The following is a 55296-nucleotide window of genomic DNA, read 5'->3' on the forward strand; positions in this document are numbered from 1 at the left end:
CCGCCACGGTCACCCCGGGCTCGGGCGCCTCGGCGATCTCCCGGGCCAGCTCCGCGAGCTGCGCGCCGCCGACACCCTGGCGCCCGTTCTCCAGCCGGACCGCCTCGAGGCGCCCCTGGTCGATCCAGCGCCGTACGGTGTCGTCGCTGACACCGAGGAGCGCGGCAGCGTCCTTTATCCGTAGATGCGTCACGTGGCGAAGTATATCGACGCATCTGCGTCCGTTAAGGGGCGAATATGATCTTCGGCTGGGGGAGCGCGAGCAGCATCTCGTTCTCGGGCCGCGGATCGTCGGTATCGCACGACCGCACCGCGCCGGTCGGGGTGAACCCGGTGCGTAGGTAGAGACGCTCGGCAGCCCGGTTACCCTCGATCACCCATAACCGCAGGGTGCGGTGTCCCGCCCGCCGGGTCCATTCGATCACCGCCCGCACCAGCCGGTCGGAAACCCCGGTCCGCCGGGCCGTCGGCGCGGTCCACATGGAGACCAGCTCCGGCCCGGCGGTGGTCTCGATGACCCCCGCGGATCCCACCGGCCGCGCCTCGGATTCGGCGACGAAGAACACGTCGCGTTTCCCCGTCCACTCCCGCCATCGGTGTTCCTCCCAACACGCCGCGTCCGCGTGCGTGACGGAGAAGGTGCCGGGCGGTGACCCGGCCAGTGCGTCCAACCGGACCGCCCGCGCGGTCCGCCAGTCCTCGGGTCCGATTCGTCGTATCCGCATATGTCGAGAATGCGGCCGGCGGGCCTGCGCGGTAAGGCTTTTACCCAGGATGCTACGAGACCGTTGCCGGGCTCCGAGGGTCAGTCACCCCGCAGCAACTCGGACGCCGGCGTGACCTGGGTACCGAACACCGTCCACGCCGACCCGTCCGCCACTCGGCGCAGGTCGAACCGGTATTTTCCGTAACAGGCCCGCGAAACCGACGACAACCTGGCCTGCCCGACCACCCGATACCGGTCCCCGTCGATACGCACCATTCGCTCCATTTCCCGATCCCCTTTCACCGTCGCGTGTCGAGCCCGGTTACGGGAGCCACTGTCGCAGCGCGGGGCTGAAGGGACCCTGAAGCGATCTGAAGCCCGCTTCAGGAACAGGTGATAGGGGAGTGCGAGGTTCGGTTCGTCGACAACGCGAATCCGTGCGGTGCTACCTCGCCGGCAGCGTGTAGTCGACGGCCACCGAATCGGGCCGGTGCTGTTCCCTGGTGGTGACGGTCGCCCGGTAGCGGCCCGGTTCGGTGGGGAGCTGGGCACTGTTGTACCAGGGCAGTTGCTGGTCGGGGTCGGCGATCGAGCCCGCCGCGCCCGCGAACTCTATCGGGACCTCCCCGGTGGCGCCGGTGTCCAGGTTCCGCCAGGTCACATACGCGGTGGTGCGGCAGGGGCTGTCCGGGTCGGAGGGCTGCTCGGCGACGAACGCGGGGTCGGTGTTGTAGAACGCGAAGGTGAGCGTGATGCGGCCGGTGGGTTCGTCGACGGTGCCGCGGATATTCCCGTAGCACGTGCCGCTACCTTCGGTCACCATCGTTTCGAGCGGCTCCTGGATCGCGGGCCCGGCGGCCGCGGGACCCGCGAACGCGATGACGGGTACGCAGACCAGCGAAGCCGCGGCGAGCGTGGTGCCGAATGTGCGCGTGGAACGCATGGTGTCCTCCCGGTGCGAATTCAACCCCTTCCCCCACACCATCGTCACTCCCGGGCGAACCTGTTAACCCTCCTGTCCGTCCGGGCCGGGCACAGGCGGTCTCACGCCGAATCTCGACGTGATGGCACCGGAAATCCGGGGGTGGGCTACTCGGTTTCCTTGGGGTGGGCTGTGCCCGCCGCTTTGATCCACAGCGTCCGTCGCGGTCTATCGACCAGATACCAGATTCTTCCGCCGCCGGTGACCTCGATCTGCCATTGTTCCATCGCGATCCCTGCATGGTTGGCACTGTCCAGGCGCCCCTTCAGGCGGTGATGTCTGGAGGTGGCTTCCGGTGTATCGGGACGTGCTCGCAGTTCCTTCCACGCCGCCAGTGTGTTGGACGCGGCCTGCTGGCAGAGCGCATCCCAGCCCTTGGCGGCTTCGGTACCGGCGAACCGCAGATCCCAGCCTCCGGGTTCCGCTGGTGGTGCCACCCGGTCGCCGCGTTTCGGACTCATGTGGCGTCCGGTTCCGGGACGGAGCCGAGGTCGTCGTCGGTATCGGCAGCGAGCAACGCGGCGAGTTCCGGGTCGGCGATGATCTCGGCCGTATGCCGCCAGGACTCGATCACCTGCACGATCGGAGCGGGATTGTTGAGGGAATCCGCGGCTCGCATCGTCGAAACCAACTCGACGACGAACTGCTGAACCTCTTCGCGGGACAGGAATGCGACCCAGGGGAAAACCTCGGGTAGCACGTCGGTCACCAGGTCGCGGACCCCCGCGTCCCGTTGCATCAGTGCCACGAAGATCTGAGTGGTGGCCGAGGACGCTTTGTGTTCCAGTTCGGCGCGAGCGGCCGTCGTCAGGACGAGATCTTCGTCGTCGCGCCGACGAATCCGCAGCCACTGCCCCGGCGTCCTGCGGAGTCGTTCGACCGTGGCCTTGCCCCGTAGCTGTAGTTCCGAGAAGGCGACCTCATGAACGGACATACTTTTAATCTACATTAAAAGTCGATGGACAGGCTCCGGAAGGTGAGGTGGGGTAGCCGGCGGGCCACCCCACCTGCTGCCGTCAGTCCCGCGGACCACCCGCGACATAGATGACCTGACCCGAGACGAACCCCGCGCCCTCGCTGGCCAGGAACGACGCGGTATGCGCGATATCCTCCGGCTGGCCGACCCGGTTCACCGGGATCTGGGCGGCGGCGCCCTTCTGGAAGTCCTCGAAATCCACGCCCACGCGGGCGGCGGTCGCGGCGGTCATATCGGTGACGATGAAACCGGGGGCGATCGCGTTGGCGGTGACGCCGTATTTGCCGAGTTCGAAGGCGAGGGTTTTGGTGAAGCCCTGCATACCGGCCTTCGCGGCGGAGTAGTTGGCCTGGCCGCGGTTGCCCAGGGCCGAGGTGCTGGACATGTTGACGATACGGCCGTACTTCTGTTCGACCATGTACTTCTGGGCGGCCCGGGTCAGCAGGAAGGCGCCGCGCAGGTGTACGCCCAGGACGGTGTCCCAATCGTCGACGCTCATCTTGAACAGCAGATTGTCGCGCAGTACGCCGGCGTTGTTGACCACGACGGTCGGTTCGCCCAGTTCCCGGGCCAGCCGCTCCACCGCGGCGGTCACCGATTCCTCATCGCTCACGTCGGCGCCCAGTTCGATCGCCTGACCGCCGGCCTGTGTGATCGCCTTGACGGTGTCGGTGCAGGCGGCTTCGTCGAGGTCCAGGACCCCGACCTTCATCCCGTCGGAGGCGAGCCGTTTGGCGATTGCCGCCCCGATTCCGCGGGCGGCGCCGGATACCACTGCGATCCTCTCGGCCATGGGTTATGAGTCCTCTCCTGTGGGCGATTAGTTCTTACGCCATCCAACACCGTCGGTGAGCGCGGATCGAGAGGGTGCCGGTACAAGATCTCCGGCGGATGGCTGTGCGCGCGGGACAGTGCAGGTCGGATCGGTTCCGGGCGCCGGGCGAGGATGTGGCAGAGGAGGACATCGGTGACGTTCACGGGACAGTTCACCAAGGTGTGGTGTTTTTGCACTCCCTAATCGGGGTCCGGGCGTTTATTCTCGAAAACGTCCTGTTACCAGCGAGTTTGGAATGTGATGACCGCACCTCAGTCTCCGTACGACCCGACCAAGGGTCAGCAGCCCTATCCGTCGCAGCCGGAATACGGCTCCCCCCAGCCCTACGGCGCGCCGCAGCCCGCCTACGGCGCCCCCGGCGCGCAGCCGGTTTCCCCCTCCGACGCCAAGACCTGGGCGATGCTGGCGCATTTCGGCGCCATCGTGCTGGGCTTCATCGCTCCGCTGGTCGTCTGGCTGATGTACAAGGACCGCGACGAGTTCGTGCGCCGGCACGCGGTGGAATCGCTGAACTTCCAGATCCTGCTCGCCATCGGCTACGTGGTGTCCATGGTGCTGATGTTCGTGCTGATCGGGCTGCTGCTGTTCCCGATCATCTGGATCGCCGGCATTGTGCTGGAGGTCATGGGCGGGATCGCGGCCAACGGCGGCCGCGAGCACAAGTACCCGTTCAACGTCTCGTTCGTGAAATGACCCGATCCGGGCTGGCGGCCGGGAGGACGGCGACCCGGTGAATCTGCGTGGTACCGGGATCGGCGCAGTGGTCCCGGTACTCGTGACTCCGGTCAGGGACGCAGTATCGAGGTGAGGAAATCGGTCTGGTCGTAGACGGCCTGTTCGAAGACCTCGTCGAAGTAGATATCGAAGTGGTTGCCCGGATACCGTTTCACCACGGCGTGCTTGGTTTTCTCCGCGGCCCGCAGGGTGGGTTTCACCGGGGTCACCGAATCCCCGTCGCAGACCGCGTACAGCACCGGCATCTTCAATTCCTTGACGTGGCGGGCGGGGCGGTCGAACAGGATCGACAGTGCCGCCCGGGCGGCGATCTTCGGCCGGTAGGCGCTGCTCTCCTCGGCCAGCCGGCCGAATCCGGTGGGCACATCGGTGCCGGTCGCCATGGCCGCCGCGCGTTTCCGCCCCGCCAGCCGGATTCCCACCGGTTTGCGGAACAGCGTGCCGAATACGAGGTCGGCGAATGCGAGGGTGCCCACTTTGATCAGGCTCAACGGCCCCTTCGCCAGCGCCGAGCGCAGACCGCTGACCATCGGGACCTGGGCGACCACGGCGGCGATATAGGCATCGTCGGGCGCCACCGACAGCGCGTGCCCGCCGCCGAGCGATGTCCCCCACAGCGCGATCCGTGTCGCGTCGAATCCGCGCAGGGTGCGGGCGTAGGCGATGGCCGAGGTCCAATCCTCGCGCTGTCTGGCGAGATTGACGATCTGACGGGGGTCGCCGTCGCTGGCGCCGAAATGCCGGTAGTCGAAGGCCAGCACCCCCATTCCCGCCGCGGCGAATCGCCGCGCGAACCGATCCAAACCCATTTCCCGGTTTCCCCCCAGTCCATGCCCCATCACCACGATCGGGCGGGGTTTGGGCGGACCTGCCGGTAGATACAGCCAGCCGGCACATTTCTGGCCCCCCGACGGGAAGCCGACCTCGACACGCTCCATGAAGATCGACCGTACCCAGTTCTCGGTTCCGGTGAACTGTCAGGCCGGGTGGGCGCTCTCACGTTTCCCGGCACCGGGAACCGTCGCGGCGTCGCGGCCGGACTGCGGACGCCGGATCAGGGCGATTCCGAAACCGATGAGCCAGAGGACCCAGAGGAGCCAGCCGAACAGCCCCAGCAGGCTCAACCGGTCATGACCGGTGGTGATCAGCGCGGTCAGCGAGGCGGACGCGAACTGCAGGGCGGCGGCGATGATTCCGAGCAGGAAACGCCACCGGCCCAGGATGCCGGCACCGTAGCCCGCGGTTCCCAGTCCCAGCATCGCCAGTGCGAGAAAGGTGCCGTTGAATCCGAACAGCGCCTCGTGTACTGCCCACAGCGTGCGCAACTGGTCCGGATCGTCGAGGGCGGACATGGCCATCCGTAGCGCGACCACCACCGTGAACACCCCGTTCTGCAACAGCACTCCGGCGAAACCGGCATAGGCCGGTCCCGCCGGTGCGTCCGGGCCGGTGCGCAGTACCGCGGCGAGAGCGCCGGCGGCGAAGATCGAGGCCAGGATCCAGGCGGCGGGGAGGAACAGCGCGATGACGCCGGTGGGTTGATCGGCGGTGGTGAAGAATTCGATCGCTTCGGTGGCCGGTGCTCCCGGTGACGGCATACCGGCGGGCACGACGACGAGGTTGGCGGTGACGATGAGGAGGGCGAATCCGATGGCCGCCACACCCGCGGTCCGGGCGGAGGCCGCGGCGGCGACTACTTTATCAAGCATATATTGAATATAAGCCGAATAAATCGAAAGGGAAGGGATGGACGGCGAACCGATACGACGCCGATACGAATCGCTGCACCGAACGGCCCAGGCGCAGGAGACCGGCGCGCGGATCGCCCGATGCGCGCGCGAGCTGTTCGTGGCCCGAGGGTGGGCGGCGACCACGGTGCGGGAGGTGGCCCGGGCGGCCGGTGTCTCGGTACCGACGGTGTACGCGGTGTACGGCAACAAGGCCGGGCTGACCAGGGCGCTGGCCGATGCCGCGGACCTCTCCGGTGACCTGCCCCGGATGATCACCGAACTCGAGGCCGCCGACGGTCCCGCGGCGCAACTCGCCGCCATGGCCGGATACGACCGGCGGCTGTTCGAGGGGGCGGGTGATGTCATCACCCTGCTGCGGGAGGCCGGGCGCGCCGAACCCGAACTGGCCCGCGAATATCGAGACGGCCGCCGCCGCGCCGACGGAACCCGGATCGAGGTGTTCGGCGCCTGGCCCGCCGGCACCCTTCGTCCCGGGCTGGCGGCCGCCGACGCCGTCGATATCTATGCGGCGCTGTGCACAATCGACGTGTTCACCGTGCTGATCGAGGAACGGGGCTGGTCACCGGACCGGGTCGAGCAGTGGTGGTGCGCCGTGCTGGCCCGGGAACTACTCGCCGACCCGCCACGGTGACCCGGGACCGGCCCGCGGCGCGGTGGCCGGCCGGGCGCCGAGTATTCTGTTGCGGCGGATGAGTCGGCCGGGCGGTCGCGGCGCCGGGAACGGATACCGATCGGTGTCATGCCCGGTGCCGAGGAAAGTCCGGACTCCACAGAGCAGGGCGGTTGCTAACGGCAACCCGGGGCAACCCGCGGGACAGTGCCACAGAAAACAGACCGCCCGCGGCCCGCGAGGGCCGCGCGGTAAGGGTGAAACGGTGCGGTAAGAGCGCACCAGCGCCCCGGGTGACCGGGGCGGCTCGGTAAACCCCGCCCGGAGCAAGGTCGAAGATCGCATCTCACGGTGCGATTGCGCAGGTGCCCGAGGGCTGCTCGCCCGAGCCTGCGGGTGGACCGCTCGAGGTACCCGGCAACGGTGTGCCCAGATGGATGGCCGCCACCCGGTGCGAACCGGGGACAGGATCCGGCTTACAGGCCGGCTCATCCGCCCGCCGGTCACTGTCCCCGGCACATCACCGCGATCATCTGATACACCGCCTGCGCCTCCTGCGGGCTCGCCTGTCCACCGCCCTCGCCGAGCCGATCGGTCAGCGCGTCGACCGCCTCGTTCTCCGGTGTGCCCGAACGGATATCGTCGCAGGTCTCGGTGAAGATCGCCGTGATCGCGGCATCGTCACGGCCTTCGGCGAGCGCGGGGAACCCGCCCCGGAAGCCGATGACGAAGGAGCCCGCCTTCACCTGGTCGAGGGCGGCGGAATCGGGGCTCGGCGCGGCCACGGTCGTGGTGGTCTCCGTGTCCGGCGCGCTGTTCTCGCTCTGACAGGCGGTGCCGGCCAGCGCGAAGGTGACGAGGGCAGCGGAAAGCAGGGTGAATGGTCTGATCACGAGCCGGATAGTAACTCCGCGAGATGGACACCGCCCCCCGCCGGACGGGGGACGACGTTCATCCAGCGGCTACTAGGCCGACGGACCGATGACGAGCATCTGCGCCAGCGCCGTGGCCTGCTGCGGGCCGAGGATGGGAAGCAGATAGTCATAGATGAGAGTGGACATACGTGATGAAACTCCAGCTCGGATATCGTCGGACGCTTACGGTTCGCCACAGTAGCAGTTGTGTGAGCGGGGGGAGTTTTTCCCGACTGATTTGTGTAGAACTGGCATAAATGGTGACCGGCGTCATAAAGTAGGGCGCGTCGGCAGGCTCGCCGCGGTGCATCGAAGCGCACGCCCCGAGCCGATTCATACCTCTGAAGGACAGGTCACGAAACATATGCGGGTAGCACGTTCCTTGGCAGCCGGAGCTTTCATCGCCGGTGCCGCATCCGTTCTCGCCACCGTGGGCGCAGGTTCGGCCGGCGCGGTCGCGGTGACGCCGCTGCCCGGCGGTGTGCGGGTGGACCTCAGCCCCGCGGACACCCGGTGGGTACACGACAACAATTTCGGTCACACGCTGGCGGGTATTCCGCATCCCTCGGCGCCCTCGTTCGGGATGGCCCTGGATTCCGCGGCCGCGGTCTCGTCGACCCATCCCAACGGCCGGGTGGTGTTCACGGTATTCGGCCCGCTGCACGAACTGAACGGGTCCATGCTGGCGTTGCAGTGACGCAGGCTTTTTCGCGGCGCGAGCCGGTACCGGAGATCCGGTACCGGCTCGCGGCTTTTCCCGGTACCGCGATTTCCGGTCAGGTTTTGTCGATGGCCGCGGCGGCCGCGGGATAGTGGGCGAGATGCCCGCCGGCCGCGGTGTCCTCCGCGTCGGCCAGGGTCACATAGAGCGTGGTGTCCTCGCCGGCGGCGCGTGCGTCGGCCGCGCGGGCGCGCAGCGCGTCGAACGATTCCACCGCGTCGCGGTGATCGCCCAGTACGGTCTGCAGACGTTTCGCCCGGGACCCGAGATCGGCGGCGCGATCGCCGAGGGTGGGTTTCGCGGCCTCGCAGGAATAGCGTAAGCGCTTGGCGCTCTTGCGGATATCGTGCAGCAGCTCCACCCGGTCGGCCGGGGCGGCGGTGGGCTCGGCCCGGATCAGCCGGCGTACCCGTTTTCGGTCGGCGCGCAGCACCTCGTCGAATACCTCGTCCGCATCGGCCTTCCGCGCGGATTTCGGCATCGGCGGATCCTTGCGCCAGGTCTTCAATTCCCGGCGCATCGCGCGATAGCGCTTGCTGTCGAGTGCGATGAGTATCTGCGCGTGGGCCTCGCGGTAGCGATCCTCTTCGGCGCGCACCAGCCGGTCGCGGGTGGGTTCCAGTGCGGCGCAACCGGGCTCGGCGAACCGGTCCAGCAGTGCGGTGAAACGCGCGCCGCGCACCTCGGCGTCGCGGGCGACCCCCAGCAGCCCGGCGAGCCAGGAGAGTTCGGCGCGCATCCGGTTCGCCGCGTCGGCGTCCAGCAATTTCTTGTAGGAGCGGAGCACGCTGCGTAACCGCCGCGTCGCGACCCGCATCTGGTGAACCGAATCGTCCTCGTCGGCGCGGACCTCCGGTTCGGCGGCGAGTAGTCGTTCGATATCGGCGCGTAATGCCGCCGTGAGCGCGGCCGCGGCGGTGATGTTCTCACTCATGGCCGGACCCGGCGAAGAAATCGGTCGCCTCCACCAGATGGTGGACGATTCCGGGTTCACTGGCCGAATGCCCGGCATCGTCGACGATATGCAGCCGGGAGCCGGTCCACGCGCGATGCAGATCCCACGCGCTCACCGCCGGGCAGACGATATCGTGGCGGCCCTGCACGATGATGCCGGGAATCCCGGCGATCGCCTCGATATCGCGCAGCAGTTGCCCCTCGTCCAGAAAACCGCCGTGCCGGAAGTAATGGTTCTCGATACGGGCGAACGCGAGCGCGAAACGGGGATCGGCCGAATCGGCGACCCGGTTCGGATCCGGGCGCAGCGAACTGGTGGCGGCCTCCCAGGTGGACCACGCCACCGCGGCCGCGGTCGCGATTTCCGGATCGGGGGAGTTCAAGAGTTCGTGATAGGCCTCGACGAGATCCCCCGCGCGCTCGGACTCGGGAATCGGGGCGAGGAATTTCTCCCATTCGTCCGGGTACACATATCCGGCGCTGCCGTTGTAGTACCAATCGATTTCCTTGCGCCGCAGCAGGAATATGCCGCGCAAAACCAATTCGGTGACCCGCTGCGGATACCGCTGCGCGTACGCCAGCGACAGGGTCGAGCCCCAGGATCCGCCGAAGACGAGCCACCGCTCGATACCGAGGGCGGCGCGCAGCGCTTCGATATCGGCCACCAGATGGGCGGTGGTGTTGACCGAGAGATCGGCGCCGTCGGCGATATGCGGGGTGGACCGGCCGCAACCGCGCTGATCGAGCAGCACGATCCGGTACCGCTCGGGGTCGAAATACCGCCGGTTCAGCGGCGCGGTGCCGCCGCCCGGCCCGCCGTGCAGGAACACCGCGGGTTTCCCGTCCGGGTTCCCGCTGGACTCCCAATAGATCGCCTGGCCGTCGCCGACCTCGAGCATGCCCTCGTCGTGGGGTTCGAGTGGCGGGTAGAGCGTGCGCATCAGAACGCCAGGCCGGAGGCCAGATCCGGGATTTCGAGCGCCTCGACGGCCTGGGTGTGGACATCGGGGCAGGCCTTGGTGGTGACCCGGTCGACGACGGCCTTGTCGGCCAGGACCCGGCCGTTGATACCGCCGTTGGTGAGCGCCCATTCGTGGACCATCGCGTTGAGCCCGACGCGGCCCAGGGTGGGGCCCTGGACCCGCCAGTTGGACAGTTCGGGCTGCATCATGGCGCACAGGTTCTGGGCGGCCTTGTCGGAGACCTCCAGCGGAGTTCCCGGTGCCTCCCCGGTGGTCCGCGGCGCGGAACTCGTGCCGGTGCTCGTGGCCGCGGCGCCGGTGGACGCCGGGGACGGCGATCCGGACTCCATACCGCCGCAGGCCGTGAGCAGCACCGCCGCTCCTATACCCGCCACCGTCAGGGCACCCCGTGTTGTCCAAGCGCGTTGCCGCATCCGTACCTCTGTACTCGAGTCGAAATCGTCGACTTCGAGTCTGCCATCCCGCGCTCGTGTGGGGCGCCCTGTCGGTGGGAGCCCGGTCAGAAGCTGTGTTCGGGACCCGGGAAGGTGCCGCGGCGTACTTCGTCGGCGTAGGCGGCGGCGGCCTCCCGCAGCCGGTCGCCGACCGCGTCGAACCGCTTCACGAACTTGGCGGTCCTACCGCTGGTGTAGCCCGCCATGTCCTGCCAGACCAGTACCTGGGCGTCGCAATCGGCGCCCGCGCCGATACCGACGGTCGGGATGGTCAGTTTGCGGGTGACCTGGCCGGCCAGTTCCGCCGGGACCATTTCCATCACCACCGAGAACGCCCCGGCCGCCTGGACCGCGATCGCGTCGGCGAGCAGCCCCTCGGCGCCCTCGCCGCGGCCCTGGACCCGGAACCCGCCGAGGGTGTTCACGCTCTGCGGGGTGAAACCGATATGCGCCATGACCGGGATACCGGCCGCGGTGAGCAGCGCGATCTGATCGGCGACGCGTTCGCCGCCCTCCAGTTTCACCGCGTGCGCGCCGCCCTCCTTCATGAAGCGGGTGGCGGTGGCGAGGGCCTGTTCCGGTGAACTCTCGTAGCTGCCGAAGGGCAGATCGGCCACCACCAGCGCGTGTGGGGCGCCCCGCACCACGCCGCGGACCAGCGGGATCAGTTCGTCGGCGGTGATGGGCACAGTGGTGTCGTAGCCGTAGACCACATTGGCCGCGGAATCGCCGACGAGCAGGACCGGAATCCCGGCCTCCTCGAACAGGCGCGCGGTGGAGTAGTCGTAGGCGGTGAGCATGGCCCAGCGTTCACCGTTCGTCTTCATCTGCTGGAGATGCTGGACGCGGGTGGGGCGCCGGGCGGGTTTCTCGGATTTCGCGGCGCCGTAGGCGGGAGTTTCCGCCGATGATTCGGACATGCCGGATGTATCGGACATCTTCGTCCCTTTCGTCTCCTCGAGGCCCTGAGCGGGTCCCCGGGCGGGGTTGACGCCTTCCAGTGTGCACCCGCCGCCGACTCGGGACTAAGCCCGCGACCAGGTGCGGTTGGTCACATCCCCGGGAGTCGTCGCTGGTCCGGCTAGCATTGCGGCGGTGCGGAGCGGGCGTGGTGTGCTGGCGGGTGTGCTGGCGGTGGCGGCGGTATGGGTCGCGGGCTGTGGTGCGGAGCCCCCGGAGGCGGTCGCGCCGCCCGCTCCGGTTCCCGCCGAATTGAGCCGGTTCTACAGCCAGGTCCCGGTCTGGGAGTCCTGTACCGGCTACACCGCCCCCGGTGAGGGGTTGCCCCCGGTCGCCCAGTGCGCGCGCATCGAGGTCCCTGTCGACTACGCCGACCCGGACGGGCCCACCGCACAGCTGGCGCTGTCCAGGGTGCCGGCGTCGGGGCAGAAGATCGGATCGCTGCTGCTCAACCCGGGCGGTCCGGGTATGTCCGGGCTGTCCACCGCGACGGTCGGCGGCGGCACCGAACTGGCCGAGCGATTCGACCGGGTGGGATTCGATCCGCGCGGCGTCGGCGCGTCCACGCCCGCGGTGACCTGCCTGACCCCGCAGGAGGCCGATGCCGAACGCGCCGAGCCGCCGGTGCCCAACACTCCCGAAGGCATCGCGTCCGACGAGGCCGAGAACCGCGAGTACAGCGACCGCTGTATGGCGCGCAGTGGTGAGGATCTGCTCGCGCACGTGGGGACCCGCGAAGTGGTCCAGGATATGGACGTCATCCGCGCGGTACTCGGCGATCCGAAGCTGACCTACCTGGGTTATTCCTACGGCACCCGGCTCGGCGCGGCCTACGCGGAGAAGTACCCGGGCAATGTCCGTGCCATGGTGCTCGACGGCGCGATCGATCCGGCCCAGGACCCCGTCGCGGAATCGCTGCGGCAGGCCGCCGGGTTCCAGAAGGCCTTCGACGCCTACGCCGCGGACTGCGTGCAATCGCCGGACTGCCCGCTCGGCGACGATCCGGCCCGGGTCGTTCCGCGGTTCCGCGCGCTGGTGGACCCGCTGTGGGACACCCCCGCCGCCACCACCGACCCGCGCGGCCTCGGTTACGAGGACGCCGTCACCGGCGTGCAGCAGACCCTCTACAGCGCCGATTTCTGGCCGGTGCTCACCGTCGCCCTCACCGAGCTGGGCGAAGGCCGCGGCGACACCCTGCTGCAACTCGCCGATATGTACAACGGCCGCCGCGACGACGGCACCTACAGCAATCTCTCCGACGCGTTCAACGCGATCCGCTGCGTGGACGATCCGCGGGTCACCGATCCGGCGGTCGCGGGCCGGCAGGACACCGAGTACCGCGCGGCGGCGCCCTTCCTCGACGACGGGCGCGGGACCGGCGCGGCGCCCCTGGAACTGTGCGCCGGCTGGCCCGTTCCCAACACCAGCCAACCGCACGAGATCTCCGTCGAGGGCCTGCCGACGGTGGTCGTGGTATCCACGACCGGCGATCCGGCGACGCCCTATCAGGCCGGTGTCGATCTGGCCGATCAGCTCGGCGCCGCGCTTATCACGCATGTCGGCGATAGTCACACCGTGGTGCTCAACGGGGGCGCGACCTGCGTCGATGATGCGGTGATCAGCTATCTCGTGGATCTGAGAACCCCGTCCGAAGGCCTGCGCTGTTGATCCGACACACAGCGCAGCGCGTCATGTAACACGGATTTAACGCCAGGTGCATACTCTCGCGGGCATGGATCGCCAGAAGGAATTCGTGCTGCGGACGCTCGAAGAACGGGATATCCGCTTCGTGCGTCTCTGGTTCACCGATGTGCTGGGCTATCTGAAGTCCGTCGCCATCGCGCCCGCCGAACTGGAAGGCGCCTTCGAAGAGGGCATCGGTTTCGACGGTTCGGCCATCGAAGGTTTCGCCCGGATCTCCGAGGCGGATATGGTGGCCCGGCCCGATCCGTCCACCTTCCAGGTGCTGCCGTGGGCCTCCAGCAAGGGCCACCAGCATTCGGCCCGGATGTTCTGCGATATCACCATGCCCGACGGTTCGCCGTCGTGGGCCGATCCGCGCCATGTGCTGCGCCGCCAGCTCAACAAGGCCGGTGATGTCGGGTTCAGCTGCTATGTGCATCCGGAGATCGAATTCTTCCTGCTCAAGAATCAGCCCGACGGCGTGGACCCGGTACCCGCCGATACCGGCGGCTTCTTCGACCAGGCGGTCCACGATTCCGCGCCGAACTTCCGGCGCCATGCCATCGACGCCCTCGAATCCATGGGGATCTCGGTGGAATTCAGCCACCACGAGGGCGCCCCGGGCCAGCAGGAGATCGACCTGCGCTACGCCGACGCGCTGTCGATGGCCGATAACGTGATGACCTTCCGCTACCTGATCAAAGAGGTCGCGATCGACGAGGGTGTGCGCGCCACCTTCATGCCGAAACCGTTCGCGCAGTACCCGGGTTCGGCCATGCATACGCATATGAGCCTGTTCGAGGGCGAGGCGAACGCCTTCTCCGATCCGGACGACCCGGACAACCTCTCCACGACCGCACGCGCCTTCATCGCCGGCATCCTCGAGCACGCGCACGAGATCAGTGCCATCACCAACCAGTGGGTGAACTCCTACAAGCGGCTCATCCACGGTGGCGAGGCGCCCACCGCGGCCTCGTGGGGCCGGTCCAACCGGTCGGCGCTGGTCCGGGTGCCCATGTACACCCCGAACAAACAGTCCTCGCGACGCGTCGAGATCCGCAGCCCCGATTCGGCCTGCAACCCGTACCTGACCTTCGCGGTGCTGCTGGCCGCGGGTCTGCGCGGGGTCGAAAAGGGCTACACCCTGCCCGCGGAGGCCGAGGACGACGTCTGGTCGCTCACCGCGGCCGAACGGCGTGCCATGGGCTTCAAGGAACTGCCCGGCACCCTGGACGAGGCCCTGCACGCCATGGAGCGGTCCGAGCTGGTCGCCGAAACGCTCGGCGAGCACGTGTTCGATTTCTTCCTGCGCAACAAGCGCCGGGAATGGGCGGACTACCGGGCCCAGGTGACTCCGTTCGAACTGCGCGAATACCTGGGTCTCTGAGCCCGATGCCCGCGGGGCCGCCGGCCCCGCGGGTAGCAGACGAGAGGATCGCCCGAGGCCGAGGGGGCGCCCACAAACGGGCCCCGATTATCGGTACCTTGAGCTCATGGTCCGCCCTCCGTCCGCCAGGTCCGCCGTACCCGGCGCAGGCCGTCTCGGATTGCTCGAACCGACGGCCGCCGCCTCGCTGAAGACCCTCGGCTGGGACAACGTCGACAGCATTCCGGTGCTGTGGGCGCTGTCCCGGGCCCCGGACGCCGACCTCGCGCTGAATACGCTGATCAGATTGTCCGAGGCGCTCGGAAACGATTGGGCGGAACTGGATTCGGCGATTCGCGCCGAGAAGATGCTGCGCGGCCGGTTGTTCGCGCTCCTGGGGTCCTCGACGGCGCTCGGCGACCATCTGGTGGCCGATCCCGGGTCGTGGGAGTTGCTGCGCCGCGAGGAACTGCCCGATCGCGACGAACTGATCGCCGATCTGCTCGCGGTCGTCGCGGCCGAACCGGAGCCGGGCCCGAACGCCTCGCCGATGCTGTACCGGGCCGGGGAATCCGGACCGGAAGTGGTCGCGTCGCTGCGTAAGCGGTACCGCGACCAGCTCATGCTGCTGGCCGCGGTGGACCTGGCCGCCACCGTCGAAGACGAGCCGGTGATCCCGTACGAGCAGGTCGGGCGGCAGCTCACCGCGCTCGCCGACGCCGCCCTCACCGCGGCCCTGGCGGTGGCGGTGGCGCGGGTGTGCCGGAGCGAGCCGTGCCCGGTGCGGCTGGCGGTCATCGCCATGGGCAAGAGTGGCGCGTGCGAGCTCAACTACGTCAGTGACGTCGATATCGTGTTCGTCGCCGAACCCGCCGATTCCGTGGCGACCCGGCTGGCGGCCGAACTGATGACGGTGGGGTCCTCGGCCTTCTTCGACGTGGACGCCGCGCTGCGGCCGGAGGGCAAGGCGGGTGCGCTGGTGCGCACGCTCGACTCGCATCTGGCCTACTACCAGCGCTGGGCGCGCACCTGGGAGTTCCAGGCGCTGCTCAAGGCCCGGCCCATGACCGGCGATATCGAACTCGGCGAACAGTACCGGTCCGCCACCGACGCGCTGGTGTGGACGGCCTCCGAACGCCCGGATTTCGTCCCCGACGTCCAGGCGATGCGCCGCCGGGTGGAGGATCTGGTACCCGCGGAGATGCGCGAGCGCGAACTCAAACTCGGCAGCGGCAGTCTGCGGGATGTGGAGTTCGCGGTGCAGCTGCTGCAGCTGGTGCACGGCCGGGTCGACCCGAAGCTGCATGTCCAGGGCACCGTGGAAGCGCTGGCGGCGCTCACCGCGCGTGGTTACGTGGGCCGGGAGGACGCCGCCAATCTCACCGCCTCCTACGAGTTCCTACGCCTGCTCGAACACCGGCTGCAGCTGCAGCGGCTCAAACGGACCCATACGCTGCCCGCCACCGACGACGAGGAAGGTATGCGCTGGCTGGCCCGCGCCGCGCATATCCGCCCGGACGGTAAACGCGACGCCGCGGGCGTACTGCGGGTCGAACTGCGCCGCCAGACCGGCCGGATCCGCCGGTTGCACACCAAACTCTTCTACCGGCCGCTGCTGGAATCGGTGGCCCGGCTGGATTCCGACGCGCTGCGGCTGAGTCCGGACGCCGCCGTCCGCCAGCTCGCCGCCCTCGGTTACGCCGCGCCCGAACACGCGCTGGGGCATCTGCGTGCCCTCACCAGCGGTGTTTCGCGGAAGGGCCGGATCCAGGCGCTACTGTTGCCGACCCTGCTGGAATGGCTCGGCGAGACCCCCGACCCCGATGCCGGGCTGCTGGCCTACCGGCGGGTGTCGGAGGGTCTGGTGGACCAGGACTGGTATCTGCGGGTCCTGCGCGACGAGGGCGCGGTGGGACAGCGGCTGATGATGGTGCTGGGTTCCTCGGCCTATCTGCCGGACCTGCTGATCAACGCGCCCGAGACCATCCGCATGTACGCCGACGGCCCGCACGGGCCGCTACTGCTGCGGACCCAGCCGGCCGAGGTCGCCGGCGGCATCCTGACGGCCGCCGACCGCTACACCGATCCCCGCCGCGCGGTGCTCACCGCCCGGTCCCTGCGCCGCCACGAACTCGCCCGGGTGGCCTCGGCCGATCTGCTGGGGTTGCTGGACGTCCCGCAGGTCTGCGCCGCGCTGTCCGCGGTCTGGGTGGCGGTGCTCGAGGCCTCGTTGCGGGCGGTGATCCGGGCCAGTGTCATCGAACGGGGTGCCCCCGCGCCCGCCGATTTCGCGGTGATCGGCATGGGCCGGCTGGGCGGGATGGAACTCGGGTACGGATCCGACGCCGATGTCCTGTTCGTCTGCGATCCGCGGCCCGGCGAAGAGGAACACGTCGCCGTGAAATGGGCCAACGGTATCGCCGAACAGGTGCAGAAACTGCTCGGCGCCCCCAGCACCGATCCGCCGCTGCAGGTGGACGCGGGGCTGCGGCCGGAGGGCCGCAGCGGGCCGCTGGTCCGTACGCTCGCCGCCTACGACGCCTACTACCGGCAGTGGGCGCAGCCGTGGGAGGTGCAGGCCCTGCTGCGCGCCCATCAGGTGGCCGGGGATCAGGACCTGGGCCTGCGGTTCCTGCATACGATCGACCCCGTGCGCTATCCGTCCGGCGGCGTCTCCGCCGACGCCGTCCGCGAGATCCGCCGGATCAAGGCCCGCGTCGATTCCGAGCGGCTACCCCGCGGCGCCGATCCCGCCACCCACACCAAACTCGGTCGCGGCGGATTGGCCGATATCGAGTGGACCGTGCAACTGCTGCAACTGCAGCATGCCCACGAGATCCCGGACCTGCACAACACCTCGACACTGGAATCGCTGGATGTGATCGAGCGGGCCGGACTGCTCAACCCGGTCGACACCGATCTGCTGCGGCAGTCCTGGATCACCGCGACAGCGGCCCGCAACGCCCTGGTACTGGTCCGCGGCAAACCTTCCGATCAGCTGCCCGGGCCGGGCACGACGCTGTCGGCGGTGGCCCGGGTGGCGGGCTGGCCGACCCATGACGGCGGTGAGTTCCTCGACAACTATCTGCGGATCACCCGGCGGGCCCGGGCGGTGGTGGAACGGGTGTTCGGGGTCTGAGCCCCTGGTCGCGGCGGGATCGCCCGACACGGTGCAGGGCAGGTCCGGGCCGGTGTAAGCCGGAACGGGATGATAACGCCCGGACCCGTCGTCCGTATGACGCAAGGTGAACTGTCCGCCCGCACTTCTTTCCTGTACGGCGTTGCCCGCCTTGTGATTCGATGATCCTCGGTTCGGCCGCGGCGATCATGCGGGCCGGGCGGCGCCGGGCCCGCGGGGTCCGGCCGGGAATCGGGGAGGCAGTAATGACCAGGACACGGTGGTCGCGGCTCATGGTCGCGGCGGCCGCGGGGATGCTCGCGGTATCGGCATTGTCGGCGTGTTCGGACGCGAATTCCGCGCGCAACGCGGTCGCCGCGGAGAATCCGTGGGTGATCACCGGCGCCACGACCAGTACCGGGCCGAGCGGCCCGCGGGACGGGGTGCCCGATACCGACCGGCAGGCCGAGAACAGCGACGGTGGCGATATCGACCGGCTCGCGCTCAACGCGGTCGCCGATATCGAGGAATTCTGGACCGAGAACTATTCGGCCACCTTTCCCGGGGAGTTCCGCCCGGTATCGCGGCTCATCTCCTGGGATGCCGACGCCCGGGAAAGCGAATCGGTCGAGTTCTGCGGAATCAGTACCCACGAGTTGGTGAACGCCGCCTACTGCGGTACCGACGAGACCATCGGCTGGGACCGGGGTGTGCTGCTTCCCGAACTGGTGGACCGTTTCGGCGAGATGTCGGTGGTGATGGTGCTGGCCCACGAATACGGTCATGCCCTGCAGATCCCCGCGGGGATCGCGACCGAGGATTCCGCCGGTCTGGTCACCGAACAGCAGGCCGACTGTCTCGCGGGGGTATTCCTGCGGTACGTCGCCGAGGGCAATTCCCGGCATTTCAGCCTGAACACCAGCGACGGTCTCAACGGTGTCCTGGGCGCCACCGTGGCGGTGCGCGACCGCGATCCCGATAATCCGGAGAACGTGCACGGCAGCGCGTTCGAGCGGGTCACCGCGGTGCAGATGGGCTACACCGACGGCGCCGAGTCCTGCGCGGCCATCGACGAGGACGAGATCGAGCAGCGCCGTGCCGGGCTCCCGGTGACCTTCGATCCGGGCGAGGAGTACATGCAGCTCGAGGTCACCGAGGATTCGCTGCGGGATATGGCCGACGCGCTCGCGGATATCCTGCCGGTCGCCGCGGCCCCCGCCTACGAGTACGAGGGCGCGCCGGTGCGCTGCGCCGACGCCACCCCGGCCGAACCGGTCGGCTACTGTCCGGCCGACGAGGTGATCGGCACCGATGTCGATGCCCTGGCCGAACGCGCGGGCGAGGGTGTGGATCCGGACGAACCGCTGTCGGCCGTCGTCGCGGGTGACTACAACGCCTTCGTCGTCTTCGTCTCCCGCTACACCCTCGCCTACCAGAACGGCGAACAGCTGACGCTCACGGGCGCCGAAACGGCGGGGCTGCGCACCGCCTGCCTCTCCGGTGCGGTGACCACCGCGCTGAGCCGCCCCGACAGCGCGCTGCGGTTGTCGGCCGGTGATCTGGACGAGGCGGTATCGGGCCTGCTGGCCGACGGTATGGCCGCCGCGGATGTGAACGGCGAGGTCGTGCCCGAGGGCTACCTGCGTCTGGAGGCATTCCGGCTCGGGGTGTTCGACGGGGCGGACGCCTGCCTCACCGAGTACGAATAGGCCCGGCGGGCCGGGTGCGGGAATCGCCCCGGCCCGCTGCCCGTCAGTCGGCGGGGAGGTGGGCGTCGAGCCAGGACACCACGTCGGCGAGTACCTGGGCGCGCTCGGGTTCGTTGAAGACCTCGTGGTACAGCCCGTCGTAGCGGCGGACGGTGAGGTCGGTGGTGCCCGCGTGCTGTTCGATCCGGTCGGTACTCGCCGGTGCCGCGATGGCGTCCGCGGTGCCGTGCAGTGCCAGGGTCGGGACGAGCAGCCGCGGCAGCCGGTCGAGAACCCGGTTGGCGGCGGTGAGGATCTCGGTCGCGGTCCGGGCCGGCAGTTTGCCCCGGTACACCAGCGCGTCCTCGTCATAGGCGGTGACCACCGCGGGGTCGCGGCTGATCTGCGACGAATCCAGCTTCAGCACACCCAGATTCGGCGCCAGCCGGGTGAGTACGGGTGCCAGCAGCCGCTGCGCCGGGTTGCCCGCGTCGATGATCAGCGGCGGCGCCGAGACCACCACGCCCGCGACGTCGAGCGGGGCGCGGGTGGCCAGGTACAGGGTGATCAGCGCGCCCATCGAATGGCCGATCAGGAAGGCGGGCAGCCCGGGATGCTCCGCCCGCGCCAGCTCCAGCAGGGCCGCCACATTGTCCGCGGCGTCCTCGACGGATTCGATATTGGCGCGGGCGCCGATCGCGGCCGACTCCCCGTGGCCGATATGGTCCAGCGCGTGCACCGCGAATCCCGCGGCGGCCAGTGTGCGCCCGACGAATTCGTAGCGGCCCGAATGTTCGGCCACCCCGTGCACGAGGACGACCACCCCGCGCGCCGGGGTCGCGGGTAGCCAGGAACGCCGGGCGATCCGGCGCCCGTGGCGCTCGAACTCCCCTCGCCGAACCGAAATCTCCTGGTCGCTGCTCACTTGGGGTCTCCCTCGAAGTCGGTGCCTATGGTCGGCCGGGATGGGGGTACCCGGGATTGCCACTTCTGATGTGTCGGGGCCACTTCTGATGTGTGGGGCCGTCAGCGGGCGGCCCGGACCGGCTCGGTGAGCGCGGCGACGAGGCGCCGGTTGAAGTCGATGAGGCGAGCGTAGTTCACCCGCGACAGTCGTTCGTCGTCGCCGTGGATCCGCTCCAGATCGGTCGCGGTGAGCCGGATCGGCGCGAAATTACAGCGGGTTTCGGCGAGGTCGTCGTAGTGGCGGGAATCGGTGGCACCCGGCACCAGGCCGGTGGTCACCGCGACACCCGGCGCCACCTGCCGGGTGATCCGGGCGATCAGTTCGAAACCGGGTCCGGGCACGGTGGTGGGGGAGGGCTCCGACGACATCCCCACCAGCTCGATCCGCACCCCTTCGTCGCGGACCGTCCGGCGACAGTGCGCCAGCACCGAATCCACCGAATCCCCGGGCAGGATACGGAAATTGATCAGCGCCTCGGCCTGCTGCGGCAGCACATTGGCCTTCACGCCGCCCCGGATCACCGTGGGCGCGGTGGTCGTGCGTACCAGCGCTTCGGTCTGCGGCGTCGCGGCCATGATCCGGCCGATCACCGGTGCCGCGAATCCCGCGAACCCCAGCAGCCGCCGTTTGGTCGCGGGCAGATGCGGTCGCAGGCGGGCGAGCATATCGGTGACCACCGGCGTCACCCGCAGCGGCATCGGATGATCCTGGATCCGGCTCACCGCGCGGCTCAGCCGGCCGATCGCGGTCTGTTTCCCGGGCATGGAGGAATGCCCGCCCTTCTCCGAGACCGATAACCGGATCGTCGCGTACCCCTTCTCCCCGAGCATGATCGTCGCCACCGGTACGCGCACATCGTCGACGATGCCGTCGGTGATCACGCCGCCCTCGTCCAGCAGCAGATCCGCGCGCACTCCGCGCTCCCGCAGCCGGGCCGCCATCAGCACGGCGCCGGAGTCGCCGAACACCTCTTCGTCGTGGCCGAACGCGAGGTAGACGGTATGCCGCGGCCGGGCGCCCGCCGCGAGAGCGGACTCCACGGCTTCCAGGATCGCCAGTACCCGGCTCTTGTCGTCGATGGCGCCGCGTCCCCAGATGAACTCCTCGTCGACCGTGCCCGCGAACGGGGGATGGGTCCAGCGCGACGGTTCGTCGGCCGGCACCACGTCCTGGTGGGCCAGCAGGACCGCCGATGTGCGTGCCGGGTCGGCGCCGCGCCAGGTGTAGAGGCGGCTGTGCCCGAACTTCTCGAGCTCGAGTTCGGCGTGCACCCGCGGGAACGACTCCTCGAGGTGCGCCCCGAGCCGCAGGAACTCCGCGTCGAGCGCACTGTCCGTCGTCCGCGCGGTGCCGGTCGCCCCCGATGCGCCGGCCGCGTCCCGAGCGGGGGAGGTCTCCTCGCGGGACACGGTGACACAGCGCAGCGCGACGGCGAGCCGTTCCGCGGTGGCGTCGTCGACAGGCTCCCCGAGGGACGGACGGGACTCGAGGTTCGCAGACATTCCTGCATTCTCCTCCGCCGCGCAAGCCCGCCGGCCGCGATCCGGCGGGGCGGTGCGCGGCCGGTTCCCGCCCGGCTCCGGCCGCCGTGCCCCGTCCCGTGGCCGGAGGCTCGTGGCGTGGGCATTATTCTGGGAACCATGGCAGCAGGCAAAGCCGACAAAGAGGCGAAAGCCGCCGCGAAAGCGGCGCGCAAGGCACAGTCGAAGGAACGTCGTCAGCAGATCTGGCAGGCGTTCCAGATGCAGCGCAAAGAAGACAAGCTGCTGTTGCCGCTGATGATCGGCGCCGTCCTGGTCACCACGCTGGTGCTGTTCGGGATCGGGTTCCTCTTCGGGGTGCAGTGGTTCCTGCTGCCGCTGGGCCTGCTGCTGGGCGTGCTGTTCGCCTTCATCATCTTCGGCCGCCGGGTCCAGAAGAGCGTCTACGGCAAAGCCGAAGGCCAGGCCGGTGCCGCTGCCTGGGTGCTGGACAACCTGCAGGGCAAATGGCGGGTCAGCAACGGGATCGCGGCCACCACCCAGCTCGACGCCGTGCACCGGGTGATCGGCCTGCCCGGGGTGATCTTCGTGGCCGAGGGCTCACCGCAGCGGCTGCGCTCACTGCTGGCCCAGGAGAAGAAGCGCACCGCGCGCCTCGTCGGCGATACCCCGATCTACGACGTGGTCGTCGGTAACGACGAGGGCCAGGTCCCGCTCAAGGAACTCCAGCGCTACCTCACCAAACTGCCCCGCAATATCGACACCAAGCGGATGGATCAGATCGAGGGCCGGCTGAGCGCGCTGAGCTCGCGCAGCGGCGGTCCGGCGATGCCGAAGGGTCCGATGCCCACCAACGCCAAGATGCGCGGGATGCAGCGCACCATCCGCCGCCGCTGACAGGCCGCCCGCGACCTCGGCCGCCGCGATACGGCCGGCCGAGGTCAGCGGGACCGGACCACCGCGGTCCCGGTCGCGCGGTCGTGCATCCCGCGCCCGTCCGCGTCGGTGAACAGCGCGGGGATAACGAACACCAGCAGGACCTGACGCCCGAGCGCCCGCAGGAACCCGACCGGGGCGTCGGCGTCCACCCGGATCACCCGGATCCGGAGGAAGTACTGCCCGGGGGTGAACCCGAACAGCGTCACCGCCGCGACCCCGATCACGAACCAGATGCCGAGGTTCACCGACGAGGCGGGCATCCCCTGCGCGATCAACGCCGAGATCCCGACCGCGATCAGCCAGTCGACCAGCATCGCGATCACTCGCCGGGACATTCCGGGTAGCGATCCGGCGCCGTCGCGCGGCAACCCCAGCTCGGCTCCCGCGTAATCGTCGTCGGCACCCTTACCCGAGGCGACGGGAGGGCCGGAGAGCCAGGAGCCGGTGATACGTGCCATGCTCCCAGGATAGGCGTAGCCTCCGCCCTCGCTTCGGCGGGATATTCGGACAAACCCGGCGTTCGTGCCGGTCGACGGCCTGGTTGCGGGCCCGGAGCCGAACCCACTGTTCGTGGCGTGGCCCAAGACACCCCGCCGACACGACGTGTAACACTGGCGAAACACACTCTTGACTGGCGGGAAACACCCTGTCCATAGCGTCGGGGCGCGACGCCCTGCACTCGATACTGGCTGGGAATCTATCCGTAAGGAGAACTAAGTGACGTTCAGCACGGCCGACGAGGTCATCAAGTACATCGCGGATCAGGATGTCGAATACGTCGACATCCGCTTCAGCGATCTGCCCGGTGTGCAGCAGCACTTCTCCATCCCGGCGAAGGCGTTCACCGCCGACCTGGCCGAAGAGGGCCTGGCCTTCGATGGTTCCTCGGTGCGGGGCTTCCAGTCCATCGACGAGTCCGACATGCTGCTGCTGCCCGACTACAGCACCGCGGCGCTGGACCCGTTCCGTGCGGCGAAGACGCTCAACATGAACTTCTTCGTGCACGACCCCTTCACCCGCGAGTCCTACTCCCGCGACCCGCGCAATATCGCCCGTAAGGCGGAGGAGTACCTGCGCTCCACCGGTATCGCCGATACCGCCTACTTCGGCGCCGAGGCCGAGTTCTACATCTTCGACTCGGTCCGCTACGACTCCGGTATGAACGGCGCCTTCTACGAGGTCGAGTCGATCTCCGGCTCCTGGAACACCGGCGCGGCGACCAACCCCGACGGCAGCCCGAACCGCGGCTACAAGGTCCGTAACAAGGGCGGCTACTTCCCCGTCGCCCCCTACGACCACTACGTCGACCTGCGCGACAAGATCTCCACCAACCTGCAGAACGCCGGGTTCGAGCTGGAGCGCGGCCACCACGAGGTCGGCACCGCCGGTCAGGCCGAGATCAACTACAAGTTCAACACCCTGCTGGGCGCGGCCGACGATCTGCAGCTGTTCAAGTACATCGTCAAGAACACCGCCTGGGCCGAGGGCAAGACCGTCACCTTCATGCCGAAGCCGCTGTTCGGCGACAACGGCTCGGGTATGCACGCGCACCAGTCGCTGTGGAAGGACGGCAAGCCGCTGTTCCACGACGAGGCCGGCTACGGCGGCCTGTCGGATCTGGCGCGCCACTACATCGGCGGCATCCTGCACCACGCCCCGTCCCTGCTGGCGTTCACCAACCCGACGGTGAACTCCTACCACCGCCTGGTCCCGGGCTTCGAGGCCCCGATCAACCTGGTGTACTCGCAGCGCAACCGCTCCGCCGCGGTCCGCATCCCGGTCACCGGCAACAACCCGAAGGCCAAGCGCATCGAGTTCCGCGCGCCGGACTCCTCGGGCAACCCGTACCTGGCCTTCGCCGCCATGCTGATGGCCGGCCTGGACGGCATCAAGAAGAAGATCGAGCCGCTGGCCCCGGTCGACAAGGATCTCTACGAGCTCCCGCCGGAGGAGGCCAAGAACATCCCGCAGGCCCCCACCAGCCTGGCGTCGGTGATCGACCGCCTCGAGGCGGACCACGATTACCTGACCGAGGGCAACGTCTTCACCTCGGACCTGATCGAAACCTGGATCGGCATCAAGCGCGAGCAGGAAATCGCCCCGGTGAACCTGCGTCCGCACCCCTACGAGTTCGAGCTCTACTTCGACGTGTAAGTCGTAGGGTCGCTCTGTCTTTCGAGCCCTCCCGCAGCTGCGGGAGGGCTCGACTGCGTCAGTGGTAGAGGCCGCACAGGCTTTCGCCGAAATTCGGTCGACGCGCGAGGTCGGCTGGGCGAAGCGCAGGGATGGCCGGTGCTGCTGGTGCAACGTCGGCAGCCGGACATCGACGCGTGCGAACCGTCACGCCTGCCGTCGCGCCACGACCACCACGGCCACAGTTCATTCGCGTAGCAGGAACAACTCCCTGTCCAGCCCCGAGGCCGCTGCCAGCTCGTCGATAATTTCCGTCGCGGGGATGCCCCGGGCGGTGCTGACCACGCTGACCGGTTCGTCTCCCGATTCGCCCGGACTCAGCAAACCGACTTCGTTCCCCGACTGCAATCGGATCAGCAGGAAATCTCCGTAGTCTTCGAAATCGAAGAGTCGGTCGATCCGATCTTCGACCTCCTCCACAGCGAGATCGAGATTCGCGATGGGTGCGAGCGAGGTGAAATCGGACAGTCTCTCGTCCGGCAGAACATCGAACAGCCGGATCGGCCACGGCCGTAGTGCATCCATCCTCGAAACGACGGAGGAGAGGAACTCCAGGACTTCTCGGTCCGCCATCTTCGACGGGCGTTCCTGTGGTAGGGGGTGTCGCAATTGCAGCGCCGTGGTCAGAGTTTCGTATTCCTGCTCCGGCGTGAGGTCCCACAGGGGGTCCTCGATGAGTGCGGTTGCCACGCTGTGCACTACGTTCGCATCGATCCGATCTTCGAATTGAATACGGTAGAGCAGGGCGCGCACCATATTGCTCCACTCGCTGGTACCTTCGGGCATTCGCTAATTCCTCTCGACAAATTTGACCATATCGGGACCGATCCTCTCCACGCCCAGGCTGTGGAGGTGGTGGATGAACTGCAGAGTGAGTGCCTTATCGGGCTTGTAGTGCCCGCTGTCGTTTGTTATCTGCTGTACCTGACCTTTCAGGACCCGAATCGTTCCCGCCGCGGCCACGGGCTCCCCGGCGACCAAACTCGAGTGATGGAAGTGACCGGCCTTGGCTTTGGTCGACATGAATATGCGGCCCTGCTCATCCATCACGAACAAGGCGGCATTTTCGAGCCAGCGGCCGCCCTTGGTGGACAACAGCCGGCCACGATTGTCATACAGGAAACCGTCGCGGACCGTTACCAGGAATCTTTGCCTTCTGGATTCGCCATAGTATTTCACTGCATGCTTCCCCCATGCCTCGTTGTTCTTCTTGTTCTCGCCTACATATTCTCTTTGTAAGGAGACAGTCGAATACGGTGGTCCGGATCGCGGGACCCGGACTCCGAAGTCCGAATCGAAGAATCCGGTTCCATCCCGGTCGAATTCCCGTGGCATCGCGTTGTCCAGATCGCTGTGTGCCGTTCCGGCGCTACGCATTTTACCGGTCAGCCCGCCGACTTCCGCGGCCGTGGAATGCGTGCCGAGACGCAGCGAACGTGCGATTCTGTCGGTCAGGCTCGATGCCAATCGCGTCAATGTGCCCATCGAGCCTCGGCATACCGGGTCCGCCGGGGTTCGGTGCGAACGCGCGGCGAGACTCGCGGGCCGGCTGCAGCCGGCCATCGGAGCGTGCCGGTCGCCCGACCGGGGGGAGCGGTGGTTTGCACGGCGCCAATTGTTGACCGGAGCTAAGCATTACGCGAATGCGTGGTTGTTCCGTGGTTGGGGAGCAGACCGGCGACCGGGGCCGCCCGGCGACCGAGGGGCGGCGAACAAGCGAATCGGAGTGATGTGGGACACAATGCGCGGCCTTCCGATGAATCGTCGTCCGCGGGTTCGTCTCCTGATCAGGTTCCACAGAGACCAAGGAGATGACGATGCCGAACACCCCGAAGGGCCCCGCGTCCTACTTCCCGTCCATCGAAGCGAAATACGGACGCGGCATCGACGAATGGAAGGCCGTCCTCAGCGAATCCGGGCTCGCGGCGCACAAGGAACTGGTCGACCTGCTGAAGACCGAGCACGGGTTCGGGCACGGGCATGCGAACGCCCTCGTCCAGCACTACCTGCACCCCGAGAAATGGGCGGCCGCCTGAGCGGTCCGTGGCGAGCCGGGGCGGGAGAGGCTCCGCGGGGTGTGCCTCTCCCCGGCCGCGCCCCACAGCGGGTCGGGTCCGTACCGGACGCCTGAGTTCGACGGCTCGCGCGGCGAGATCTTCGGTCCACGAGGTGAAGTCACGAGTGCGCAAGTGCCGCATCACGATACGGCGACCCTGACACAGTGTCTCCGCGCCCGCAGCATGTCTTATACGGCTTCGAAAGTGCTGGCGTTGGTGGTCTTTCGCATCCCGATCAGCTGCCGGACCGCCGGTCTCGCGGTGACGAGCGCACACCGCGATCCGGGACCCACCGGCGAGGGTTGATTCGGCGTGTTCGCCGGGGCGCGGCGGTAGGCTGGCGACAGGTCGCTGCCGGTGGACGACGAGGAGGCTTCGTGGAGCAGCAGGCGCATTTCCTGACGATCGCGACGGCCGACCTCGACGCGGCGCGGCGGTTCTACGTCGACGGCCTGGGCTGGCGACCGCTCATGGATGTGCCGGGTGAGATCATCTTCTTCCAGATAGCGTCCGGGCTGGTTCTGGGGTTCTTCCTCGCGGACAAATTCAATGCCGATATCGCCGACGGTTCCGATCGCGCGGCGGTGTCGGGGCTGACGCTCTCGCACAATGTCGCCGATCGCGATCGGGTGCTGTCCACGGTCCAGGCCATGGTCGCCGCGGGCGGCGTGGTTCTCAAAACGCCGCGGGAGAGCGAATTCGGTGGAATCTTCAACGGTCATGTCGCCGATCCGAACGGGGTCGTCTGGGAGATCGCGCACAACCCGGCCTGGCGAATCGAATCGGACGGAACGGTTGTGCTGTGACCATTCGTGAACGACTGGGCCTTCCGGCCGCCGATATCGCGCCGGTCTACGGTGAACCGTTCGAAACGGCCGACGGGGCCATCGTCATCACGGTCTCCCGCCGTAGCCTCCTGAGCGCCACCATGCGACCGGCGGGTGTCTTCGTCGTCCGCGAGGGCGCGGCCACCTGGGTTCCGGCGGTCGACGTCTATCGGCTCGCACTCATGGGGGAATTGATCGGCCTACTGGCGGCCGTGATCGGCAGTCTCGCTGTGCTACGCCGTCCGCCCTGGCCCGACCTGCGGTTCCACAACTGATCGGCGTTTCGGCTGCGGCCGGTGTCCTCTCGGGAATACCTTGCTGCTCAGCCGGTTTCGCCGTCACGCGCCGCGGCCAGGAGCCGGATCGCGCGCGGGCCCACGCCGTGCAGGACGAGGAGGTCGTCGAGCCGCGACGGTAGGTCGGTGATCGACCGGTAACCCGCATCGATCAGCGCCCCGGTCGCCGGCCGGCCGATTTTCACCCCGTCGAATACCGCCCCGCGGTCCTCGGTTGTCATCCCGCGAACCTAGACGAGAGATCGGCATGCCGGAAGTGGACCCGCGATCGAGTCCTACCCGATCTGTCGGCTAATCCCGTCCCTCCGATCCGGTGGGCGGTGGTTTGACCACGCCGACGATCTCGCCCGCGCCGACCCCGTAGTGCTGCCGTTGCACGCGGTCGCTGGAATTACCCTCGATGGTGTTGATCGTGGTACCGGTCACCGATTCCACGATGCCGATGTGATCGGGGGTACCGTCCCCCTCCCAATCGAAGACGATCAGGTCGCCAGGCTGGGCCTGACCGGGGTTGGCCCGGTTCAGATCCATGGCGACCGCGTCGTTCCACACCGCGGGGACATAGTCGAAGTCGGTCCAGGAGACGTCGTAGCCGGCCTCTTTCCACAGCCAGCTGGTGAACGACGCGCACCAGGCGCTGCCGTTGTTGTAGGGCTTGTTCCGGAATTCCTCGGAGTTCTCGCTGATCCCGAGTTGGCGTTTGGCGAGGTCGACAGCGGTCCCCACCGGGTCGTCCGGGTCGGTGATCCGGTAGCTGGCGTTACTGACCGCGGGCGGCCGGTAGGCGTTGCTCGCCGCGGGAACCCCACCGCTGTCGGTGTCGAAACGGCGCGGGATGGTCGGAAACGATCCGTCGATATCGCGTGCGTGGTTGTCGACGGATTTCGCCGCGTTCTCGATCTCGTCGTGCACCCGCTCCGCGGCGTCGAGCAGATCCGACAGCAGATCGGCTTCCGCGGCGGGGGACAACCGATAGATATCGTCCTCGCCTTTCCTGGGGTCGGGCGCGTTCTCGAGCTTGCCCCGTAGCTCGACGACGATCTGGTCGATGTTCTTGTGCGTATCGTTCGCGGTCTTCAAGGTGCCGATCCTGGACGTATCGATGTCCTTGTTCTTGCGTTCGAGTTCCGCCGCCCAGTCCCTGACCTCCTGCTGCCGGTCGGTGTACTTCTCGACGAGGACGGACTCGTCCTTCGAGGTATCCAATTCCTGCTGTCCGGGCAGCTTCTTGCTTTCCAGCCATTCGACGAAATCGGGCCCGCTACCCGGGTAGCCGGCGGCCAGGAGCAGGTTCGACCGGTTGATGTGCTCCTCGACCGCGTCGATGACGGCGTTGAGACCCCCGCTGGCTCCATCGGGGTGGGGGAGGGGCTCGATCTCGAGCTTCTCGGCCGTCGTCGGGCTCATCGCATCTTCTCTCTGCCTCTGCCATGCGGCCGAGAACCCCGGAATCCGGTGTCGTCGACACAGACGACCAACCGTCCGGAGTTGGACTCAGTGCGTTATAGCACGATTTCCGGACATTCCCGGCACAGAGAAAGGCCGGTGGCCGCTTCTGTGCTCGGGGTTGTAAATCCACAGCCTCCCAACATTGGGAACTGCCGGTGGATGTGGCAGATTGGATTGTCAGCGGTGAGGAGGTTGCGTGTCGAAGAACTGGGCCCGGGCTCATATGCTGCACCCCGATACAGCGGCTGCGCTGGACTCTGCTCGAACCTTCGTGCACGCAGTCGACGATATGTTCGACGAGGTCGGCAGGATCAGGGCACGGCGACCTTCACCCAGCGGCAGAGTGATTCCGGAGGTGGACGGGGAGGGGCGATTGATGGGCATGTACATCGCTCCCGGAACGATTGCGTCCTTCTCGCGCGACGAGTTGATCGCCGATATCGCGATGGCGATCCAGGAGAGTACCGTCGATGCGCTTCGGCAGCGGCAGATAGCGGTTCAGGGCCGAGTGTGGCCTCGGCCGGCGCAAGAGCTACCGTGACGACTCCGGTGGCATCGCCCGGGGGTTCGTGATGAATGTGTTCACACCGGAATCGGGGAGCGCCGGTCCGGCTCCCGTGCAGTTTCCGCAGACTTTCGAGGTTTTCAACCCGGACTTCTCGGTGGGCGTCGCGTGCGATCGGACCGGTTTGATAGTCGGGTTGCATCTCGGCGACGAGGTGTGGGAGAGCAGCGACGACTGGCTGGCTTCCGAGATCGTACGGGTGGCAAGGCTGTCCCGACTGAAAGCGCAAGTGGGCCGGCGTATCGAGTTGATGGCTACCCCTGCCGGGATCCGGCTTGCCGATAGGTTGGGTCTTCCTACCGAGTTGGATTACGAACGACTGGAGAAGGCCGAGTTCGGCGCCCCCGACTGACGGTTCCCAGAGGTGGGTATATCCCAGAATGGAAGCAACTGTCCAGACGGAAAGAGGCGTAGCCATGGCCGACGAGTTTGCTCAGGAGCCGGATCGGATGCGTGGCCAAGGTCGTGGCAACCACGCTGTCGGCGATGTGAACTATCGGCGGGCAGAGGGGGATCCCGAGTGGGAAGCCGGCCTCGAGCGTCGCTACGGCAAGGCGGCGAATGCCTTCATTGTCTACGCGCGTAGCCATATCCGTGGCCGTGAGCGGGGGTTCACGGCGGGCGGCGACAAGCGATATGGAATCGGAGACACTGCTATCTCGGGTGCGACCACGTTCGAGGTGCGCGATGAAGACGGCGGTTCTACGGTCAAGGGTTCGATGCCGGTCTGACGAGTATGTTCGGATGCCGTTGCAGCGAGGGGGTTCTCATGCGTGATCGAGGTCTGGCCTGATGGGCGAGAAGAAGAGCGTTCTCAATCCGGGTGATTCCCTGGACGAGGGTAAATGGCTCACTTCGCAGAACGAGCGGTACAAGCTGGGGATCGAGGACGGCAAAATTGTCGTCAAGGACACCACCACCAACAGTGTGGTATCGCAGGTTTCGAGTGGGGACAGTGAAGGAAACCGGATCGAGTTCGAGCAGGAACACGGTTCGTTGTACACACTCGGGGCAAACCAGGCCGGTTCGCATACGCTCGAGCTGCAGGACGGTGAGGATCGTGTTTGGGGTGCCTCGCCCGACAACGGGGTTCAAGGGACGGACGCCGGTTCCGACTGGGACGACGACGATGACGAAAAGCCTGCGCAATTCGTGCTCACGAACGACGGTCGGCTTGTCGCGGTCAAGGACAAGGTGCCGGACAACTGGGACGGCAATCTCTCCCTGGCGGACAAGAACGTCGTTTGGCACGACGGCGCCGACCAAGAGGAAATCGATCGAACCACATTTCTGGGGGATGGGGACTTTCAATCGAAAGAACCCTCCAAGGGAGATAAGTTCTCCGCATTTCCCCTCGAGTTCAGGGATATACCGGGAGATGTTTCGGATGAGCTGCAGGGATGTATAGAAACCGCAAACATGCAGCTGCGGTATCTCATGGATCAAATGGGTTCCGTGGACTCGAAGGATACTGAGAACCCGCAGTTCTTGAAGTACCTTCGCGATCCGAAGCAGGATAAAAAGGACGGCAATGATGTCGCAATGGACGATAATCTTGCCGCAGATTTCTACGGCCCGCTGGCAAGCGGCGCCGATCAATCGGGTGAAACTTCCGACGCCTATGATAGCGCCACTATCTCGGTGGCGGCCCTGGAAGAGCGTTGGGCGTCGCTGGATTCCAAGCTCAAAGAGTTGACCGGCGAGGTCACCAGCCTCAATGACACTGTCTATCGCGATATGTACGACCATATCCAGACGGCCCATGAAGATATCTGGGAGCAGACGAAGGTCGGTGTCACCGGTTACCACGGTGGTTCTACGCTGGCGACTCAATATGCCCAGGGTGGTGTTCAGCATATTTCCGAAGAGGGGCCCATATACAAGATCGTTCGCGACGCGGTCATTTATTGTTCGGAGAGCGTGTGGGATTTCGCTGAGACAGTTGCCGACCTCGATTATCCTGTCGAGCCGGTCGAATCTCAGTATGAGGGATTCGATAAGCCCGCGAAGGATGATAAAGACGATAAAGACGATAAGGACGACAAAGACGATAAGGACGACAAAGACGATAAGGACGACAAAGACGATAAGGACGGGAATACCGGCAACGGCAACGGCAACAACGGCAACAACGGCAACGGTAATAACGGGAACGACCCGAACTTCGGTGGGGCCGGCGACGACAAAGAGACGACCGAGAAGCCGGAGGAGGACACCGAGCCGATCGATGTCGAAGACGAGTTCGACAAGATCATCGGGGACGACTCGACCACACCCGGATCGACCGGCGACCAGGATCTGCTGGGCGGCACCGACGAGGATGGGGACTCGAAGAGTCTCGAAGACAAGGTGATGGACTACATCGCCAACGGTGGTGAAGGCGAGCAACCGCAGCAGCAGGGTGCACCTGTGCAGGCGCAACCGGCAGTGAATCAGGGCGGCACCGGTGCGGAATCGATAGTGCCGCTGATAGCGGCGATGTCGACGATGGGCGGCGCCGGTGGCTTGTTCGGAGGCGGCGACCAGCAGAGTAAGGAAGACAAGGGCGACGACGAGGACGAGCGGGAAGAGGACCGGCCGGTCCCCGGCCCCGGTCAGCAGTCACCGGGAGTCACTACCACCACCGCTGTCGATCAGGGCGCACCGGGTCAAGTCGTCACGGCTTCCGCCGACCCCGGTCAACCGCCCGTCATCAACACTCCGGGAGCCACGGTCGATTACGTACTGCCGGATAAATCCACTGTCGATGTGCCGCAGAGTGTCGCGGACGCGCTGACCAAGCAGGTCGGCAACCCGGCGATCGACGCGGGTACCGCTTATGCCGGCACCGAGGCCGCGGCCAGTGCGGAAAAGCCGTGGGAGGTCGTATACGACCCACCGAATCCAGAGAAGCCGCTCCTGACCGGTGATGTGGTGGCCTGGGAGAACCACAGCGCGATCATTGTCGACAACGGGAACGGCCCCCACTTCATCGACAACGGGCAGTTGGTTCCGCTGGACACGAACAATCTGGACAGCCAGCAGTACGGGAAGTTCCAGAACTTCTTCCACCCGACCGGCCTCGACTCCGGCACTCAGGCCGGCGCGGCTCCCGAAGCGCCCGACGGACTGCCCGACCCGAAGGTCACCCAGTCGGCGCCACCCGCGCCACCTCCGGTGCAGGCGCCGCAGGCGACCTGAGGCCGGTGGGAACCGGCGAAGAGTCCGCGCGGGTCCCCAGTGGTGGTCTGAAACCTCCGGCGGTGAATGCTAGTCTCCGCTGGAGATCGCCAGAGGGAGGCTGCCATCGACGCGCTGTTGCTCGTCCTGTTGCTCATCGTGCTCGTGGTGGCCGGTGTCGCGGTGTACCTGCTGGTGCGGAAGCGGAAGACGCCCGCCGCGCCGGCGGGGCCGGTCGATCCGTTCGCCGATAAGGATTCCGATGCCCTGCGCGGTGATCCGCGCGCCCTGAAGGCGGGGGATATCGTCGATATCTTCGGCGAGACCTACAGCGTCCGCGGGTCGCTGCGCCTGAAGGAGGGCGGGTACCAGTGGAGCGAACATCTGCTGGATACCGCCAAGGGCAGCCGGAAGTGGCTGTCGGTGGAGGAGGATCCCGACCTCGAACTGGTGCTGTGGACGGAGACGCCGGGGATTCCGGCGCCCGGTGGTAAGGAGATCGAGCACGACGGGAAGCGGTTCCGGCTCGACGAATCCGGGAACGCGCAGTACCTGAGCGAGGCGACCACCGGGCTCACGCCGTCGGGCACGCTGGCCTACCACGACTATGTGGCCGAGGACGGAACGCGGCTGTCGTTCGAGGATTTCGGGGAATCGGGCAAAAAGGAAGCCGCGATCGGGCAGGTGCTCTACCGGAGTGCGATTATGATCTACCCGCAGTCACCGTCCTGAGGAACTGCGATACGAGACGGGCTGCGTGCCGGACGGGGGAAGGTTTCAGTGAGTCGTAAATCCTGGGTGATCGCTGCCGTGTGCGCGATCCTGGCCGTGGTGCTCGCGGGCTGCGGTTCCGATGACGACGACGGCAGCAGTGCCCGCTCCTATATCGGGTCGCACTACACCCGGGCGGCCAAGCTCGACGAAGCGAACAACGGGATGGCCTACACCGCGAACAAGGCGCCGAACGCGGCCGCCGACGAGATCGCCCGGGCGTCGCGCCCGCTGGACCGGCGCACCTCGGGGCCGATGACGTTCCTGCAGTATCGCGACGACATCATCGCCGTCTCGCCGAACGGATCGGGCGCCAAGATCCTGGTCGACGACTACCGCACCGGCCACCGCCGGCATCACACCTATGTCAGCGGGTTCGGCTGGCCCAGCGATAACAGCGGATTCCGTGGCGGCGGTTCCGGCGACGGTAAATAGCCGCCCTCGCAGACAGACCAATTCCAGGAGGAAGCAATGCTCGAAGACCTGCCCGCGAACGCCGGGGCCGCGGCGGCCTATTCCGGTCTGGGGATCGTGCTGATGGTGCTCGGGTTCGTCATGGTGGATGTGCTCACCCCCGGTAATCTGCGGCATCAGATCTGGATCGAGCGCAACCGCAACGCGGCGCTGCTGGTGGCGGCGAACATGCTGGGCGTGGGGATCATCGTCGCCACCGCGATCTGGACCTCCGAGGGCGCGATCGGCCGGGCCCTGGTCTCCAGCGCGGTGTACGGGATCATCGGTCTGGTCGCGATGGCGCTGGCGTTCCTGATCCTGGAGTTCACCACGCCGGGCGAATTCCGCGGTGTGGTGAACGAGCACGAACTGCATCCGGGGGTGTGGGTGAGCGCGGCCATCCATATCGCGGTCGCGGCGGTGGTCGCGTCCGCGCTCACCTGAGTTGACGGCGCGGGATACGCACGGCGCCACGGTCGCGGCCGAGGTGCCGGCAGGGGATTCCGTCGCGGCGTCCTCCGGAAGTGACCGGCCTGCGGGCGGCTCCGGGCCCGCGGGGAGCGCGCGCGGATCCGGGGGCGTGCCGGGGCGTTTCGCCCGGGTGGCGCTGCTGACCACGGTTTTCGTCTGCGCGGCGTGTGGGCTGGTCTACGAACTGTCGCTGGTGACGCTGGGCAGCTATCTGATCGGTGACACCGCGACCCAGGCGTCCATCACGCTCAGTGTGATGGTGTGCGCGATGGGGGTCGGCGCGCTCGCCGCGAAACCACTGCGGCACCGGGCGGCCGCGGCCTTCGTCGCGGTCGAACTGGCGCTGGCGCTGTTCGGCGGACTGTCGGTGCTGATGCTCTACGCGGCCTACGCCTGGCTGAACCTGTACACGGCGGCGCTGGTGCTGGCGGCGTGTGTGATCGGCGCGCTGGTGGGCGCGGAGATCCCGTTGCTGATGGAGATGCTGCAGCGGATCCGGCGTCAGGACGCCGGGAGCGCGGTGGCCGATCTGTTCGCCGCCGACTACGTGGGCGCGCTACTCGGCGGGCTGGCGTTCCCGTTCCTGCTGCTACCGGTATTCGGGCAGATCCGCGGCAGTCTGATCGTCGGCGTGGTCAACGCCGTGGCGGGGCTGGTGCTGATCATCGTCTGGTTCCGGCGTGACCTCTCGCATCTGCTGCGGGTGGCGCTGGGCGCGGTGACGCTGGCGGTCGCCGCCGTACTGCTCGGCAGCTATGTCTACGCCGATCGGTTCGAGGCCACCGCCCAGCAGGCACTGTTCGCGTATCCGATCGTCTGGCAGCGGCAGACCGAGTACCAGAAGATCGTGCTCACCGAATCGGTGTCCCCGTTCGGGACCCGTGATACCCGGCTTTTCCTCAACGGTGATCTGCAGTTCTCGTCGGTGGACGAATACCGCTACCACGAGGCGATGGTGCACCCCGCCCTGGCCGGACCTCGTAAGAACGTGCTGGTCATCGGTGGTGGCGACGGTCTGGCGCTGCGGGAGATCCTGACCTACCCGGATGTGGAGACGGTGACCCTGGTGGAGCTCGACCCCGCCATGACCGAGCTGGCCCGCACCGATGCCCGGCTCACCGGCCTCAATCGGAACTCGTTCGCCGATCCCCGGGTCCGGGCCGTCAACGCCGACGCGTTCGCCTGGCTGCGCACCGCCGAATCCGATTACGACGCGGTGATCGTCGATGTGCCCGACCCCGACCAGACCTCCATCGCCAAGCTCTACTCCACCGAGTTCTACGCCATGGCCACCCAGGTGCTGGCCCCCGGCGCGACGATGGTGGTGCAATCGGGTTCGCCGTTCTTCGCGCCCCATTCGTACTGGTGCATCGGGGCGACGATCCGCGCCTCGGGACTGCATGTGCTGCCCTATCACGTGGATGTGCCGAGCTTCGGCGACTGGGGTTTCTTTCTGGCCACCCGCGAGCCGGATCCCCGGCTCGCGCTCGATCCGCCCACTCCGCTGCGGTCGATCGACCGGCAGAGTTTGCCCGCGGCCACGGTTTTCGCCCCGGACCGCCGTGATACCGGGGAACAGCCCTCCACACTGATGCATCCGGTGATCCTGGACCTCGCCCGGAAGGAATGGGTCTGATCCGCTAGCCGGCCCGCCCGGGCGGCTCCCAGGACAGAATCGGCCCGAGAGAACGCAGCGCGGCGCCGCCGGGCGCCAGGCGCAAGACGGTGTTCCGGACCGCCGCCACCGGACCCCACGGCCACTGCAGCGCGGTGCCCATCCGGCGCGAAAGCCGTTGCAGCGGTATCACCCGGGCCCGCCTGATGCGGTCGTATCCGGTCAGTGCGGCAGGGATATCCGGTGTCCGGTCCAGGACCGCGGCGAGGGTCAGGGCATCCTCGATCGCCAGATTCGCACCCTGCCCGAGGTTCGGGGTCATGGCGTGGGCGGCGTCGCCGAGCAGGACGACACGGTCGCGGATATAGCTGCGCAGCGGCGGCAGTTCGTAGATATCGTGATGCAGCAGGGCTTCCGGTTCGGCGGCGTCGAGTAGCGCGGGAATGGGATCGTGCCAGTCGCGGAAGCGGTGGCGCAGGGCTTGGAGCTCCCCTTCGGGATCGTGCTGTCCGGCCGGTGTATTCGCGGTGGCGAAGAAGTAGACCCGGCCGTCCCGGAGCGGGGCGATACCGAAACGCTCACCGCGGCCCAGGGTCTCGCCTCCGGAACGGACCGGGCCGGTGGGGGTGACGATCGTGCGCCAGGCCGTGTAACCGGCGTACACCGGTGCGGGGGCGTCCGGCCACAGTGTGGTGCGGACCGTGCTGTTGATTCCGTCGGCGCCGATCACCAGGTCGGCCTCGGAAGTACCGAGTCCGTGCCGTACGACCACCCGCGGTCCGGCCGATTCCACCGCGTGCGCGGGCGCGCCGAGGCGCAGGTGTTCGGCACCCAGCGCCGTGCGCAGGATCTCGGAGAGCAGGGTCCGGTGGATCATCACCAGATCCCCGTAGCGGGCGCGCAGGTCGGCGATATCGATACGGGAGAGCCAGCGGCCGCGGGTATCGCGCATCCCGCCCTCGGTCGCCGGCATGGCCTGTTCCCGGACCGCCGGTCCGACGCCGAGAGCATCGAGCCCCCGTAAACCGTTGGGCCACAGGCTGAGTCCCGAACCCGCGGGCTCGATGGCGGATGCGCGTTCCAGAACCTCGACCTGCCATCCGCGCTGTCGCAGGGCCGAGCCCGCGGTGAGTCCCGCGACCCCGGCGCCGATGATGACGGCGCGGCGGCCGGGTCCGTTGTCCGGGGTCATCGATTACCTCCGAGGTCGAGCCGCACTGCCCGGGTCGGGTCCGATTATCGCCGGTCGTGAGCACCGATCGGTGTCGCGGCCGGTGTGATTCGACTCTCCGGTGCCGGGGTGAAATCCGGTGACATTCCGGTGGGCCGGTCGTATCACCTCATCGGCGGTGCCGCGGTGGTGGTGGCCGTGCCCGCTCCGGTGGGGGTGCCGGCCGTGCTGCCCTCCGTGGTGGACGCCACTGTGCTGCCGTCCGCGGTCGTCGCGATCGTGCTGCCCTCCGCCGTGGTCGCGATCGTGCTGCCCTCGGCGGTGACCGAGGATTCGCTGCGGGCCGTTTCACTCGATACGCCCGACCCGGTCGAGGTGCCTTCGGCGGAGGGGTCGGCGGTCGGTGTGGTCGTCGCCGCGGCGGAGGTGGTGGACGGTGTCGCTGTCGTGGTGACCGGCGGTGTCGTCGTGGAGGTGACCGGTGGCGGCGACGAGGTGCTCGTGACGGGCGGCGGTGCCGGTGGTGGCGGGGCGGGTGTCGTGGCCGGAGGCTCGTTGGCTCCCGGTTCGGCGACGGCGCTTCCCGGGACCACGTGCGGTGTGACCGGCGTGGGCTCGGCGGCCGGTGCACCGGGTACCGGCACCGCGGTCTCCGGTGCGGGCGGAGGGAGGGGGCCCGGGCCGCCGGAGGGAGCCGTGTCGGCGGGAACCGGTCCGGCCGGGTCCGGGACGACGGGGTCGCCGTACGGCGGTGGCGCCACGGTTGCCGATGTCACCCCGGGATCGGGCGCGTCGGTGACCACCGCGGAGCCGCCGCGGGTCACCGCCAGCGCCGTGCCCCCGGCGACCACGAAGATCAGCACCGCCGCCGCTGCCCCGAGCGCGCGCTGCCGCCGGAGCGGCGGGGCGTCCATCCGGGTCAGGGCCCGTTGCGCGGCAGCGGCCAGTTCTCCGGCGGATCCGTATCGCCCGGCCGGTTTCTTGGCCATCCCCTTCGCGATCACCGCGTCGAAGGCGGCCGGGATTCCGGTGGTGGAGGGCCGGGGCGGCTTATCGTTGAGATGGGCCGCGATCTGCCGCTGCACGCTCTCACCCGGATAGGGTTTCGCGCCGGTCAGGCATTCGTAGAGCACACAGGTCAGGGAGTACACGTCCGAGGGCACACCGGAGTCGTCGTCGGTGAGGCGTTCGGGCGCCATATAGGCGAAGGTGCCGATCATCGCGCCGGTGGCGGTGAGTGTGGTGTCGCCTTCGCTGCGGGCGATCCCGAAATCGATGAGATACGCGAAATACTCGTCGGCGACCAGGATGTTCGAGGGTTTCACGTCCCGGTGCACCAGGCCTTCGGCGTGCGCCGCGTCCAGGGCGGCGGCGATCTGGCCGATCACCGCGACCGCGGCGGCGGGGGACAATCGCGCCTTGTCGGCCAGCAGGCGGGCCAGGTTCGGGCCCTCGATCAGCCGCATCTCCAGATAGAGCCGGCCGTCGATCTCACCGAAATCGTGGATCGGGACGATATGCGGTTCCCGCAGCCGCGCCGCGGCCCGGGCCTCCCGCTGGAAACGGCTGCGATACACCTCGTCGTCGACGAACTGCTCGGCCAGGACCTTCAGCGCCACCACCCGGTCGGTATCGGTGTCGTAGGCACGGTGCACTTCGCCCATCGCGCCCGATCCGAGCGGTTCGAGCAGCCGATAGCGACCGAACGGTGTACCTTCCACGAGCTACCGATACCACATACCGTGACGTGTCACAGCACCGCACAGGAGTGGGACGGGTTCGGGGATACTTCTCGAAACCCCATGGGCGACGCTTATTTCGACTCCCCCGGACGCTCGGACCCGGCCGGGCCGATAGTGGGATCCGCGAATACGGTGACGGCCGGATCGGCGGCGAGGCGGGCCGCCGCGTGCGGTTCGACCCGCAGGCAGAACCGGCCGGTGCCCGGATCGAGATCGATCAGGCCGTAGTCACCGTCCACCTCGTCCTCGGTGAGGCCGAGGACCCGCACGGCGTCGGCGAAAACCGAGCCGGGGGCGAGCAGGACGGTGAGCAGCGGCACCCCTTCACGTTACGCGCGTGCGGCGACCTTGCGCAGTTCGGCGAGCAGCGCGCCCGGGTCGACGAGGCCGTACCCGTGGTCGTGGTCGAAGCCGGCGCCACCGGCGTCCGCGGCGGTGCGCTGGAGCAGTTCCCGCAACCGGGCGGGCGGCAATTCGGTGGCGGACCATTCGGTGCGGAATGCCGCGACCACCCCGGCCAGTACCGGGCAGGCGGCCGAGGTGCCGGAATCCGGGGCGTCGGCGCCGAATGCGGTGGAGCCCAGGAAGTGGGAGTAGGCGCAGAGATCCGGTTTACGGTCACTGAGCCGGCCCGGCCCCTGCGAGGAGTAGCCGACCCGCTGCCCGGCGGTATCGACCGCGGCCACCGACAGCGCGGCGGGATGGGAGTTGGCGCCGGTGATGGGCCGGTCGGGGTAGGCGCAGCGGCCGTCGGGGCAGTCGCGGCCGCAGTTGCCGGCGGCGAAGAGGATATCGGCGCCGGCCGCGTCGAGCCCGCCCACGATGACATTGAACGGATGGTTCGGGTTGTCGGAGTAGTTGCCCGGATCGCCGACCGGGAAATCCCACTGCGGGGAGAACGAACCCCAGCTGTTGCTGACCACCAGAGCGCGTTTGTCCTCCGGCTGCGCGGTGAGCACCGTGCGCAGATGGGCGAAGGCGGCGATGGCGTCGGAGAGGAGTCCGTCCATCCGGCTGCCGCCGGAGCGGGTGCTGCGCAGCAGCGGGATATCGAGATAGGTGGCGCCCGGCGCGGTGATGAACGCGTCGAAGGCGCACATCGTGCCGTGATCCACGTCGAATTCGCCCGCCCGGCCGCTGACCCCCGCGGGGTTCCAGCTCCGGGCCGCGTCGATCGCGAGAGTCCCTCCGGCGACCTGGTTCACCCGGGCCGCGTTGATCCCGGTGTCCAGCACCGCCAGCGCTACTCCGGCCCCGGTGAGGCCGGCCTCGGTGAGGGCGTCGCGGCCGAGCCGGGACGCTACGTCGTTCCAGGTGCCCACCGGGCCGTCGTCGCCGCAGGTGAGAACCGGCTCGATCACCGGATCGGCGAAGATACCGCCTACTCCGGCGGCGCCCGCGACGGCCGCGCGGGCGGCCTGATCGCCGTCGGGGATCTCACCGCGCACCAGTAACGATCCGCCCTGTTGCTGGGCGGTATCATTGGCGGTGCCGGATACGGCGACCGGTGGGAAGCCGGGGTCGAGTGTGAATCCGGGAAGCTCACCGGTGACCTCGGCCGCGGATATCGGGGTGGCGGATTCCATTGCGGCGGAGACTACTTCGGGCGCAGGGCGGAGCTCGATCACGACTCGCATACCCGTCATCGTGCCCGCCGCGCGCGGACTTGGCAATCGCTGGGCATACCGGAAGACGCTGGGAGAGGTCCGGTCCGGCGTGCCGGTGGGTCAGACCGGCGCAGGGACGCGATGGGCCGCCAGCCGGGCGAGTACGGCCTGATTCGCTTCCCAGCCGTCGGGGAATTTCACCGGCACCCCGAGATAAACCGGTTCGGCCGAGGGGTGGGCGTCGAGCAGTTCCCCGATCCCGGCGCGGCCGACGACGATACAGGCGTGCCGGTGCCGTGACGCCAGCACGCACAGCCGCCCGGCCTCGAGGTGGAACGCACCCGCGTCGCGGCGGCCGGAGAGCGGATGCAGGATGACGGTGACGTCGTACTCGCGGCCCTGCAGCCGGTTCGCGGTATCGACGGTGACCGCGGCGGCGACCGTACCGGCCAGGGCGTCCCGTACCGCCTGCGCCTGATCACGGTGGGCCGTGCCGACCGCGATCCGGCTCGCGTCGATCTCGCGGGTGCCGTGTTCGGAATGCGCGACCCCGCCGCGTTCCAGCAGCCGGCAGGCGAGATCGGCGATGGCGGCCACCGCTTCGGCGTCGGTCCGCAGCGTATGCCGGGCGGGTAGTTCGTAATACGCCCAGCCGTGCGCGGCCGCCTCGTCCAGCACCTCGTCGACCGGACCCCGCAAACCGCGGGTGGTGAACTCCATACTCCGCTGGTCGGGCCGGGTACCGGCCGCGAACGGGGCGAAGGGATAGAAGGCCGAGGACACCACCTCCGCCGCCGAGGGCGGCAGTCGCCACGAAACGGGCAGGGTGTGCACCGGAATGCCCTGATTGTGGTTGAGCATCACCGCGACCGCGCTCATGGTCGGATCCCAGGACAGGCCGGCCCAGCGGTCGGAGTCGACGGTGGCGAACGGGTCGAGCTGGCCGGGATCGCCCACGAAGAGCCCGCGTTCGAACCGGTTCGCGATGCGCAGCAACATATCCGAGCGCATCTGGTAGGCCTCGTCCACGATCGCGTGGGTCCAGCGGCCCTCGTCCAGGGTGGCCCATTTCGCGGCGGTCCCGATCACCAGCGCGCAGCGTTCCAGATCGGCGGCGCGGTTGGCGACGTCGACGTTCTCGCGGTCGATGCGGGCGCTGGGCCGGTAGTCACCCGCGGAGAGTCGGCCGATCCGCAGCCCCGGATCGGCCGTGGCGAGCCGGTCGATGAGATCGTCGACCTGTTCGTTGGTCTGCGCGACGATCATGCGCTGCTCGTCGTCGGCGGCGGCCATCTGGCGCGCGGCCCGCACCACCAGGGTGGATTTTCCCGCGCCCGGCGGGGAGTCGACCACGAGCGCGCGATGGGCGGGATCGTCCAGATCGGCGAGGATCCGGCCGATGACCTCGTCGGCGGTGCTCACGACCATTCCTCCACGGGTTCGAGGTTCGGTTCCGGCGGGGGGCCGCCGTGCGTCCACGGGGTTTCCTCGCGCGGCGGGAGTTTGGCGGGCGGCCCGGCGAAACCGGTGGGGGAGAAGCGGGCGAATCCGATGGCGTCGCCCTCTTCGGGCACACTGCCCGGGGCGGGGTTCTTGCCCTGGCCCATACCGCTCACCAGTTCCAGCTGGATCACGTCGTCGTCCACCGCGACGACCTCCGCTTTCTGGGCGGGCCGGTCGATGCGGATCAGGGTTTCCCCGATCCGCCCGCGGAACGGGTCGGAGGTGTGCACCCAGAGATACGGGCGCGGCACCTCACGGGATTTGGGTTTGGCCCGCCGCTCGGGCTCGCAGTCGGCGACCGTCCCCTGGAACGCCTCACCGACCAGGCGGTATTCGATGAGCACCCGCGGATCGTCGAACGCGCGCTGCGCCTGGAAGGTGTCCAGGGCCTGTTCCTGTTTGAGCAGCCGCCGGGTCGCCGAGACCGCCGAATCGCGGCGTGCCTGCGGATAGCCCTCCGGGATATCGGAGACGAACCAGGAGAACGCTGAGCGGTCGTCGGTCCAGCGTTTCTCCACACTCGCCCCCTCGGGCAGCGCGCGCAGCAGATCCACCGCCCGCCACATCAGTTCCCAGGTCGGTTCGAGCTGACCGCGTAGCGCCTGTTCGAGCCGTTCCGCCGCGATCACCTTCGCCCATTCGTGTCCGGCGCCGTCGTAGGCGGCGATCAGCGGGGCCAGTTCCTCGTTGTCGAAACCGGGATCGGTGGCCGGGCCCGCGGGGGGCGCTGTCAGCGGATCCTCGGCCAGCGCGGCGGCCTGCGGTCCGGTCAGCCCGGCGGGCGGGTCGATCCAGCCGAGCAGGGCGGCCAGATTGCCGTCCTCGAGCGAGGACTGACCGGAGGCCCAATGGGTCGTGAGTACCGAGGTCATCGCCAGACAGGCGCTCGACCCCGGGAAATCGGAACGGTCGCCGAACCAGGTGAGCCAGCGGCCGAGCAGCGGTAGCGATTCGGCTACGGCGTTCTCGCCCTCGGTGCGATGGAAGCGCACCGAACGGCCCAGCAGGCGCAGGAATTCCACGCCCCCGGGATTCGGGAGCAGCAGTTGCGGTGCGTCGACGTAGCGCAGGTAGGTTTCGCCCGTCGATTTCACCGTGAGTTCCTCGGCGTCTTCGCAGAAGGCCGAGATATAGGGGAGTACCCGGTCGGCGAGCTGTTCGATGAAACGCAGGCGCAGCACCCGGTCGCGCGGCTGGGCGACGATCAGCACCGTCGAATCGTGCGGTCCGGACCCGAACATCACCGCCAGCGGTGCGGCCGCCTCACCGGCCAGCCGCAGCGGGACCAGCACCAGCGGGCGGTCGGAGAGGTGGTAGTGCCGGCGGTCGGCGATGGGTTCGGCGCGGCCGGTCCGGGCCGCGGTGGCCTTCGCCAGTGCGCCGAGCACGCTCATCGGGCGACTTCCAGGCGCAATGCGTGGGCCCGTCGCAGCATCTCCGCGATATCGGCGTGCTCGGGTCCCGGGGTCAGCGCGCCTTCGGCCAATCCCAGGACGGTGTCGAGATTGTCGATACCGCCGAGATCGTCGCAGACCCCGCGGCCCAGCGTGTCCACCGAACCGTTGTCGCGCGCCTCGGACCGGCAGGCGAAGGCCAGTTCACAGCTCGACATGCATTCCGGCGCGTACCGGGACGGGATGGCCGCGACGGTGTCGCGGAGTCCGTCGCCGGGGGTGAACGAGGCCCCCGGGGGCACCAGATCCAGCAGGGCGTCGACCGAGGTGAGCCGCGACAGCTGGCGGCCGATCACCGCGAGTTGTTTGCGCAGATCCAGCATGGCCGCGACCGGGCGGTTGGTGAAATCCCGGGCTGCCACCAGAATCGCCCGATATGCCACATCGTCGGGGGAGTGCCCGAGTTCGCGCAGCAGTTCCCGCATCGCGAGCACGTACACCGCGGACTGCCGGGCCGCCGAGGCCACCTGCGCCGGATCGGCCTGGCCGTCGACGACGGCGAAGGATTTGATCTCGACCACGTAGAACTTGCCGCCGATCTGCAGGGCCACCACATCGGGTTCGAGATAGGCGGGGGCGCCGGCGATCTCCAGGCGCAGCATGGGGTGGTCGAACAGCGTGCCCTGGCCGGACGCGAGTGCCTGGCCGAGTAGCTGTTTGGTGCGCTGGTAGCGGATCGAATTCGTGGCGTTGTCGCCGACCGTCGCCAGATCGTGGTACCCCACTTCGGGAATGGTGAGCCCGAGTTCCTCGCGCAACAGTCGCAGCAACTCCGCGCACCCGTGGGCTTTCACCATGGCCTCGAAGGAGTTACCCCGGGTGATGGCGAAGGGCGACTGGCCGAATTGCGCCGGGAATCCCAGTTCCCGGGCCACCTCCGTTTTGTCCACGGCGGCGGCATCGAGTAATGCCCGGCGGGCGCAGCCCGGATTGGCGGTGAGCGCGGCGATGGTGCGGGCGTTGTGGCGGCTGGTGGCCGCCGCTCCGCGCAACTCGTCCAAGCGGGCGGTCAGCGATTTCTCGGCCGGCATCATTTTTTTCAGGCCCCGTTCCGTCGCCGTTCGGCCACCGCGAGCCGAACGCCGAACAATTGCGCCGCGGGATCCGCCAATTGCCGCCCCGCCCGTTCCGCGGCGTCGGCCCGCTGCTGTGTGTCGTCGTCTCTGTGTACCTCTAGTTCGCGTTCCGCGGCCGCCAGCACCACATCCGGGTCCATATTCTTCCCGTCCGTCGCCCCGGGGATGGATACCGCCAGCTGCCACAGGACCCGCTGCCCGGCCGGTGCGCACCCGTGATCGGCGGTGTGCCGGGAGAGCCGGATCGCCGCCGTGAGCAGGTCCACCCGGGGACTCAGGGGTCCGACCATGCGCTGCGCCAACGGCCACGTACTCACCGCGAGCAGGCCACGGGCGGGGGCCAGCAGGTCGGTGGTCATGGCCGCGCACAGATAGTACGGCCGCGCGAACGGCGCCGCCCGGAAGGAGCGTTCCTCGTCCCGGCGCAGGCTGGTGAGCCGGGCCGCGACGAGGTCGCCGGAGAAGAACGCCTCGTGCACGGCGAGTACCAGTTTCGGTGCGGCGGGCACCGACAGGAGTGTCAGCGCCCGGTGCACATGTTCGCGCACCGGTACCGCGGCCGAGGTCTGCCGGGGTGGTTCCGGGGTCTCGGCGCCGCCGAGGACCGCGGTATCCCATTCCGCCTCGGCGGCCCGGAGTTCGGCGCGCAGCCGGCGGGCCGCGGTCCGGTCTCCGGATCCGGCGGCCCGGCGCACCTGCGCGCGCAACTCGGCTATGCGCTGTTCGAGCGCTTCGGCGGTGGGCATGGGGGTGAATCTAAACGGCGATTCCAGGGAAGTCCAGTAAATGCCAGTATTTGCCGCGGTGTGTCGGGAATATCGGGAATTCCCGAACCCCCCGTTCCATACTTTCGGGTATGGTACGGTCGCGAATATGACTGCGGCAGAGCCGGATAACGCAGCGATGATCAGCCAGAATTTCGTCGACGAACTCGCCGGCCGGGCCCGCGCGGCCGAGGAATTGCGCCGGCTGCCCGACGCCACACTCGAGGCCGCGGCGGCGTCCGGATTCTTCGAATTGCTGGCGCCGAAACGGTTCGGCGGATACGAAGCGGCGTTCCCCGCGATCCTCGACCCCATTCGCCGGATGGCCCACGGTTGCGTATCGAGCGCCTGGACGCTCGGCTTCTACGCCCTGCACAACTGGCTGCTCGCCCTCTTCCCCGAACAGGCCCAGATCGAGGCGTCGGCCGCCCGGCCGTTCCTGTGCCCGGCCCCGCTGGCTCCGACCGGCCGCGGCACCCCGGTCGAGGGCGGTGTGCGGTTGTCCGGCCGGTGGTCGTGGGCGACCGGCGTGATGGGCGGGAACTGGATCATGGTGGGCGCGCTGTGCGGTCCGGCCGACGGGCTGTATCCGGCGCTGGCCCTGCTGCCCGCCTCCGAGATCGCCATCGACGACGTCTGGCATACCGAGGGGATGCGGGCCACCGGCTCCAACGATGTCGTGATCACCGATGCGCACGTGCCCGATCACCGTCTGGTGCGCTCGGCCGATATCAACAGCGGCTCGGCGCCCGGATCCGCCCTCCACGAGGCCACCACCTACCGCTGGCCGTTGGTTCCCGCCCTCGCCCTGGCCGCCGCGATGCCCGCGCTCGGCGCCGCCGAACGGGCCACCGCCCTGTACGCCGACCGGCTCGAGGGGCGGGTCCTCTACGAGGGCGGCGCCCGGCAGCAGGACAAACCCATCGCCCGGGCCCACCTCGGGCAGGCGCGGGTCCGGTTGCGGGCGCTGCGGGGTCTGCTCGACGATACGGTCGCCGAGGTCGAGGGCCTGCTCGACGCGGGTGTCCCGGTCGCGGTGGGGGTCCGCGCCGACGCCCGCCTCGCCGCCGCGCATATCGTGCGCGAATCCCGCTCGATCATCGCCGACCTCCTGCACGCCTCCGGCGGCAGTGTGCATTTCACCGACCACCCGATGCAGCGGCTCAAACGTGACGTCGATGTGCTGAGCGGGCACGTGATCTTCGACTACGACACCACCCGTGAACTGGCGGGGTCCACTGCGATCGGCCTGAAAACGCCCCGCACCGCGCTCCTCTGAACCGGGCTATACGATCCCTTGTCCACGCAGCGCCTCGAGATCGGCCGTGGACCTGCCGAGCAGCCCGCCGTACACCTCGTCGTTGTGCTGCCCCGGCCGCGCGGAACCCGCGTTACGGATGGTGCCCGGGGTCGCCGACAGCACCGGAACCACACCGGGCCCCTTCACCGTGCGCTCGATGCGTTCGTCGTAGTGGTCGGCGATCATGCCCCGGGCCAGGAACTGCGGATCCTCGACCACCTGCGCCACGGTATTGATCGGGCCGCTGATCACCCCGGCCTCGCTCAGGGTGGAGATGATCTCGCCCGGCTGCCGCTCCGCGGCCCAGGTGCCGATGATGTCGTCGAGTTCGTCCTGGTTGCGGCCGCGGGCGGTGTGATCGGCGAAACGCTCGTCGGTGGCCAGTCCGGGTTGTGCCATGGCCGCGCACAGGCGGCGGAAGACGGTGTCCTGGTTGGCGGCGATCACGACCCAGCTGCTGTCGGCGGTCTTGTAGATATTGGAGGGGGCGATCCCTTCCAGGCGGGTGCCCGAGGGGCCGCGGACCACACCGCCGACGTCGTAATCGGGGATGGTGGATTCCTGTACCGCGAGACAGGCTTCGGTGAGCGCGGCGTCGACGATCTGGCCCTCGCCGGTGACGGTCCGGCGGTAGAGCGCGGCGAGCGCGCCCTGCGCGGCGAACATTCCGGCGAGGCTGTCGCCGAGTGAGAGGGCCAGCCGCGGCGGGGGCCCGCCGGGGAATCCGTTCATATGCCGTAGCCCGCTGGCCGCCTCGGCGACGGACGCGTATCCGGCCTTCCGCGCCTCCGGCCCGGTCTGGCCGTATCCGGAGACCCGCACCAGGATGATGCCGCGATTGCGTTCGCGCAGCACGTCGTAGCCCAGACCCCACCGTTCGAGGGTGCCGGGCCGCAGGTTCTCGACGATGATGTCGGAACGTTCGGCGAGATCGAGGAAGAGGTCGCGGCCGGCGTCCTCGCGTAGATTGAGGGTGACGGCCTTCTTGTTGCGGGCGTGCACGGTCCAGAAGAAATGGTGCCCGTCCAGCTCGGCCTGGCCCCAGGTGCGCAGCGGGTCCGGAGCGTCCGGTGGTTCGAGTTTGATGACCTCGGCGCCCATATCGCCGAGCAGGCGTCCGGCGAAGGGGCCGGAGATCAGGGTGCCGATCTCCAGTACGCGGATACCGTCCAGCGCGCCGGTTGTCGCGGAGTCCATCGCGGCATTATCTCCCTGGTCGCCGGGTGCTGTGTCGAGGGGGCGCCGTATCACCGGATTCGGGCCCGGAACGCGGGACGGCCGCTCATTCGGCCGGGCCGAAGCCGCGGGCGCGCAGCCAGCCGTCGACGACGCCGATGGCCTTCGCGAGCGGTTCCCGCTGGTCGGGGCCGAGATAGTAGTGGTTGGCGCCGGGGATCTCGTGCAGTTCCTTGTCCGCGCAGCCGAGCGCTTCGTAGATCCGGTGCGCGTGCGAGGGGGTGCAGACATTGTCGGCGGCGTTGTAGAGCACCAGGGTCGGCACCGCGATATCCGGCCCGCACGCCACCGCGTCGCCGCGGGCGTCGTCGAGACTCCACTGGGAGAGCCAGCTGCGCAGTGTGGTGAACCGGGCCAGTCCGAACGCGCCGGTGTTCACCTCCTGCGGTTCGCCCAGATACGACTCGCCGGGAACGCGGTCGTTGGGATCGAGCGTGGGGTCGAGCACGGTGGGATCGGCCATGGTGCCGTGGACCACGAAACAGAATTCGTCCTGCGGGCGGTCGGAGGCCTGGATCGTCGCGAGTTTCTCCTTGACCCACGCCGTGATTCGCCGGTTCCGGTCCTGCTGGGCGGCGCGGAACCGGTCGATGAACTCGGGGCCGTAGGGCGGGCGGTCGGGGTTGTCCGGGTTGTAGAGATCCAGTTCCGGATCCCGCCGGGTGGGGTCGGATTCGTCGAGGATCGACGGGTCGATGCATTCGGTGAGCGTGTGGTGGCGGCTGATGTGCGCGGCCATGAGCAGGATGCCGTCGACCGGGATCAGGCCGAGTGCGGTGAGGTCGGGGCCGTCACCGGAGGGCGCGGCCGTCACCGTCGGATGCTGGGCCTGCTGCTGGTAGTACACCGACAGCGACCCGCCGCCGCTCCACCCGGCCAGCACCACCTTGCGGTACCCGAGCCGCTGTTTCGCGTCGCGGACGCATTCGCCGAGATCCTGGACCACCTTCTCCATCAGCAGTGCCGCGTCGGCACCGCGGTACCGGCTGTTGCAGACGATGATGTGATGCCCCGCCTTCGCCAGCGCGGTCACGATCGGCAGATAGGTGCCGCTGGACACCGGATGCATGAGCACCAGCACCGTTTCCGATTCGAGGCCCTCCGGTTTCACCAGGATCGAGTCCAGGGTGACCATTTCGGTGAGCCCGCCGTAGGCGTCCCGGGTACCGGAGGTGTTCGCGTACGCGACGACATAGGGGACGCGTTCGACATGATGCGACATCGGCTTGCCTGCCTTCGTTCTTCGTTGCCGGAGTGCGGGCGTCCCGGATCACGCCGGCGGACGGCCGGCCTCGGCGACGCGCGGCGGTGTTCAGTGAGCGCCGAGATTGTTCGCCATGACCTCGGGCGACGGGATCAGCCGGCGCCGGGTGTCGACGGCGATCGTGGTCCAGCCGATGGTGGTGATCTCCTCGCGTTTGCGGCGGGCCCGCTCCCGCATCCGTTCGGGAGCGCCGTGGTGAACGCCCTGCGGCGCATGGGAGATGAGCCCCGGGGGCATCGGCACCCCGTACATATCGCCGCCGTGGAAGAAGGCGATCTCGTCGTAGTCGGCGTTGCGGTGATACCAGGGGATGGTCTCGGTTCCCGGCGCGGATTCGGCCCGCTTCGGCAGGAAGTTCATGATGTACACGCCGGTGGCCTGCATGAACAGATGCACGGTGGCGGGCAGGTGCACCGTATCGGAGAGCACCACGTTGTAATCGGCGATATTGAAGGTGAACGGGAAGTTGTCGCCCTGCCAGCCCACCACGTCGAGTGGGTGGTGCGGGTAGAACAGTGAGGTCGGCCCACCTTCGTGCATCAGCCGCACTTCGTATTCGTCGCGGCCGTCACCGTCGATGGCCTGCGGCTCCGGGACGGTGACGCGGCCGGGGTCGAACGGGAAGTGCCGTCCCAGCGGTCCGGGCGGCGGCACCCGGAACTCCTCGGTGGCCTCCACCATCAGCAGGGTGGTCTCACTGTCCGGGACCTGGCGGAACGTACACGCCTTCGGGATATAGACCCAGTCGCCCTCGCGGTAGCGCAGCGGGCCGAATTCGGTTTCCAGCAGCCCGGACCCCTTGTGCACGAACGACAGCAGATCGCCGTCGATATAGCGGACCAGGAACGGCATCTCCCGGTCGCGCCGGCTCAGCAGGATCCGGCAGTCGGCGTTGGAGAACAGCAGCAGCGGTGCGCCCGCGGGATCGGTGGAATCGGTGGGTTTCAGCGCGTCGGCCAGCACGTCGATCGGGGCGAGCGGCCCTTCGGCGCGATAACTCACCGGATCGTTGCGGCGGTACAGCTGGGCCGTGCGGCCGGTGAAACCGCCGCGGCCCAGTTCGTCGTCCTTGAGGCCGTCGAGATCGGCGTGCAGCCGGTCGGGAGTGGTGCCTTTCCGCAGGTGCACAAAGGATTCCATAGCGGCATCCGTCCTCGTCGGGCGCGTAGCGGTCGCCGGCACCGAGGCGCTGCGATCCGCTGCGACGCGGAGCGAAGTGATGGCAGTCACCCTCGCAGAGAAATTGATACGTGTCAATATAATGACGAAATGGACACCGACGTCGCACCCGAGCCGCGCGGCCGCCGCGCGACCCGTGGCCGGCCGCCGGCCGGGGGTTCGCCGGCCTCGGCCGACGAGATCCTCGCGGCGGCACTGCACGTTTTCGCCCGCGACGGTTACGCGGGCGCCTCGGTGGCGGCGGTGAACCGCGAACTGGGAGTGAGCCACAACCTGATCCATCAGCGCTTCGGGTCCAAGGAGGCGCTCTGGTACTCGGTGGTGGACTGGATCTTCGCCAACGCGTTCACCCTGCTGAGGATCCGGCCGGAGAAATCCGGGCTGCCGCCGCTGGAGGAATTCCGGGCGGGCATCATCCGCTTCCTGGAACTGCAGGCCGAGTATCCGGATGTGGTGCGGCTGATCAGCATGGAGGCGGCCATCGAGGGCCCCCGTCTCACCTACCTCTACGACCGGCATATCGAGCCGATGCTGATCCTGCTCGCCGAACCCCTGAAACCGCTGATCCAGAACAAGGTCCTGAACCGCGCGGATCTGCGTTCGCTGCATTTCCTGATCGCCCACGGCGCGACGGCGCCCTTCGCCATGCTCCCGATGGCGCAGCGGATGGCCCCGGCCGACCCCCGCGGCCCCGCTGCGGTCCGGCGGCACGCCCGGCTGGTGGCGGACACCATCGTGGCGGGAGTGCAGGCGCGGGCGCGCGGGACGCTCTGACCGTGGAGGGGGCGCCGGATCCCGTCAGCCTTCGGGGTGCAGGATCCGATCCGAGGGACCGCGGAATTCGGCGGGGATGGCGTCCTGGTGCCAGTGCGGGTAGATCAGCTCGGGGGCGCTGACCCGGTCGAGGAACCGCAGTTCCTCCGGGTCGAGTTCGATCTCGTCGGCCCGCAGGGTTTCGGCGAGCTGGTCCTCGTCGCGGGCGCCGACGATCAGCGTGGCGACCGCGGGCCGGGTCAGGAGGTAGGCGAGCGCGACCTGGGCCGGCAGGATTCCGCGGGCCTCGGCGATCCGGACCACCGCGTCGACGGTGTCGTAGAGCTTGTCCCGGTTGCGGACGGGTGGTTCGCTCGACCCGCCGACGTGGCGTCCCTGTTCGGGTTGGCGGTCGCGCCGGTACTTGCCGGTGAGCAACCCGCCCGCGAGCGGACTCCACACCATCACACCGAGGCCCTGGTCCACCGAGAGCGGCAGGAGTTCGTATTCCGCGTCGCGGCTCTCCAGCGAGTAGTAGATCTGATTGCTCACGAACCGCTGGTAGCCGTGCCGGTCGGAGACGGCCAGGGCCTTCATCAGTTGCCAGCCCGCGTAGTTGGAGACCCCGAGGTAGCGGACCTTGCCCGATCGAACGAGTGAATCCAGCGCCTGCAGCGTCTCCTCGAGCGGGACCTGACCGTCCCATTCGTGCACGTGGTAGATGTCCAGATAGTCGGTGCGCAGCCGGCGCAGGCTCGCCTCGGCGGCGCGCAGGATGTGGTGGCGGGAGAGTCCGGCGTCGTTGGGGCCCTCGCCGACCGGGAATCGCACTTTGGTCGACAGGATCACCGAATCCCGGCGCGCGCCGAGCGCTTCGCCGATCATCTCCTCCGAGCGGCCCTCGGCGTAGGCGTCGGCGGTATCGATGACGTTGACGCCCGCGTCGAGGCAGCGGTCGATCTGGCGGCGGGCCCGGGGGAGGTCGATACAGGACCAGCCGGCCGGGTCGGTATTGCCGAAGGTCGCGGTGCCCAGGGTGAGCGTCGAGATCCGCAGACCGGAATTGCCGAGTCGCCGGTACCGCACGGATGCCCCTTCCTCGTCGGTGAACCTGCCACCGCGACGGTACCCGCGCCGCGGGCGGGTACCGGGGAACTCCGGCCGTCCGCTCTCAGTGCCCGCCGGTCAGATGTCCCGACAGGCGCTGGTGCCGGGCGACGGAGGCCGGATTCAGTCCGAGGATCTCCACTGTCTTGCCCCGGGCGGCGTACCGGGTGGTGATGGCGTCGAGCGTGGCCACGCTGGAGGCGTCCCAGATATGGGTATCGGACATATCGAGCACGATATGGGGCGGGTCGCCGCGGTAGTCGAATCGGTGGACGAGGTCGTTGCTGGACGCGAAGAACAGCTCGCCGCGCACCTTGTAGACGCGGGTACCGGCGTCTGTTCCGGTGGCGGGGACGGGCACCACCTCGGTGAAACGTGCGACCCGGTGCGCGAACGCGATCATCGCGGCCAGCACACCGGCGCCCACGCCGTAGGCGAGGTTGTGAGTGGCCACCGTGACACCCACCGTCAGCAGCATCACGGCGGTCTCGGCGGCCGGCATCCGCCGCAGCGTCGCGGGCGCCAGCGAATGCCAGTCCATCGCGGTCACCGACACCATGATCATGACCGCCACCAGCGCCGCCATGGGGATCCGCGCGACCAGCCCACCCAGCCCCACCACCAGGGCCAGCAGGAAAACGCCGGCCAGGAAGGTGGAGATCCTGGTGCGCGCACCCGAGACCTTCACGTTCATCACGGTCTGGCCGATCACCGCGCAGCCGCCGAGGCCGCCGAAGAAACCGGTGACGATATTCGCGACGCCCTGCCCCCAGCTCTCGCGGGTCTTATCGGAGCCGGTATCGGTGATGTCGTCGACCAGCTTCGCGGTCATGAGCGATTCCAGCAGCCCGACCACCGCCATCGCGACGGCATACGGGCCGATGATCCGCAGCGTCTCCCAATTCAGCGGGACGTCGGGGAGCAGCGGCACCGGCAGGCTCGACGGCAACGCACCCTCACCGCCGACATCGGGCACGTGCAGACCGAAGACCAGGGTGACCGCGGTGAGGGCGATCACCGCCACCAGCGGGGCCGGTACCGCGGTGGTGAGTTTCGGTAGCAGTACGATCACCGCGATACCGGCCGCCACCAGCGGATACACCAGCCACGGCACCCCGATCAGCTGCGGCAGCTGCGCGAGGAACACCAGAATCGCCAGGGAATTGACGACGCCGACCATCACGCTGCGCGGGATGAACCGCATCAACTTCGCGACTCCGGCCACGCTCAACCCGATCTGCACGATCCCGGCCAGGATCACGGTCGCGAGCAGATAGTCCAGCCCGTGCTCCCGCATCACCGGCGCGACCACGAACGCGACCGCACCGGTCGCCGCGGAGATCATGGCGCGCCGGCCGCCGGTGAAGGCGATGGTGACGGCCATGGTGAACGAGGCGAACAGGCCCACCCGCGGATCGACCCCGGCGATCACCGAGAACGCGATCGCCTCCGGGATCAGCGCGAGCGCCACCACCACACCGGCCAAGACCTCGGTGCGGAGTTGTTTCGGGCTGCGCAGCGCGGCGACCACCGATCCGGTGGATTCGCCGCCGCGGGATGCCGTCGGCACAGGCGCGACTCCGTTCGCCGGGCGTGCGGCCGCGACCGGGCGGGCCGGCGGGTGCACGGGGATTCATCTGAGGAAGCCGAGGCGGGGAGGGGGACCCGGTCCGGATCCGGCCACGCTGCCGGACGACGGCGTCCGGTGTACTCGGCGGGAGAACTATACCGTCGCGCCGGGAAGCCGGTCGGCGCCGGGACCGCGGGCAGCGCCGCGCCGGGTGGAGACAAATCTCCAAGCCGCTCCGGGTCGTGGCCACGAATACTCGCCGCATGAGTATCGAGCGCATCATTCCGAAATTGGTGGTCGAGGGCGCCGACGCCGCCATCGGGTACTACGGCGACGTCTTCGGCGCCACGCTGGTGCAGCGGCACGAGGCGCAAGGCCGGGTGGTCTTCGCCGAACTCGATCTGCCCGGTGGCGAGACGTTCACGGTGAAGGATGCCGACGAGTTCGACCGGGACCCGCGGCGGATCGGCGGTCGCGGGGTACTGCTGACGGTGGTGACCGCCGACCCCGACGATATCGCGCGGCGGATGACCGCCGCGGGCGGCGAGGTGGTGTTCGAAGTGGCGGATCAGCCCTACGGCGCCCGGCAGGGCCGGGTGCGGGATCCGTTCGGCCATGAATGGATCGTCGGTACGGCGATACCGCGGCCGGGGGCGGGCTGACGGGTCCGGCGGAAGCGGTCCGGAGATGACCGGACCCCGGGAGCCTGGAGCGGCTCCCAGGGTCCGGGGTCACGGTTGGATTATTCGTGACCTGCGCAGATTCGGGGTGGTGCAGTGTTCCGCCTCGGAGCGGCCGCGCCCGGCGAACAGGGGCCGCAATCATCGAAACCGAACGGGTGGGGCTGTTATTCGCCGCCGCCGGCCGGGGCCTCGCCACCGGCGGAACCCGACAGCAGAAGCGGGAGCAGC

The 55296-nt window shown here is 68.3% G+C and carries 58 protein-coding genes and 1 other RNA gene (2 of these 59 cut by a window edge); 24 read left to right on the plus strand and 35 right to left on the minus strand.

Going from position 1 to position 55296, the window contains the following annotated elements; translation table 11 throughout:
- The 7 genes from ACZ6SF_RS18040 to fabG form a co-directional block, all read right to left on the minus strand.
- Positions 1-193, minus strand: the 5' portion of a protein-coding gene (locus tag ACZ6SF_RS18040; RefSeq protein WP_466063278.1) for a TOBE domain-containing protein. The gene continues 206 nt to the left of window position 1, outside the view; 193 of the gene's 399 nt are visible here — the first part of the coding sequence; the start codon lies at positions 191-193; the stop codon falls past the left edge of the window.
- A gap of 31 nt (positions 194-224) precedes the next feature.
- Entirely contained in the window at positions 225-725 is a 501-nt protein-coding gene (locus ACZ6SF_RS18045; RefSeq protein ID WP_466063279.1) for a GNAT family N-acetyltransferase, read from the minus strand.
- 80 nt (positions 726-805) lie between these two features.
- Complete coding sequence (locus ACZ6SF_RS18050) at positions 806-991, minus strand: hypothetical protein (protein ID WP_466063280.1); 186 nt, start codon at positions 989-991, stop codon at positions 806-808.
- A gap of 160 nt (positions 992-1151) precedes the next feature.
- A complete protein-coding gene (locus tag ACZ6SF_RS18055) occupies positions 1152-1649 on the minus strand; it encodes a hypothetical protein (RefSeq protein WP_466063281.1) in 498 nt (165 codons plus the stop codon).
- Positions 1650-1795: 146 nt separating this feature from the next.
- Positions 1796-2149 carry a hypothetical protein gene (locus ACZ6SF_RS18060; protein WP_466063282.1) on the minus strand — a complete coding sequence of 118 codons (354 nt, stop codon included), beginning with the start codon at positions 2147-2149 and terminating at the stop codon, positions 1796-1798.
- On the minus strand, positions 2146-2622 hold the full coding sequence (locus tag ACZ6SF_RS18065; RefSeq protein WP_466063283.1) for a hypothetical protein: 477 nt from the start codon (positions 2620-2622) through the stop codon (positions 2146-2148). Before ACZ6SF_RS18065 ends, ACZ6SF_RS18060 begins: the two co-directional genes overlap by 4 nt.
- Positions 2623-2704: 82 nt before the next feature.
- Entirely contained in the window at positions 2705-3457 is a 753-nt protein-coding gene (gene fabG, locus ACZ6SF_RS18070) for a 3-oxoacyl-ACP reductase FabG (protein WP_466063285.1), read from the minus strand.
- 282 nt (positions 3458-3739) lie between these two features.
- Between fabG and ACZ6SF_RS18075 the strand changes: the two genes are divergently transcribed.
- On the plus strand, positions 3740-4192 hold the full coding sequence (locus ACZ6SF_RS18075; protein WP_466063286.1) for a DUF4870 domain-containing protein: 453 nt from the start codon (positions 3740-3742) through the stop codon (positions 4190-4192).
- A gap of 92 nt (positions 4193-4284) precedes the next feature.
- On the opposite strand, the gene ACZ6SF_RS18080 is transcribed toward ACZ6SF_RS18075, so the two are convergent.
- Complete coding sequence (locus ACZ6SF_RS18080) at positions 4285-5172, minus strand: alpha/beta hydrolase (protein WP_466063287.1); 888 nt, start codon at positions 5170-5172, stop codon at positions 4285-4287.
- Positions 5173-5211: 39 nt separating this feature from the next.
- Positions 5212-5943, minus strand: coding sequence for a 2-oxoglutarate/malate transporter (locus tag ACZ6SF_RS18085; protein WP_466063288.1), 732 nt, complete (start codon positions 5941-5943; stop codon positions 5212-5214).
- A 37-nt stretch (positions 5944-5980) separates the two neighbouring features.
- On the opposite strand from ACZ6SF_RS18085, the gene ACZ6SF_RS18090 reads away from it, so the two are divergent.
- Positions 5981-6616 carry a TetR/AcrR family transcriptional regulator gene (locus tag ACZ6SF_RS18090; protein WP_466063290.1) on the plus strand — a complete coding sequence of 212 codons (636 nt, stop codon included), beginning with the start codon at positions 5981-5983 and terminating at the stop codon, positions 6614-6616.
- 59 nt (positions 6617-6675) lie between these two features.
- Positions 6676-7090, plus strand: an RNA gene (gene rnpB / locus ACZ6SF_RS18095) — RNase P RNA component class A.
- An 8-nt stretch (positions 7091-7098) separates the two neighbouring features.
- Here the strand turns inward: rnpB and ACZ6SF_RS18100 are convergent.
- Entirely contained in the window at positions 7099-7488 is a 390-nt protein-coding gene (locus ACZ6SF_RS18100; protein ID WP_466063291.1) for a hypothetical protein, read from the minus strand.
- 403 nt (positions 7489-7891) lie between these two features.
- On the opposite strand from ACZ6SF_RS18100, the gene ACZ6SF_RS18105 reads away from it, so the two are divergent.
- A complete protein-coding gene (locus tag ACZ6SF_RS18105) occupies positions 7892-8206 on the plus strand; it encodes a hypothetical protein (protein WP_466063292.1) in 315 nt (104 codons plus the stop codon).
- Between the two features lie 79 nt (positions 8207-8285).
- Here ACZ6SF_RS18105 and ACZ6SF_RS18110 read toward each other — a convergent pair whose 3' ends face one another.
- The 4 genes from ACZ6SF_RS18110 to panB form a co-directional block, all read right to left on the minus strand.
- Positions 8286-9164, minus strand: a complete 879-nt coding sequence (locus tag ACZ6SF_RS18110; protein WP_466063293.1) for a CHAD domain-containing protein — start codon at positions 9162-9164, stop codon at positions 8286-8288.
- Positions 9157-10125, minus strand: a complete 969-nt coding sequence (gene pip / locus ACZ6SF_RS18115; RefSeq protein ID WP_466063294.1) for a prolyl aminopeptidase — start codon at positions 10123-10125, stop codon at positions 9157-9159. Before pip ends, ACZ6SF_RS18110 begins: the two co-directional genes overlap by 8 nt.
- Complete coding sequence (locus ACZ6SF_RS18120; RefSeq protein WP_466063295.1) at positions 10125-10541, minus strand: hypothetical protein; 417 nt, start codon at positions 10539-10541, stop codon at positions 10125-10127. The genes pip and ACZ6SF_RS18120 overlap by 1 nt, the downstream gene beginning before the upstream one ends.
- Positions 10542-10666: 125 nt before the next feature.
- Positions 10667-11539 carry a 3-methyl-2-oxobutanoate hydroxymethyltransferase gene (panB, locus tag ACZ6SF_RS18125; RefSeq protein ID WP_466063296.1) on the minus strand — a complete coding sequence of 291 codons (873 nt, stop codon included), beginning with the start codon at positions 11537-11539 and terminating at the stop codon, positions 10667-10669.
- Positions 11540-11696: 157 nt separating this feature from the next.
- Here panB and ACZ6SF_RS18130 point away from each other — a divergent pair, with 157 nt between their 5' ends.
- The 4 genes from ACZ6SF_RS18130 to ACZ6SF_RS18145 all read left to right on the plus strand — a co-directional run bounded on the left by ACZ6SF_RS18130 (position 11697) and on the right by ACZ6SF_RS18145 (position 19437).
- Positions 11697-13229: an alpha/beta hydrolase gene (locus tag ACZ6SF_RS18130; protein WP_466063297.1), complete on the plus strand. Its 1533-nt coding sequence runs from the start codon at positions 11697-11699 to the stop codon at positions 13227-13229.
- Between the two features lie 64 nt (positions 13230-13293).
- Positions 13294-14631: a type I glutamate--ammonia ligase gene (gene glnA / locus ACZ6SF_RS18135; RefSeq protein ID WP_466063298.1), complete on the plus strand. Its 1338-nt coding sequence runs from the start codon at positions 13294-13296 to the stop codon at positions 14629-14631.
- A gap of 106 nt (positions 14632-14737) precedes the next feature.
- Positions 14738-17749 (plus strand): bifunctional [glutamine synthetase] adenylyltransferase/[glutamine synthetase]-adenylyl-L-tyrosine phosphorylase, encoded by a 3012-nt coding sequence (locus ACZ6SF_RS18140; protein WP_466063299.1) that lies wholly within the window; start codon positions 14738-14740, stop codon positions 17747-17749.
- Positions 17750-17994: 245 nt separating this feature from the next.
- A complete protein-coding gene (locus tag ACZ6SF_RS18145; protein WP_466063300.1) occupies positions 17995-19437 on the plus strand; it encodes a neutral zinc metallopeptidase in 1443 nt (480 codons plus the stop codon).
- Positions 19438-19480: 43 nt separating this feature from the next.
- Here ACZ6SF_RS18145 and ACZ6SF_RS18150 read toward each other — a convergent pair whose 3' ends face one another.
- Entirely contained in the window at positions 19481-20341 is an 861-nt protein-coding gene (locus tag ACZ6SF_RS18150; RefSeq protein WP_466063301.1) for an alpha/beta hydrolase, read from the minus strand.
- Positions 20342-20442: 101 nt separating this feature from the next.
- Positions 20443-21885, minus strand: coding sequence for a M20/M25/M40 family metallo-hydrolase (locus ACZ6SF_RS18155; RefSeq protein WP_466063302.1), 1443 nt, complete (start codon positions 21883-21885; stop codon positions 20443-20445).
- A gap of 138 nt (positions 21886-22023) precedes the next feature.
- On the opposite strand from ACZ6SF_RS18155, the gene ACZ6SF_RS18160 reads away from it, so the two are divergent.
- Positions 22024-22761, plus strand: coding sequence for a DUF4191 domain-containing protein (locus tag ACZ6SF_RS18160; protein WP_466063303.1), 738 nt, complete (start codon positions 22024-22026; stop codon positions 22759-22761).
- Between the two features lie 44 nt (positions 22762-22805).
- On the opposite strand, the gene ACZ6SF_RS18165 is transcribed toward ACZ6SF_RS18160, so the two are convergent.
- Positions 22806-23261 (minus strand): RDD family protein, encoded by a 456-nt coding sequence (locus tag ACZ6SF_RS18165; protein WP_466063304.1) that lies wholly within the window; start codon positions 23259-23261, stop codon positions 22806-22808.
- Positions 23262-23520: 259 nt separating this feature from the next.
- On the opposite strand from ACZ6SF_RS18165, the gene glnA (ACZ6SF_RS18170) reads away from it, so the two are divergent.
- On the plus strand, positions 23521-24957 hold the full coding sequence (gene glnA / locus ACZ6SF_RS18170) for a type I glutamate--ammonia ligase (RefSeq protein WP_466063305.1): 1437 nt from the start codon (positions 23521-23523) through the stop codon (positions 24955-24957).
- Positions 24958-25182: 225 nt separating this feature from the next.
- Here the strand turns inward: glnA (ACZ6SF_RS18170) and ACZ6SF_RS18175 are convergent, their stop codons facing one another.
- On the minus strand, positions 25183-25782 hold the full coding sequence (locus tag ACZ6SF_RS18175; protein WP_466063306.1) for a hypothetical protein: 600 nt from the start codon (positions 25780-25782) through the stop codon (positions 25183-25185).
- Positions 25783-25785: 3 nt separating this feature from the next.
- The gene (locus tag ACZ6SF_RS18180) at positions 25786-26481 is read right to left on the minus strand and encodes a hypothetical protein (protein ID WP_466063307.1); all 696 of its coding nucleotides are present in this window, start codon (positions 26479-26481) and stop codon (positions 25786-25788) included.
- Positions 26482-26813: 332 nt separating this feature from the next.
- Here ACZ6SF_RS18180 and ACZ6SF_RS18185 point away from each other — a divergent pair, with 332 nt between their 5' ends.
- The 3 genes from ACZ6SF_RS18185 to ACZ6SF_RS18195 all read left to right on the plus strand — a co-directional run bounded on the left by ACZ6SF_RS18185 (position 26814) and on the right by ACZ6SF_RS18195 (position 28155).
- Positions 26814-27032: a DUF4287 domain-containing protein gene (locus ACZ6SF_RS18185; RefSeq protein ID WP_466063308.1), complete on the plus strand. Its 219-nt coding sequence runs from the start codon at positions 26814-26816 to the stop codon at positions 27030-27032.
- A 398-nt stretch (positions 27033-27430) separates the two neighbouring features.
- Positions 27431-27859, plus strand: a complete 429-nt coding sequence (locus ACZ6SF_RS18190) for a VOC family protein (protein WP_466063309.1) — start codon at positions 27431-27433, stop codon at positions 27857-27859.
- Positions 27856-28155 (plus strand): hypothetical protein, encoded by a 300-nt coding sequence (locus ACZ6SF_RS18195; protein WP_466063310.1) that lies wholly within the window; start codon positions 27856-27858, stop codon positions 28153-28155. Before ACZ6SF_RS18190 ends, ACZ6SF_RS18195 begins: the two co-directional genes overlap by 4 nt.
- Before the next feature lie 47 nt (positions 28156-28202).
- Here ACZ6SF_RS18195 and ACZ6SF_RS18200 read toward each other — a convergent pair whose 3' ends face one another.
- Both ACZ6SF_RS18200 and ACZ6SF_RS18205 read right to left on the minus strand, forming a co-directional pair.
- Entirely contained in the window at positions 28203-28397 is a 195-nt protein-coding gene (locus ACZ6SF_RS18200; protein ID WP_466063311.1) for a helix-hairpin-helix domain-containing protein, read from the minus strand.
- A 70-nt stretch (positions 28398-28467) separates the two neighbouring features.
- Complete coding sequence (locus ACZ6SF_RS18205) at positions 28468-29583, minus strand: C40 family peptidase (RefSeq protein WP_466063313.1); 1116 nt, start codon at positions 29581-29583, stop codon at positions 28468-28470.
- A gap of 238 nt (positions 29584-29821) precedes the next feature.
- Between ACZ6SF_RS18205 and ACZ6SF_RS18210 the strand changes: the two genes are divergently transcribed.
- The 8 genes from ACZ6SF_RS18210 (at position 29822) to ACZ6SF_RS18245 (ending at position 36680) form a co-directional block, all read left to right on the plus strand.
- A complete protein-coding gene (locus ACZ6SF_RS18210) occupies positions 29822-30166 on the plus strand; it encodes a hypothetical protein (RefSeq protein WP_466063314.1) in 345 nt (114 codons plus the stop codon).
- 31 nt (positions 30167-30197) lie between these two features.
- Positions 30198-30542, plus strand: coding sequence for a hypothetical protein (locus tag ACZ6SF_RS18215; RefSeq protein WP_466063315.1), 345 nt, complete (start codon positions 30198-30200; stop codon positions 30540-30542).
- A 64-nt stretch (positions 30543-30606) separates the two neighbouring features.
- Complete coding sequence (locus tag ACZ6SF_RS18220; protein ID WP_466063317.1) at positions 30607-30921, plus strand: hypothetical protein; 315 nt, start codon at positions 30607-30609, stop codon at positions 30919-30921.
- Between the two features lie 61 nt (positions 30922-30982).
- Positions 30983-33370: a hypothetical protein gene (locus tag ACZ6SF_RS18225; protein ID WP_466063318.1), complete on the plus strand. Its 2388-nt coding sequence runs from the start codon at positions 30983-30985 to the stop codon at positions 33368-33370.
- 66 nt (positions 33371-33436) lie between these two features.
- Positions 33437-34081 carry a DUF4178 domain-containing protein gene (locus ACZ6SF_RS18230; RefSeq protein ID WP_466063319.1) on the plus strand — a complete coding sequence of 215 codons (645 nt, stop codon included), beginning with the start codon at positions 33437-33439 and terminating at the stop codon, positions 34079-34081.
- A gap of 48 nt (positions 34082-34129) precedes the next feature.
- A complete protein-coding gene (locus ACZ6SF_RS18235) occupies positions 34130-34555 on the plus strand; it encodes a DUF4247 domain-containing protein (protein ID WP_466063320.1) in 426 nt (141 codons plus the stop codon).
- Between the two features lie 36 nt (positions 34556-34591).
- The gene (locus ACZ6SF_RS18240; protein WP_449994372.1) at positions 34592-35017 is read left to right on the plus strand and encodes a DUF350 domain-containing protein; all 426 of its coding nucleotides are present in this window, start codon (positions 34592-34594) and stop codon (positions 35015-35017) included.
- A gap of 136 nt (positions 35018-35153) precedes the next feature.
- Positions 35154-36680: a polyamine aminopropyltransferase gene (locus ACZ6SF_RS18245; RefSeq protein WP_466063322.1), complete on the plus strand. Its 1527-nt coding sequence runs from the start codon at positions 35154-35156 to the stop codon at positions 36678-36680.
- A gap of 4 nt (positions 36681-36684) precedes the next feature.
- Here ACZ6SF_RS18245 and ACZ6SF_RS18250 read toward each other — a convergent pair whose 3' ends face one another.
- The 8 genes from ACZ6SF_RS18250 to ACZ6SF_RS18285 all read right to left on the minus strand — a co-directional run bounded on the left by ACZ6SF_RS18250 (position 36685) and on the right by ACZ6SF_RS18285 (position 45958).
- Positions 36685-37851, minus strand: coding sequence for an FAD-dependent monooxygenase (locus tag ACZ6SF_RS18250; protein ID WP_466063323.1), 1167 nt, complete (start codon positions 37849-37851; stop codon positions 36685-36687).
- A gap of 143 nt (positions 37852-37994) precedes the next feature.
- Entirely contained in the window at positions 37995-39551 is a 1557-nt protein-coding gene (locus tag ACZ6SF_RS18255; RefSeq protein ID WP_466063325.1) for a serine/threonine-protein kinase, read from the minus strand.
- Between the two features lie 92 nt (positions 39552-39643).
- Positions 39644-39892: a hypothetical protein gene (locus tag ACZ6SF_RS18260; RefSeq protein WP_466063326.1), complete on the minus strand. Its 249-nt coding sequence runs from the start codon at positions 39890-39892 to the stop codon at positions 39644-39646.
- Positions 39893-39901: 9 nt separating this feature from the next.
- Positions 39902-41158 carry a S8 family peptidase gene (locus ACZ6SF_RS18265; RefSeq protein WP_466063327.1) on the minus strand — a complete coding sequence of 419 codons (1257 nt, stop codon included), beginning with the start codon at positions 41156-41158 and terminating at the stop codon, positions 39902-39904.
- Positions 41159-41299: 141 nt separating this feature from the next.
- A complete protein-coding gene (locus tag ACZ6SF_RS18270) occupies positions 41300-42601 on the minus strand; it encodes an AAA domain-containing protein (RefSeq protein ID WP_466063328.1) in 1302 nt (433 codons plus the stop codon).
- Positions 42598-44076: a hypothetical protein gene (locus ACZ6SF_RS18275; RefSeq protein WP_466063330.1), complete on the minus strand. Its 1479-nt coding sequence runs from the start codon at positions 44074-44076 to the stop codon at positions 42598-42600. The genes ACZ6SF_RS18270 and ACZ6SF_RS18275 overlap by 4 nt, the downstream gene beginning before the upstream one ends.
- Complete coding sequence (locus ACZ6SF_RS18280; RefSeq protein WP_466063331.1) at positions 44073-45170, minus strand: hypothetical protein; 1098 nt, start codon at positions 45168-45170, stop codon at positions 44073-44075. The genes ACZ6SF_RS18275 and ACZ6SF_RS18280 overlap by 4 nt, the downstream gene beginning before the upstream one ends.
- Positions 45171-45175: 5 nt before the next feature.
- A complete protein-coding gene (locus ACZ6SF_RS18285) occupies positions 45176-45958 on the minus strand; it encodes a hypothetical protein (RefSeq protein WP_466063332.1) in 783 nt (260 codons plus the stop codon).
- Positions 45959-46085: 127 nt separating this feature from the next.
- Here ACZ6SF_RS18285 and ACZ6SF_RS18290 point away from each other — a divergent pair, with 127 nt between their 5' ends.
- The gene (locus tag ACZ6SF_RS18290) at positions 46086-47255 is read left to right on the plus strand and encodes an acyl-CoA dehydrogenase family protein (RefSeq protein ID WP_466063333.1); all 1170 of its coding nucleotides are present in this window, start codon (positions 46086-46088) and stop codon (positions 47253-47255) included.
- Positions 47256-47261: 6 nt separating this feature from the next.
- Here the strand turns inward: ACZ6SF_RS18290 and ACZ6SF_RS18295 are convergent, their stop codons facing one another.
- The 3 genes from ACZ6SF_RS18295 to ACZ6SF_RS18305 form a co-directional block, all read right to left on the minus strand.
- A complete protein-coding gene (locus tag ACZ6SF_RS18295) occupies positions 47262-48473 on the minus strand; it encodes a CaiB/BaiF CoA transferase family protein (protein ID WP_466063334.1) in 1212 nt (403 codons plus the stop codon).
- 85 nt (positions 48474-48558) lie between these two features.
- A complete protein-coding gene (locus tag ACZ6SF_RS18300; RefSeq protein WP_466063335.1) occupies positions 48559-49734 on the minus strand; it encodes a serine aminopeptidase domain-containing protein in 1176 nt (391 codons plus the stop codon).
- A gap of 90 nt (positions 49735-49824) precedes the next feature.
- A complete protein-coding gene (locus tag ACZ6SF_RS18305; RefSeq protein WP_466063336.1) occupies positions 49825-50916 on the minus strand; it encodes a homogentisate 1,2-dioxygenase in 1092 nt (363 codons plus the stop codon).
- A gap of 129 nt (positions 50917-51045) precedes the next feature.
- On the opposite strand from ACZ6SF_RS18305, the gene ACZ6SF_RS18310 reads away from it, so the two are divergent.
- The gene (locus ACZ6SF_RS18310) at positions 51046-51729 is read left to right on the plus strand and encodes a TetR/AcrR family transcriptional regulator (protein ID WP_466063337.1); all 684 of its coding nucleotides are present in this window, start codon (positions 51046-51048) and stop codon (positions 51727-51729) included.
- 24 nt (positions 51730-51753) lie between these two features.
- On the opposite strand, the gene ACZ6SF_RS18315 is transcribed toward ACZ6SF_RS18310, so the two are convergent.
- Together ACZ6SF_RS18315 and ACZ6SF_RS18320 are read right to left on the minus strand one after the other, a co-directional pair.
- Positions 51754-52794, minus strand: a complete 1041-nt coding sequence (locus ACZ6SF_RS18315) for an aldo/keto reductase (protein WP_466063338.1) — start codon at positions 52792-52794, stop codon at positions 51754-51756.
- Between the two features lie 85 nt (positions 52795-52879).
- Positions 52880-54385 (minus strand): SulP family inorganic anion transporter, encoded by a 1506-nt coding sequence (locus ACZ6SF_RS18320; RefSeq protein ID WP_466063339.1) that lies wholly within the window; start codon positions 54383-54385, stop codon positions 52880-52882.
- A 263-nt stretch (positions 54386-54648) separates the two neighbouring features.
- Between ACZ6SF_RS18320 and ACZ6SF_RS18325 the strand changes: the two genes are divergently transcribed.
- Positions 54649-55047, plus strand: coding sequence for a VOC family protein (locus ACZ6SF_RS18325; protein ID WP_466063340.1), 399 nt, complete (start codon positions 54649-54651; stop codon positions 55045-55047).
- A gap of 185 nt (positions 55048-55232) precedes the next feature.
- On the opposite strand, the gene ACZ6SF_RS18330 is transcribed toward ACZ6SF_RS18325, so the two are convergent.
- A protein-coding gene (locus ACZ6SF_RS18330) for a hypothetical protein (RefSeq protein WP_466063341.1) crosses the window boundary here: on the minus strand, positions 55233-55296 show its 3' portion. It continues 290 nt past the right edge of the window; 64 of the gene's 354 nt are visible here — the last part of the coding sequence; its start codon lies off the right edge, out of view; its stop codon occupies positions 55233-55235.

The organism is Nocardia sp. NPDC049935 (genome assembly GCF_055586645.1).

Coding starts and splice junctions, on each gene's coding strand:
- ACZ6SF_RS18045 (WP_466063279.1), bottom strand. CDS start 725: ATGCGGATACGACGAATCGGACCCGAGGACTGGCGGACCGCGCGGGCG.
- ACZ6SF_RS18050 (WP_466063280.1), bottom strand. CDS start 991: ATGGAGCGAATGGTGCGTATCGACGGGGACCGGTATCGGGTGGTCGGG.
- ACZ6SF_RS18055 (WP_466063281.1), bottom strand. CDS start 1,649: ATGCGTTCCACGCGCACATTCGGCACCACGCTCGCCGCGGCTTCGCTG.
- ACZ6SF_RS18060 (WP_466063282.1), bottom strand. CDS start 2,149: ATGAGTCCGAAACGCGGCGACCGGGTGGCACCACCAGCGGAACCCGGA.
- ACZ6SF_RS18065 (WP_466063283.1), bottom strand. CDS start 2,622: ATGTCCGTTCATGAGGTCGCCTTCTCGGAACTACAGCTACGGGGCAAG.
- fabG (WP_466063285.1), bottom strand. CDS start 3,457: ATGGCCGAGAGGATCGCAGTGGTATCCGGCGCCGCCCGCGGAATCGGG.
- ACZ6SF_RS18075 (WP_466063286.1), top strand. CDS start 3,740: ATGACCGCACCTCAGTCTCCGTACGACCCGACCAAGGGTCAGCAGCCC.
- ACZ6SF_RS18080 (WP_466063287.1), bottom strand. CDS start 5,172: ATGGAGCGTGTCGAGGTCGGCTTCCCGTCGGGGGGCCAGAAATGTGCC.
- ACZ6SF_RS18085 (WP_466063288.1), bottom strand. CDS start 5,943: ATGCTTGATAAAGTAGTCGCCGCCGCGGCCTCCGCCCGGACCGCGGGT.
- ACZ6SF_RS18090 (WP_466063290.1), top strand. CDS start 5,981: ATGGACGGCGAACCGATACGACGCCGATACGAATCGCTGCACCGAACG.
- ACZ6SF_RS18110 (WP_466063293.1), bottom strand. CDS start 9,164: ATGAGTGAGAACATCACCGCCGCGGCCGCGCTCACGGCGGCATTACGC.
- pip (WP_466063294.1), bottom strand. CDS start 10,125: ATGCGCACGCTCTACCCGCCACTCGAACCCCACGACGAGGGCATGCTC.
- panB (WP_466063296.1), bottom strand. CDS start 11,539: ATGTCCGATACATCCGGCATGTCCGAATCATCGGCGGAAACTCCCGCC.
- glnA (WP_466063298.1), top strand. CDS start 13,294: ATGGATCGCCAGAAGGAATTCGTGCTGCGGACGCTCGAAGAACGGGAT.
- ACZ6SF_RS18140 (WP_466063299.1), top strand. CDS start 14,738: ATGGTCCGCCCTCCGTCCGCCAGGTCCGCCGTACCCGGCGCAGGCCGT.
- ACZ6SF_RS18145 (WP_466063300.1), top strand. CDS start 17,995: ATGACCAGGACACGGTGGTCGCGGCTCATGGTCGCGGCGGCCGCGGGG.
- ACZ6SF_RS18155 (WP_466063302.1), bottom strand. CDS start 21,885: ATGTCTGCGAACCTCGAGTCCCGTCCGTCCCTCGGGGAGCCTGTCGAC.
- ACZ6SF_RS18160 (WP_466063303.1), top strand. CDS start 22,024: ATGGCAGCAGGCAAAGCCGACAAAGAGGCGAAAGCCGCCGCGAAAGCG.
- ACZ6SF_RS18165 (WP_466063304.1), bottom strand. CDS start 23,261: ATGGCACGTATCACCGGCTCCTGGCTCTCCGGCCCTCCCGTCGCCTCG.
- ACZ6SF_RS18175 (WP_466063306.1), bottom strand. CDS start 25,782: ATGCCCGAAGGTACCAGCGAGTGGAGCAATATGGTGCGCGCCCTGCTC.
- ACZ6SF_RS18180 (WP_466063307.1), bottom strand. CDS start 26,481: ATGGGCACATTGACGCGATTGGCATCGAGCCTGACCGACAGAATCGCA.
- ACZ6SF_RS18185 (WP_466063308.1), top strand. CDS start 26,814: ATGCCGAACACCCCGAAGGGCCCCGCGTCCTACTTCCCGTCCATCGAA.
- ACZ6SF_RS18200 (WP_466063311.1), bottom strand. CDS start 28,397: ATGACAACCGAGGACCGCGGGGCGGTATTCGACGGGGTGAAAATCGGC.
- ACZ6SF_RS18205 (WP_466063313.1), bottom strand. CDS start 29,583: ATGAGCCCGACGACGGCCGAGAAGCTCGAGATCGAGCCCCTCCCCCAC.
- ACZ6SF_RS18215 (WP_466063315.1), top strand. CDS start 30,198: ATGAATGTGTTCACACCGGAATCGGGGAGCGCCGGTCCGGCTCCCGTG.
- ACZ6SF_RS18220 (WP_466063317.1), top strand. CDS start 30,607: ATGGCCGACGAGTTTGCTCAGGAGCCGGATCGGATGCGTGGCCAAGGT.
- ACZ6SF_RS18225 (WP_466063318.1), top strand. CDS start 30,983: ATGGGCGAGAAGAAGAGCGTTCTCAATCCGGGTGATTCCCTGGACGAG.
- ACZ6SF_RS18230 (WP_466063319.1), top strand. CDS start 33,437: ATGCTAGTCTCCGCTGGAGATCGCCAGAGGGAGGCTGCCATCGACGCG.
- ACZ6SF_RS18240 (WP_449994372.1), top strand. CDS start 34,592: ATGCTCGAAGACCTGCCCGCGAACGCCGGGGCCGCGGCGGCCTATTCC.
- ACZ6SF_RS18250 (WP_466063323.1), bottom strand. CDS start 37,851: ATGACCCCGGACAACGGACCCGGCCGCCGCGCCGTCATCATCGGCGCC.
- ACZ6SF_RS18265 (WP_466063327.1), bottom strand. CDS start 41,158: ATGGAATCCGCCACCCCGATATCCGCGGCCGAGGTCACCGGTGAGCTT.
- ACZ6SF_RS18275 (WP_466063330.1), bottom strand. CDS start 44,076: ATGAGCGTGCTCGGCGCACTGGCGAAGGCCACCGCGGCCCGGACCGGC.
- ACZ6SF_RS18280 (WP_466063331.1), bottom strand. CDS start 45,170: ATGATGCCGGCCGAGAAATCGCTGACCGCCCGCTTGGACGAGTTGCGC.
- ACZ6SF_RS18285 (WP_466063332.1), bottom strand. CDS start 45,958: ATGCCCACCGCCGAAGCGCTCGAACAGCGCATAGCCGAGTTGCGCGCG.
- ACZ6SF_RS18290 (WP_466063333.1), top strand. CDS start 46,086: ATGACTGCGGCAGAGCCGGATAACGCAGCGATGATCAGCCAGAATTTC.
- ACZ6SF_RS18295 (WP_466063334.1), bottom strand. CDS start 48,473: ATGGACTCCGCGACAACCGGCGCGCTGGACGGTATCCGCGTACTGGAG.
- ACZ6SF_RS18300 (WP_466063335.1), bottom strand. CDS start 49,734: ATGTCGCATCATGTCGAACGCGTCCCCTATGTCGTCGCGTACGCGAAC.
- ACZ6SF_RS18305 (WP_466063336.1), bottom strand. CDS start 50,916: ATGGAATCCTTTGTGCACCTGCGGAAAGGCACCACTCCCGACCGGCTG.
- ACZ6SF_RS18310 (WP_466063337.1), top strand. CDS start 51,046: ATGGACACCGACGTCGCACCCGAGCCGCGCGGCCGCCGCGCGACCCGT.
- ACZ6SF_RS18325 (WP_466063340.1), top strand. CDS start 54,649: ATGAGTATCGAGCGCATCATTCCGAAATTGGTGGTCGAGGGCGCCGAC.